Source organism: Novosphingobium sp. ZW T3_23 (assembly GCF_044987305.1).
Taxonomy (GTDB): domain Bacteria; phylum Pseudomonadota; class Alphaproteobacteria; order Sphingomonadales; family Sphingomonadaceae; genus Novosphingobium.
Genome location: NZ_JBJDRF010000040.1, coordinates 1 through 46,351 on the forward strand (window position 1 = coordinate 1; position 46,351 = coordinate 46,351).

Sequence of the window (46,351 nt, forward strand, 5' to 3'; positions counted from 1 at the left end):
GGCCAAGGCCCAGGCGCAAGTGCCCCGGCTGATCGCGCCGGACAACGCGACGCGGCGCTGGAACCTTGGCGTTGCCCCGAAATCCACCAGCCAGCTGGCCACCGTCAACGCCTTGCTGGAAAAGGCGATGGCCGCGAAGGAGCCCAGCGCCGAAGTCTGGCAGACCCGTGCCAACCTCCGGCGTGGCACAGGCGATTTCAAGGGTGCGCGTGCGGATCTCGACCGCGCGATCGCGCTATCGGCCGACGCTTCCTCCTATCTCGACCGGGCACGCCTCAACCGCTCGCTCGGCGATCTGCCGGCCGCTCTGGCAGACGCTCGCAAGGCGCAGGAACTCGACCCGTCGCAAAGCGACTCGGCGATGCTGCTCGCCACGCTCATGGCGCAACAGGGCGATGCCGCCGCCGCCCGCGAACTCCTGGACGAGAAGATCGCCCTCGGCGGGGACGAGCGTCGGGCCTGGGAAATGTCGAAGGTCGAGACGCTGGGGCTCTATGCCGATGCCACCGAGGCCCTGGGCCTGCTCGACGTCATGATGGAAAAGCGCCCGCAGAGCCCCGACCTCCTCAACCTCGCCTGCTGGATCAAAGGCATGCGCGGCATCGATGTCGACGGAGCGCTGCGCCAGTGCTCCAGCGCAATCGAACTGACCGGCGACCCGTCGGGACCGCTGGACAGCCGCGCGGTCGTCTGGCTGCGCCTCGGTCGCTACGACGACGCCCTGCGCGATCTCGACGCCGTGCTGCGCGATGCCCCCACGCAGGCGGAAAGCCGCTACATGCGCGGCGTCGTGCTGGCCCATCTCGGCCGCGCCGGAGAAAGCCGCGCCGAAATCGCGGTTGCCCGCACGCTCGATCCGGGCATCGCCGCGCTCTACGAACGACTGGGCATCAAGCCCTGAGAGACCGTTTGAAAAATGCCCGCAGGGGCATTTTCAAAGCGGCCGGTGCCGTAAAAACGGACTCTGAGGAACGGGCGCGCTCCATGACGATCCGGCGCGGATATGCAGCTTTGGCTTGCGTTCCGCGCCAGATCCGCTAAGGGCGCGCCTTCCGTCTCGTGCGACATGCCGGACGGGAGGGACGAAAGCCGGAGGGGCCCCGCAATCCCGCGGACAAGCCAGCGATCGGTTAGATTAGAGAAAAGGAAGCTGCCGTGGCTCTATATGAGCACGTGTTCCTGGCACGCCAGGACCTCAGCCAGGCGCAAGTCGACGCGCTTGCCGCCGCCGCCACCGAGATCGTCGAGACGAACCAGGGCAAGGTCACCAAGACCGAGACCTGGGGCCTCAAGAATCTCGCCTACAAGATCAAGCGCAACCGCAAGGCGCACTTCGTGATGCTGAACATCGAAGCTTCGGGCGACGTCGTCGCCGAGCTCGAGCGCCAGACGCAGATCAACGAAGACGTCATCCGCTACGTGACCATCCGCGTCGACGAGCACGAAGCCGGTCCGTCGGTCATGATGCGCAAGAGCGACCGCGAGCGTACGCGCCGTCGCGAACGTGAAGGGAACTGATTTCCATGGCACGTGCATTCTTCCGTCGCCGCAAGTCCTGCCCGTTCTCGGGCAAGAACGCTCCGGCCATCGACTACAAGGACGTGCGTCTGCTCCAGGGCTTCATGTCCGAGCGTGGCAAGATCGTTCCCAGCCGCATCACCGCGGTTTCCGCAAAGAAGCAGCGTGAGCTGAGCCAGGCGATCAAGCGCGCCCGGCACATCGGCCTCCTGCCCTTCATCGTCAAGTAAGGGGGGCTAGCCTCATGGACATCATCCTCCTCGAACGCGTCGAAAAGCTCGGCGCCATCGGCGACGTCGTTTCCGTCAAGGACGGTTACGCCCGCAACTACCTTCTTCCCAACAAGAAGGCCCTGCGCGCCAACGAGAAGAACAAGAAGGTCTTCGAAGCCAACCGCGCGAAGATCGAATCCGACAACGCCGAGCGTCGCACGTCGGCCGAATCGCACTCGGGCAACGTCGAAGGCAAGCAGGTCGTCCTGATCCGCGCTTCGTCGAACTCGGGCCAGCTTTACGGTTCGGTTTCGGTGCGTGACATCGTCGACGCTCTCAACGAGCAGGGCGCCGAAGTCAGCAAGCAGATGATCGTGCTCGAACGCCCGATCAAGACCATCGGCGTGTTCGACGTTCGCGTTAACCTGCACCCCGAAGTTTCGGTCAACGTCAAGGTGAACGTCGCCCGTTCGCCCGACGAAGCCGATCTTCAGTCGCAGGGCGTCGACGTGATGGCCGCGATGTTCGAACAGGACGTCTCGGGCTTCACCGAAGCCTACGACCCGAACGCCGAACCCGGTGAAATCGCGGTCGAAGACGACGTTGCCGAGACCGAAGAAGAAGCCTGAGCTTCCTTTTCGCGGTAACGCACGAAGAGATCCAGGGCCCTCGCTCCATACCGGAGCGGGGGCCCTTCTCTTTGGTGCCCTTCTCGTCAGCCAGGCGTGCTGCACCGGCCCGCGCCGACTATTGCACTGCAATACGAATCGCGTAAGTGTGGGAGATGGAAACGATAGAAAACACCCTCGCGGAACTGGTCCGCGTTTACGAAACCGCCGTCACCACCCTGAAGGCCGATATCTCCGCCTTCGTCGAGAGCGGCACGCTTCCCCCCGCCGATCGCCGCGAAACGCTGGCATGGTGCTACCCGGAATTGCGCATCACCTATAGCGGTGTCGAGCGCGGCACGTTCTACGGCCGGTCGTTCGGACGACTGAACGATGTGGGAACTTATCTAACCACCATCACCAAGCCGCGCCTCTTCGCGGATTACCTCGAAGAACAGCTCGCGCTGCTGCACGAGGACTACGAAGTCGAGATCGAAGTCGGCCCTTCGACGCAGGAGATCCCCTTCCCCTACGTCCTCGACGGCGTCGGCATGGGCAGCGTCACGCCGCAGGAACTGGCCGCGCACTTCCCCACCACCGAACTCGCCCTGATCGGCGACGAGATTTCGGACGGCGTGTTCCGGCAGTCGACCGAAGAGCCCTTGCCGCTGGCGCTGTTCGACGGGCTTCGCACCGACTTCAGCCTGGCCCGCCTCCAGCACTATACGGGCACCAGCGTCGAGCACTGCCAGCGCTACATCCTCTTCACCAACTACCACCGCTATGTGGACGAGTTCGTGGACTGGGCCGGCCAACAGATCGGCACGGACGGCTATACCGCGCTGTCCGGTGCCGGCGGCCTCTATCTCGACAGCCCGGTTGAGAACGCGCGCGAGCGCCTTTCCGACACGGCCTGGCGCCGCCACCAGATGCCGGCCTATCACCTGATCCGGCCGGACAAGTCGGGCATCACGCTCGTCAACATCGGCGTCGGCCCCTCCAACGCCAAGACCATCACCGACCACCTCGCGGTCATCCGCCCCGAGGTCTGGCTGATGATCGGCCACTGCGGCGGCCTGCGCGAAGGCCAGCGCATCGGCGACTACGTGCTCGCCCATGCCTATCTGCGCGACGACCATGTGCTCGATCCGGTGCTCCCGCCGGAAATCCCGCTGCCCGCGATCGCCGAAGTGCAGCAGGCCCTTGCCTCTGCGGCCGAGGCCGTCAGCGGCGAAGGCGGCGCCAACCTCAAGAAGCGCATGCGCACCGGCACCGTCGTCACCACCGATGACCGCAACTGGGAACTGCGCTACACCGAATCCGCGCACCGCTTCAGCCTGAGCCGCGCCATCGGCATCGACATGGAAAGCGCCACGATCAGCGCCCAGGGCTATCGCTTCCGCGTGCCCTACGGCACCCTGCTCTGCGTTTCCGACAAGCCGATCCACGGTGAACTCAAGCTGCCGGGCCAGGCCAACCGCTTCTACGAGGAAGCCATCGCCAGCCACCTCAAGATCGGCCTCCATGCCTGCGACCTGCTCCGCGCCGAGGGCGAGAAGCTCCACTCCCGCAAGCTGCGCGCCTTCAACGAGCCGCCGTTCCGCTGATTTCCGCAAGACTGATTTCCGCAAGACTGGCCGAATAAAACGGGCGCCGCTCCAAACCGGAGCGGCGCCCGTTTTGCATCGATTGAAAAAGCCGCAGGCGCGGACTTGCTCGGTGCAACAGCCATGCCACTCTTCCACCAACACGGCATTTTTCGAAATCTTATGGCAAGTAATCAATATATCGGATAATATTATTCCGATTTTGAAGATAAAAAACAGTGATTCCCGTGTTACGCCTTTATTTCACCGCGTAACATCTATTTTACTATTACTTTTCATTCCACGAAATAATAGTTGCACAACTACAACTCGGGCAAGCAACAATAGATTTGAACTGTTATTGCATGATGACAGAGCATTCATCTTGGGAGCACACCCCCTGACCTGGTTCCGGCCTGCGGCAGACCGCGCGCCGGAAACTGCAAAGGGAGTATCGAATGACATCCGAGATGAAGCGCCTGCTGCTGGCATCGACCCTGCTGATGGGCCTGCCCGCCGCGGCGCATGCCCAGGACGGCGCGCCTGCAAGCGAAACCGCAACCGATGCCGCGCCGGAAGGCGGCGCCATCGTCGTGACCGGCTCGCGCCTGTCCAATCCGAACCTCGAATATGCCGCCCCGATCATGGCCGTTTCCTCCAAGGAGATCGCGCTGAGCGGGCAGGTCAACGTCGAGAACATCCTCAAGGACCTGCCGCAGGTGCTGCCGGGCTCGACCGCCGCGTCGAACAATCCGGGCGGCGGCGTCGCCACCGCCGACTTGCGCGGGCTCGGCGCCGAACGCACGCTGGTTCTGGTCAACGGCCACCGCTACGTCTCGTATGACACCAACCAGATCGTCGATCTCAACACGATCCCGACCGCACTGATCGAGCGCGTGGACGTGGTGACCGGCGGCAAGTCCGCCGTCTACGGTTCGGACGCGGTGACCGGCGTGGTGAACTTCATCACCAAGCAGGACTTCGACGGCGTCCAGGCCAATGCGAACTACCGCCTGACCGGCGAAGGCGACGGCGCGCAGTACAACGGCGGCCTTCTGGTCGGCAAGAATTTCGCCGATGGGCGCGGCAACATCACGATCTACGGCGACTATATGCGCCGCAAGTCGATCCTCCAGTCGGGCCGCAGCTACACTTCGGTCGCACAGACCGACGACGGCGAAGGCGGCCTGATGGGCGGCGGTTCCAGCTCGATCCCCGCTGGCCGCATCGCGCTGGGCGGCAACAACTACAAGTTCGGACAGGACGGCAGCACTTCGGCCTACACTTCGGCCGATGCCTATAACTACGCCTCGGAAAACTACCTTCAGGTTCCGCAGAAGCGCCAGTTGCTCTCGGCGCAGGCCCACTTCGACGTCAGCGATCACCTGACCCTCTACGGTGAAGGCCAGTACATCCACAACCGCGTCCGGAACCAGCTGGCGCCGACGCCACTGACCGGCACGTTCTCGCTCGACACCGATTCCTCGTTCCTGTCGGCCGCCACCCAGTCGCTGCTGGGCGGCTACGACACCGACGGCGACGGCTACACCTCGGCATCGGTCTATCGCCGCCTCTCGGAAGTGGGCGACCGTATCTCCAATCTCGACAGCAAGGCCTATCGCGGGCTGATCGGCGCGCGGGGCCAGATCTCCGGCGACTGGAACTACGACGCCTACTTCAGCTATTCGCGCACGAAGCAGGTCGAACGCCAGTACGGCAACGTCTCGGCCAGCCGCGTCCAGCAGGCCCTGCTGACGAGTTACGATTCGAGCGGCAATCTCGTCTGCTCGGACACCAGCAACGGCTGCGTCCCGCTGAACATCTTCGGCGCGGGCAACATCAGTCAGGCTGCGGCGGACTTCATCTCGATCGACACGGTAAACCGCTCGACCATCACCGAGAAAGTCGCCAGCGGCGCGATCACCAACAACAACCTCTTCGATCTTGGCGCCGGTCCGGCGGGCCTCGCCTTCGGCGGCGAGTATCGCAGCGAGCACGGCAGCTTCGACCCGGACGCGGCGCTCGCCTCGGGCGACGTGATCGGCTTCAACGGCTCCGAACCGATATCGGGCGGCTACAACGTCAAGGAACTCTTCGCGGAGTTCAACGTGCCCCTGATCGCGGACAAGCCTTTCGTCGAACGCCTCGAATTCAACGGCGCGGCGCGCTATTCGTACTATTCGACGGCGGCCAAGTCGGTCGGCACTTTCTCGGCGGGCCTCGTCTGGGCGCCGATCAGGGACGTCAGCCTGCGCGGCCAATTCTCACGCGCGGTGCGCGCGCCGACGGTCAACAACCTCTACAGCGGCAACGCCCAGAACTTCGAGCAGGCCTCCGACCCCTGCGCGACCTCGGCAGCGCTTTCCAGCGCCAACTTGAACGCCAGCTGCGCGTCGTCGGGTATTCCGGCGAACCTGATCGGCACCGAATACAACGGCGGCGATTCGCAGATCGACAGCTACAACGGCGGCAACCGGTCCCTGCGTGAGGAAACGGCGAACACCTGGACCTTCGGCACAATGATCCAGCCCCGCTTCATTCCAGGCCTGTCGCTCACGGTCGATTACTACCACATCAAGATCGACAACTACATCACCGCCGCCGGAACTTCGAACATCATCTCGGCCTGCTACGGCACCGCCGCGAACGGCTGGACGCCTTACGACACCAGCTATTGCTCGCTGCTGCCGCGTGACGGCAACAGCTACACGATCACCGGCGCGGTCGATAACCTCTCGAACTCGGGCGGCATGAAGACCGACGGCATCGACTTCGACATGCAGTATGCGATACCGCTGGCCTTCGGGCAGAACGGGTCGAGCAAGCTGACCCTGCGCGTAAGCGGCACCCGGCTGCTGAACTTCACGTTCAAGCCGATCGCCGCGCTTTCCGACCTGACCGTGGACTGCGCAGGCAAGTTCGGCCTGCTCTGCGGCAACGTCTATGCCAAGTGGCGCCTCAACGGCCGCGTGACCTGGTCGACCGAGGGCAAGACGCTCTCGCTCGCCTGGCGCCACCTCTCGCCGGTCAAGGACGACGATGCCTCGACGACCTACAGCGTCGAGAAGATCAAGGCCTACGACTACTTCGATCTCACCGCGCAGATCGACGTGGCCAAACGCTTCACCTGGAACATCGGCATGAACAACATGTTCAACCGCAAGCCGCCGATCCTCGGAGACAACCAGGAACAATCGAACACTTACCCGACGACCTACGACGTCTACGGCCGCACGTTCTTCACCGGCATCACGGTGGACTTCTAAGGCTCATGAAAAAGGGGAGCCGGCGCAAACCGGCTCCCCTCGATCAGCTTCGAAGCGACCTCGTGTCGCTCGGGGCCGTTTTGGTCACCAGCCCTGCTTCTCGCCCTTGTTCTGCTCGTCGAGCCACTTCTTGAGCGGCGCGAAGTAGTCGAGCATCGGCTTGGCGCTCATCTGCGGAGTGCCGGTGAAGGCCTTGAGCGCCTCGGGCCAGGGCTTCGACATGCCCATTTCCAGCATCTTGTTGAGGTTGGCGCCCACCTTCTTGTCGCCGTAGAAGCTGCAACGGTGCAGCGGCCCCTTCCAGCCCGCCTGCTTGCACGCGGCCTGGTAGAACTGGAACTGAAGGATGCGGGCCAGGAAGTAGCGCGTGTAGGGCGTGTTGCCCGGAACGTGGAACTTGGCGCCAGCATCGAAGCCGTCGTCACCGCGCGCGGACGGCGGCGTGATGCCCTGATAGTCGAGACGCATCTTGGTCCAGGCCTTGTTGTAGTCCGCAGGCTGGATCGAACCGTCGAAGATACCCCAGCGATAGCGGTCGATCAGCAGGCCGAAGGGCAGGAACGCCACCTTGTCCATCGCCTGGCGCAGCAGCAGACCGATGTCCTTGTCGGCGCTGGGAACCTTCGCCTTGTCGAGCAGGCCGATCTGCACGAGGTACTGCGGCGTGATCGACAGCGCGATGAAGTCGCCGATCGCCTCATGGAAGCCGTCGTTGGCGCCGTTGAGGTAGAGGAACGGCTGCTTGTTGTAGGCGCGCTGGTAGTAGTTATGGCCCAGTTCGTGGTGGATCGTCACGAAGTCGTTCGAATCCACCTTGGTGCACATCTTGATGCGGATGTCGTCCTTGTTGTCGACGTCCCAAGCCGAAGCGTGGCAGATCACCTCGCGGTCGGCGGGCTTGACGATCATCGAGCGCTTCCAGAACGTTTCCGGCAGCTGCGCGAAGCCGAGCGACGAGTAGAAGCCTTCGCCCGCCTTCACCATGTCGATCGGCGTGCGGCCCTGGGCCTTCAGCAGATCGCCGATGTCATAGCCGAGATCGCCGGCGCCCTTCGGCGCCACCAGCGGATAGATCGTGCCCCATTCCTGCGCCCACATGTTGCCGAGCAGGTCGGCGCGGATCGCGCCGGTCTTGGGTTGCACGGCATCGCCGTACTTTGCGTTCAGCTTGTTGCGAACGTAAGTGTGCAGCGCGAGATAGAGCGGCTTCACTTCTTCCCAGAGACGCTCGGTCTCCGCCGAGAACTGCTCGGGCGTCATGTCGTAGCCCGAGCGCCACATGGCGCCGACGTCGGCATAGCCGAGTTCCTTGGCACCCTGGTTGGCGATACCGACCATCTTCACGTAGTCCGCCTTCATCGGCTTGCCGACATTGTCGTGCCAGGTCGTCCACATCTCGGCGAATTCGGCAGGCGTATGCGTAAGGTTGCCCATCTCCGATTCGATATCCGAACCGTTGATTTCCTTGCCGTCCAGCGTGCCGCGGCCCTTGCCGTACGTGGAGGCAAGGCGCGTGGATATCTCGCTCAGCTGCGCCGCCGCGCCGGGCGTCGTCGGCGCGGGCAGGACGATGCCCTGGCGCAGGATGCCCAGCTTGCGCGAAACATCGACATCCAGACCCGGCAGCTTCGCAAACTTCGCCGCTTCCACCGCATAGGCCACCTGCTTCTCGGTGAGCAGCCCGTTGGACTGCGCCGCCAGCGCGTCGGTGTCGTCGGTGAGGTAGGTATAGTTCACCCAGTTGATGCGGGCATTGTCGACCGAGAAATCGAACAGATCCTTCTCGGCGGCGGCAATGAACTGCGCCGCGCCTTGCGCGGTTTCCGGATAAGAAGGCGCGTCCTCGGCAAAGGCGGGCGCCGCCATGCCGAACGAAAGCCCGGCCGCGAGCGCGGCAAGCGCGGTGGATGCGAATTTCATGGGGTATGCCTCATCTGTCTCTCTGATGGCGGCGAGACTAGTCGCCCGCTGCCTGAGATCAACCGTTGAGGGAGGAAGAGAAGAGTAAAAGCAGGGGAGCAAAGCCCCCCTGCACCCCCAGGACTGTCTAGGTCACACCCTGACTATCCGTCTCGCGCCCATGGCTGAGTCGGAAGACATAAATGGCTGCGCCGCGAGGAGCGCGCTACGGATAGGTCGCGCACAAGGGCGACATTCCGAGGGTCCGGGGGATCATCCCCCGGAATCTTCCCCGCTTCTTCAATCGAGCAGAAACTCCGCCATCGCCCTGCCCATGTCCTTGAACGTCACCGAAGACATATGATTCCCCGGCGTCTCGACGTAGTGCCCCTGCGGCAGCGCCTCGGCCAGTTCCTGCGCGGATCCGTTGTCGTGGTCTTCGCCGCCGCAGACGCAGAGCGTGGGCATGGCGATCCGGGCAATGGCATCGGCGCCGGTATCGTCGACCGAACCCAGCAGCAGCCGCGCGGCGACACGGTCGATCTTCATAGATTTCATGAAAGCCTGCGCGACGAAGGCCTTGTCGCCGCGTTCGATCGTGCCGAAGCGGTCGATCGCATCCACGAAGTGGGCGCTGCGCCGTGCCCAGCCGGAAAGGCCGGTGAGGCCCATCCCGCCCAGGATCAGCTTACGGGGAGCGAGCCCCGCCAGCACGCCGCGCACCGAAGTCCGCGCGCCGAGCGAGAAACCGCCGAGGTCGTAGTCGGCAAGGCCAAGCGCGGCGATCACCAGCTTCAGATCCTCGACCAACACATCGGCGGGATAGGCAGCGGGCTCGTGCGGTGCGCCGCTTTGGCCATGGGCGCGAAGGTCCGGCATGAACACCTCGAAACCGGCGTCGGCCAGGATCTTCGCATTGCCGTACTTGATCCAGTTCACGTCGGCGCTCGAGAACAGGCCGTGGAGCAGCAGCAAGGGCCGCGCGCCGGTGTCTCCCATGACATGCACCGCCAGATCGGTGCCCGCGTAACCTTCGATGACTTCCTTGCGCAGATCGCTCACTTAGGGAACCTCCAGTCCTGCCGCCTTCCAGCGCGAGGCGACGCTTTCGGTCGCCGCGCTGGTGTGCCTGGGCAAGTCCTTGGTATCGAGCCACGCGGGATGCAAGCTTTCGCAGCCCGAATGCGAGGTCGGACGAAAGAAACCCGGCTCGTCGAAGCTGCCCAGCGTGAGGTCCATGTTGCCGCTGCTGTCGAGGAAATCGAACCCGAGCGGGGTGCCGCAATGCGAGCAGAACGGTCGGTGAGCGATGGCGGAGCTTTGGTACCAGTCCGGCTCCTGCGCCCAGACGACCCCGGCTTTCGCAACTTGCACGAAAGCCGCCGCGAAGCCGCCGGTCGCCTTCTGGCAGTAGCGGCAGTGGCAGAGATAGGCCTCGTCGTTCTCGACTTCGGCCTCGTAGCGAATGCGGCCGCACTGGCAGCCGCCGGTCATGGTGCTGGTCATGGCGCGAGCGTACCTCGCCTGCGGCCCGGAGCAAACCGCAGACAGAGTATCGAAGCCGTGATAGGACGCCGAATGGAAACGAACGACCAAGACGTCACCGGCGAAGAAGATAGCGGCGAAATCGCGACGGGCGAAAACCTGCCTTTGAGCAGACCCCAGCGCCGCCTGCTCAAGCGAATCTACAACAGCCGGACGACACCCATCATCGCCGACGACCTGCCATTCCTCACCTACAGGGAAGCCTCCCGTTATCTCCTGTCCCTGCCCGAAGACGCCCGCGAGGCCGCCTATGCGCAAATGAAGGGGTTTGCCGCAGCCGAAGGTCGATAGGCATCTCAGAACGAGAAAAGGGCCCGCGAAGCGAATGCTCCGCAGGCCCTTTTCTCGTTCGGTCAGGCCGAAGCCGCCGCGTCAGCCCTTCTTGAGGTGACGGCGCCCCAGCAGTTCGGCGATCTGCACCGCGTTGAGCGCAGCGCCCTTGCGCAGGTTGTCCGACACGCACCACAGCGCCAGGCCGTTTTCCACGGTCGGATCCTCACGAACGCGGCTGACATAGGTCGCGCTATCGCCCACCGCTTCGATCGGGGTGACGTATCCGCCATCCTCGCGCTTGTCGACGAGCATGATCCCCGGCGATTCGCGCAGGATATCCTGTGCTTCCTCGGCCGAAATCTCTTCCTCGAACTCGATGTTGAGCGATTCCGAATGGCCCACGAAGACCGGCACCCGCACGCAGGTGGCCTGGATCTTGATCTTGGGATCAAGAATCTTCTTCGTCTCCACGATCATCTTCCATTCTTCCTTGGTCGAACCATCGTCCAAGAAAACGTCGATGTGCGGGATCACGTTGAAGGCGATCTGCTTGGTGAACTTGCGCGGTTCAACCTGATCGCCGACGAAGATGGCACGGCTCTGCTCGAACAGTTCGTCCAGGCCCGCCTTACCCGCGCCGGAAACCGACTGGTAGGTCGAGACGACCACGCGCTTGATCTTCGCCTTGTCGTGCAGGGGCTTCAACGCCACCACCATCTGCGCGGTTGAGCAGTTGGGGTTGGCGATGATGTTGCGCGCCTTGTAACCGTCGATCGCTTCCGGGTTCACTTCCGGCACGATCAGCGGAATGTCCGGGTCCATGCGATAGAGCGACGAGTTGTCGATCACCACGCAACCTGCGGCAGCGGCCTTGGGCGCGTAAATCTTGGTCGGCTCGGAGCCCGCAGCAAACAGCGCGATGTCCCAGCCGGTGAAATCGAAATGCTCGATGTTCTTTACTTTGAGCATTTTGCCGGTTTCGCCGAATTCAATCTCGGTCCCGGTCGAACGCGACGAAGCCACCGCTGCGATCTCGTCGCAGGGGAATTCGCGCTCGGCGAGGATGTTGAGCATTTCGCGGCCGACATTTCCGGTCGCGCCGACGACGGCAACCCGGTAACCCATTTCAAGATCCTTCTAGCAAAATCCTGCCGCAAGGCGCGTGGCAGGAAGGGGGGCCGTTACAGGGTGCGCGCGCCGGTGACAAGCGCTCTACGCAAAAGACTTTCTTTTAAGGCACCCAGCTCGACCGAAAATTGCCGCCAAGACACCCTCTCCGGAAATGGAAAGAGCGTCCGGCGACAGATTCAATGCGCGGTAGCGGAAGACGTCGGCGTCTGTGAAGGCGCCGCGGCCAGTTCGTCCGCCTCGGTCCACTCGATGGCTTCGAGCGGTTCCGTCAGCGCCTTGGCCAGCACTTCGTCGACATGCGAAACCGGGATGATGTCGAGCCCCTGTTTCACGTTATCGGGAATCTCGGCGAGATCCTTGCGGTTCTCTTCCGGGATCAGAACGGTGGTGATCCCGCCGCGCAGGGCCGCCAGCAGTTTCTCCTTCAGGCCACCGATCGGCAGCACCCGGCCGCGCAGCGTGACTTCGCCGGTCATCGCCACATCCTTGCGCACCGGCACGCCGGTCAGGGTCGAGACGATCGACGTGACCATGCCGATGCCCGCCGAAGGACCATCCTTCGGCACCGCGCCTTCGGGCAGGTGGATGTGGATGTCCTTCTTCTGGATCGTCGAGGGCTTGATGCCATAGGCCGGCGAACGGGCCTTCACGAAGCTGAAGGCCGCCTGGATCGACTCGCTCATGACGTCGCCCAGCTTGCCGGTGGCCTTGATCTGGCCCTTGCCGGGCACGGTCACGCTTTCGATGGTCAGCAGTTCACCGCCCACTTCGGTCCAGGCGAGGCCGGTGACGGCGCCAACCTGGTGCTCTTCCTCGCCCACGCCGTGGCGGAACTTGCGCACGCCCGCGAATTCGGAAAGGTTTTCCGGCGTGATCGTGACCTCGGTGGCCTTGCCTTCCAGGATCTGGCGCAGCGATTTGCGCGCCAGCTTGGCGATCTCGCGTTCCAGCGTACGCACGCCCGCCTCACGGGTGTAATAGCGGATCAGGTCGCGCAGACCGTCCTGGGTCAGCGTGAACTCGCCCTTCTTCAGGCCGTGCGCCTCCACCTGCTTGCGCACGAGGTGGCGCTCGGCGATCTCGACCTTCTCGTCCTCGGTATAACCTTCGAGGCGGATGATCTCCATGCGATCGAGCAGCGGCTGCGGCAGGTTCAGACTGTTCGCAGTGCAGACGAACATCACGTCCGACAGGTCGATGTCGAGTTCGAGGTAATGGTCCTGGAACTTCGAATTCTGCTCCGGATCGAGCACTTCGAGCAGCGCCGATGCCGGATCGCCGCGGAAGTCCTGGCCCAGCTTGTCGATCTCGTCGAGCAGGAACAGCGGGTTCGACTTGCCGGCCTTCTTGAGGTTGGTGACGATCTTGCCCGGCAGCGAGCCGATATAGGTGCGGCGGTGGCCACGAATCTCGGCCTCGTCGCGCACGCCGCCCAGCGACTGGCGAATGAATTCGCGGCCGGTCGCCTTGGCGATCGACTTGCCCAGCGAGGTCTTGCCCACGCCCGGCGGGCCGACGAGGCAAAGGATCGGCCCCTTCAGCTTGTTGGTGCGCGCCTGCACGGCCAGGTACTCGACAATGCGGTCCTTCACCTTGTCGAGCGCGTAGTGATCGGCGTCGAGCACGGTCTGCGCTTCGGAAATGTCGCGCTTCAGCTTGCTCTTCTTGCCCCAGGGCAGGCCCAGCAGCACGTCGAGATAGTTGCGGATGACGGTCGCCTCGGCGCTCATCGGCTGCATCGACTTGAGCTTCTTCAGCTCTGCCGTGGCCTTTTCGCGCGCTTCCTTCGAGAGACGCGTCGCTTCGATGCGCTCCTGAAGCTCCTGAAGCTCGTTCGCCTCGTCGCCGTCTCCGCCGCCGAGTTCCGACTGGATCGCCTTCAGCTGCTCGTTGAGGTAATATTCGCGCTGGGTCTTTTCCATCTGCCGCTTCACGCGGCCACGGATCTTGCGCTCCACCTGAAGCACGCCGAGTTCGCCTTCCATGAAGGAGAACACCATCTCCAGGCGCTTGAGCGGGTCCGGCTCGGAGAGCACGGCCTGCTTGTCGCCAACCTTGGCGGAAAGCTGCGCAGCGATCGTGTCGGCCAGCTTGGCCGGATCCTCGATCTCGCCCAGCTGGTCGCCCGCGTCCTGCGAGAGCTTCTTGTTCAGCTTGGCATATTCGCCGAACTGGTCGACGACGGAGCGCATCATCGCTTCGGTCTCGGTGCCGTCGGCCTCGACAGGTTCAAGGCGTTCGACTTGCGCGACCAGCATCTCGCCCTCGGCGGACTGTTCCGTGCGCAGGGCATCGAGCTTGGCGCGTTCCTGACCTTCGACCAGCACGCGCACGGTGCCGTCCGGCAGCTTCAGGAGCTGCAAGACGCTGGCGATCACGCCGGTATCGTAGAGATCGTCACGGTCCGGATCGTCACAGCCCGGATCGAGCTGGGCGAGGAGGAAGATGTCCTTTTCACCCGCCATCGCCGCTTCCAGCGCGGCTACCGATTTCTCGCGCCCGACGAAAAGCGGCACGACCATGCCGGGAAACACGACGATGTCGCGCAAGGGAAGCAGCGGAAGCAGGTTCAAGGTCATTTCCATTTCAACACACACGCGGGGCAGCTGAGAGCCCCCCGGCCTTCCCGAGATAACATGGGGCGCGGGACGATATGGGGTCTCTCGCGCAGCACGCAATGGTAATGCCGTCGAAAGACTGTGGAAGCGATAGCCGCACCACTTTCCCCTTCTCCCTAGATCGCAACTCCGGAAAATACCGGATGTTTGATCCAATATAGCGCAATTTCCCGGAACATCCGTCAGAACCGACGGAAAACGCCTGGCGGAAGTCAGGCGCTCTCCGACGATGCAACCCGCAAATCAGAACGGCATCTTGAAGCCCGGCGGCAGGCCCATGCCCTGCTGGGCCTTGGCCAGTTCCTCGCCCGCCACCGAATCGGCCTTGACGCGCGCGTCGTTGTAAGCAGCGGCGATCAGGTCTTCGAGGATCTGCTTTTCGCCCGGCTGCATCAGGCTGTCGTCGATGGAAACGCCGATCACGCGACCCTTGGCCGAACAACGGATCTTCACCAGGCCGCCGCCGGAAAGTCCTTCGACTTCCATGGCATCCAGCTTGTTCTGCGCCTCGTTCATCTGCTTCTGGATGGTCTCGGCCGCCTGCTGCGCTGCCTGGAGCATCTCTTCCATGGACTTCATCTCAACGTCTCCAATTGCGTCCGCCACCGCCGACGGCGAGCGGACGATCGTCTTCAATAATTTCGGCCTGCGGGAAGGCAGCCTTGGTCGCCACCACTAGGGGGTGCTGGCTGACAGCATCGCTTTCGGCATTCTTCTTCGCTTCGGCCTGTTCGACGAGCGTGGGCATGGCGATGACGCCCTCCTGCTCGCCGAGCTTGTAGACTTCCCAGCGCTCGCCGGTCGCCTTGGCAAGTGACCCTCGCAGCAGGCCCGCGATGTCTTCGCTGAAACCCGGTGGCTGCGAATAGCGCAGGAGCCCGGAGCCAAGCTCGACGACGCGAACCTGCATGCGCATGGTGTTCGCGATCGAAAGCTCACCCATGTGCTCTACATCTTCGACCAGTTCTTCCCAGCGTCGAACCTCGACTGCAGCTGTCGGCGCGGGAGCCGCGGAAGCGCCTTCAGCCCCGCCGCCATCCGGGGCGCGGGAAGTCTCAGGCGCAGCGACTGGAGCACGGGCAGCCAGTTCTTCCAGCTTCTTCACCAGCGAACCCGGATCCGGCATGTCGGACGCGTGCAGGATCCGCAGCAGCGCCATCTGCGCAGCCACCAGCGGATCGGGCGCCGATTTCACTTCCTCATGCCCCTTGAGCAGGAGCTGCCAGATGCGATGGACCTGCCCGGCCTTGAGCGCCTTGGCCCAGCCCTCGATCGCCTCGCGCTCTTCCGCAGAATGCGCATCGTGCGCCCCGCCCGCGACTTGCGCCACCGCGATGCGGTGAACCAGCGTCATCAGCCCGCGCATGATCGCGATCGGCTCGACACCCAGGGAGAACTGGCGCTCCACCAGTTCGAGCAGCTCGCCGCCCTTTCCGTCCAGGATCGCGGTGATGAGATGCCGCTGCACGCTCTTGTCGGAAAGGCCCAGCATGTCACGGACCTTGTCGGCGCGGACCTGTCCCTCTCCGTCGAGATCGGCATGAGCGATCGCCTGGTCGAGAATCGACAGGCCGTCACGCACCGAACCCTCGGCGGCGGCGGCGACCATGGCGAGCGCCTCTTCCTCGGCCTCGACGCCTTCCAGCCCGCAGACCTTGGCGAAGTGCCCGGCCAGCATCGGCGCGGGGATGCGCCGCAAGTCGAAGCGCTGGCAGCGGGACAGCACCGTGACCGGCAGCTTGTCCACTTCGGTGGTCGCGAAAAGGAACTTCACATGGGCCGGCGGCTCTTCAAGTGTCTTCAGCAAGGCATTGAAAGCATTGCGAGACAGCATGTGAACTTCGTCGATGATGTAGATCTTGTAGCGCGCCGAGACGGCGGCATAGCGCACCGCCTCGATGATCTCGCGCACGTCGTCGACGCCGGTGTGGGAAGCGGCGTCCATTTCGATCACGTCGATATGGCGCCCTTCGGCGATCGCTTGGCACGGCTCGCACTGACCGCAAGGATCGATGGTGGGGCCGCCCTGTCCGTCGGGTCCGATGCAGTTGAGCGCCTTGGCGATCAGGCGCGCGGTGGAAGTCTTGCCCACCCCGCGCACGCCGGTCATCAGGAAGGCATGGGCCAGCCGGTCGCGCTTGATGGCGTTGGCGAGGGTCTGAACCATCGCTTCCTGCCCGATCAGTTCCGCGAAAGTCTGCGGACGATACTTACGCGCGAGCACGCGATAGGGCTGCGCTGACGCCTCCGGTGCGTTTGGCTTCGGAGCGGCCGGTTTCGGAGCAGCCGGTTTTGCCACCGGCTCTTCGGGTTCGTTCGCAGCCGATTCGATCGGCGCGGGTTCCGGCGCCGCTGCGGGCTCAGGCGCTGGCTCAGGTGCAGGTTGGGGATCGCCGAACATCGACGCCTGTCCGGCCTCTTCCAGCTCGGCCGGGGTCGGAGCGGCATCTTCCTCCTTGTCGTCCCAGGGAGGTGTATCGCCGAACATGTCGCGTGAATCGTTCATCGCCTGCCAAACTAGGGGCGTGGCGCCGGAATGTCAGGGGAAAAGCAATTTGCTCCACAGCCCAGAACCGAAACCGCGCCGAAAAGCCTGCGCTTCGGCGGGTACGCTATCTTGTCACGATGTGGGCTGAAGGAGCCGGGCGACCCGCCGCTATCCGTTGTGGCTGCTTCCTTCCGGACCTGACCAGGTTGGCGAACGCAAACGTCCACCCGACTCCCGGGCGGCCATATGGCGGGCCGCGGAAGGTTTGTCCAGCCCGGACATCCAGACTTTTCTCCAAGACCCTTACCTTGCTCCACGAAGAGGCCCGGAACGGCATCGGCCCGCGCTTTCTCCTGGAAAACGCGGGCCGATCATGCCTGAAAAAGCGCGCGAGCGCGTGAATGTCAGCGGAAGTTGTCGGCGTAGGCCTGGATCTTGAGGCGGCGCGGCGGCGTGGCATGAACTTCGGCCTCGATGCCGTAGCGTTCGGCGTAGGCCTTGGCCTCCTCCACGGTCGGGAACTTCAGCGTGACCTGCTGCTGCATGTCGCCGGAGCCGGCCCAACCCATCAGGGGATCTGGCTTCTTCGCTTCCGAGGGAGCGAATTCGAGGACCCACTGGTCAAGCAGTGCCTTGCCGGACTGCATGGCGTTCTTCGGGCGCTGATAGATGCGTGCACTCATAGTCGAGCGCTTTGCCTCCGAATCAGGGAGAGAATCAAGCGCAAATCACGTATTCCTGCTTCTCTCGAACGCATTGCGCGTCTTCAGGCTGGGATCCTCGGTCCAGGGCTGGTCCGGCCAGCGGTGTCGGGGGTAGCGGCCCTTCATGTCGCGCTGCACGTCGCGCCACGATCCGCGCCAGAATCCGGGCAGGTCACGCGTGGTCTGGATCGGCCGCCCCGCAGGAGAGGTCAGCTTGAGCAGGAGCGGTTGCGCGGGCTGCCCGAAGGTCGGATGGCGATCCAGCCCGAACAGCGCCTGCACGCGCACTTCCACGCTGGGGCCGCCCTCGTCCTCGTAGTCGATCGCATGGGTGCTGCCGGCCGGGCTGCGGAATTCCGGCGGTGCAAGCCTTTCAAGGGTTTGCTGATCGTCCCAGGTAAGGCGATTGCGCAAGGCTTCGGCGAGCGCTCCCTTGTCGATCGCATCGAGCCGCCGCCCCAGCAGCGGGCCCAGCCAATCGTCCAGATCCCTGGCCAGCGCCTTCTCTGACAGCGCCTCGATTCCCGCATAGCGAGCCCGCCGCAGCAGCGACAGGCTGCCTTTGCCGAAAGGAACGAGATCGAGGCCCTTTTCCCGCACGCGTTCCAGCAGGAAAGCCGAGATCGCGGCGGGATCCGGCGCGGGATCGGGTCCGCTTGCCAGGGTGATGGCCCCCAGACGCCGCTCCAGCCGCGCTTCGACGCGCCCCTCCGCCTCGTTCCAGCGCATGACCGACCGCCGCTCGATGCGATCGGCCAGGCCTTGCTCGACGTCGGAGGTCTCCAGCGAAGCGCCGGACAGGATGCGCGCACCCTTGGCCTGTCCCTGCGCATCGCCGATCACCAGCCATTCGCGCGTGGCCAGCGGCGAGACCGGATCGAGCACATAGCCCCTGCCCCCGGCCGAGAGCCAGTTCTCGCCCGTCGCATCGCGGCGGCGTGCCACCATGTCCGGACGTCCGAGCGCCAGCAGGACTCCGGCGGGAATGTCGTGCGCATCGTCAGCGCCGGAGGTCAGCGCCCGCGCGCGCCGCGCCCAGCCTCCCGCCAGCTTGCGCGAGGCTTCCGCACGAGGGGAACGATCGCCGTTCCAGCGGGAGAGACGCTGCGCCAGATCCTCGCTGCGACCGCCCAGCCCGCGCTCCTGGAGCAGCAGGGCGAGCTTTGCCGCGTCCGCTGCCGCGCCTCGCTCGGTGGCATGGAGGATCATGGCGCCCTGCGCCGGATCCATCGGCAGGGAAGCGACCTTGCCGCCGAAAGACGTGATTCGCGCGTCTCCGTCCAAGGCGCCAAGCGCCTGGAGCTGGCGTCTGGCGGCCTCCAGTGCTGGGGCCGGCGGCGGATCGAGCCAGGCCATGGCCGCCGGATCGCCGGTCCCCCACTGCGCGAGGGAGAGCGTGAGCGGAGCGAGATCGCTCGTGAGCATTTCCGGCGGATCGAATTCGGGTCGTCCCGCGTGTGCCGCCTCTTCCCAAAGGCGATAGGCCGTTCCGGGCCCCTGACGGGCGGCGCGTCCGGCGCGTTGCGCTGCCGAGGCACGGCTGGCGCGGTTCGTCACCAGTCTGGTTACGCCCGCCGCCTTGTCAAATTCAGCACGGCGCGACAGGCCGCTGTCGACCACGACCGATACGCCTTCCAACGTCAGCGAGGTTTCGGCGATCGCGGTGGACAGTACAACGCGGCGGCGGCCCTGCGGATCGCGGCGGATCGCCGCGCGTTGGGCTGCGGGTTCACATTGCCCATGCAACGGCAAGACCAGCGCCTGCGACAGTTTTTCCGCCAGACGTTCCGCGACGCGATCGATTTCGCGCACGCCGGGAAGAAAGGCGAGGATATCGCCGTCCTGCTCGCGCCAAGCGGTCAGCACGGCGGAAGTCATGGCATCCTCGATTCGCTGATCAGGCGATCCTCCGAGCCAGCGAATCGACAGCGGCCAGGCCTTGCCTGCGCTCTCGATCACCGGAACCTTACCGCCCAGCAGCCGCGAGAAACGCGTCCCGTCGATGGTGGCGGACATCACGACGATGCGCAGGTCTTCGCGTAGGACCTGAGCCGATTCGATGGCGAGAGCGAGGCCGAGATCGCTGTCGAGATGCCGCTCGTGCGCTTCGTCGAACAGTACGGCGGAGACGCCCGAAAGCTCCGGATCGGAGACGATAGTCGCCACGAAAATCGCCTCGGTCATCACCAGCACCCGGGTTCGCGCCGAGCGTTTCACGTCGAGGCGGGTGACATAGCCGATCGTCTCGCCGGCCTTCTCGCCCAGCTGTTCCGCCATGCGCTCGGCGGCGGCCCGCGCGGCGACGCGGCGCGGCGACAGCAGGATGACGGTGCCGGTACACCACGGTTCGTCCAGCAGCGCCGGGGCCAGCGCGGTGGTCTTGCCGGCACCCGGCGGTGCTATCAGCACGGCGTGAGGACCGTCACGCAATGCGGACAGGACTTCGGGCAATACGGATAGGATGGGAAGCTCGCTCACGCATGCTCCTTATGAAGCGGGAAAGGCTACGTCCATCTCATTGCCGGGTCCGAAACGGATGAGACTGTTCGAGACGTCCACGCTTCATCAAGGAATTATACCTAAGCAAAACTCTCAGGAGTTCTCGTGTTGTCCGACGTCAATTCGATCCAGAGCAAGATGCACCGCGCCGGGCACTATCCATTGCCCGTGGCGCAGTTCTTGCGTCTGCGCGAGCGGGTTCCACCTCTCTACGGTCTGTTGTCGGTCAACGCGGCGATTCTGGCCTATACCCACCGGGCGCTGGCGCCGGGCTACCTGACCCTGACGATCCCGGCGATCCTTATCGCCGGGTGTCTGATCCGTATGCTGGTGTGGCTGCGCCCCATCGGCCAGCACGATCTGGAGGCTGACCGCGCCCGAAAGCGCATGCGCAAGGCGATCTGGCTTTCGCTGGTCTTCGCGATCGCCTTCACGATCTGGGCACTGTGCCTCGATCGCTATGGCGGGCCTTACGAGCATGGCCATGTCGCGGTCTTCGTCTCGGTGACGGTGCTGGGCTGCGTGTTCTGTCTTACATTCCTGCCCACGGCGGCATTGCTGATCTGCCTGACCGCCCTGGGGATGTTCCTGGCCTATTGCGTTGCCACGGGTTCCGCCACGCTCACGGCGATCGCCATCAACATCGCCCTCGTGGCCGCCGTGATCCTCAAGATCCTGCGCGATACCTACGATTCCTTCGTCGAACTGGAAGGGGCCCAGCGCGAACTGCGGGTGGAGCGCAGGCAGGCACAGGCCCTGGGCGACGAGAACGCGCGGCTTGCGCAGACAGACGCGCTCACCGGCCTGCCGAATCGCCGCTACTTCTTCGCCGCTCTGGAAACCCTGCTCGAAAGCGCCGAGGATCAGGTCTTCTGCGTGGGACTGATCGATCTCGACCGCTTCAAGCCGGTCAACGACACGTATGGCCATGCGCAGGGCGACCGCCTGCTCCAGGTCATCGGCTCACGCCTGGTCGCGCAATGCGACCCCTCCGTGACGATCGCCCGTCTGGGCGGCGACGAGTTCGGATTCATCGTGCCCGGCGGGCCGGACGAGGCGGAAGCCATCGCGCAGAAGTTCTGCTCCGCGATCCGGATGCCGGCGCGCATCGGCGAAGTGACAGTGGCGGTCGGTGGCTCCGCCGGAATCGCGATCCATCCCGACAGTGCCCGCAATGCCCATTCGCTCTACGATCGCGCCGACTTCGCGCTCTACCACGCCAAGAACCACCGCCGCGGACAATGCGTCCGCTTTTCCGACCAGCTGGAAACGCTGATCCGGTCCGAGCAGGCCCTCGATGCGGCAATGCAGCGCGCAGAGCTGTCGCGCGAACTTTCCGTCGCCTACCAGCCGATCGTCGCGACCGAAAGCAACCAGCCCGTCAGCTTCGAATGCCTGGCTCGATGGACTTCGCCCGTCCTCGGAGAAGTCGCGCCCGAGATGATGATCGCATCGGCAGAGCGAGTGGGCCGGGCCCGCGAGGTGACGGCAACGCTGTTCGACCGCGCTCTGGATACGCTGGCCCTCTTGCCGCACCCGCTCTCGATCTCGTTCAATCTTTCCGGCCATGACATCTCGGATGCGGAAACGGTCGCCACTCTGCTGGAGAGCATTTCGCGCAGCGGTTGCGATGCCCGCCGCCTGATGTTCGAGATTACCGAGACCACCCTGATCGCCGAGGTCGACAAGGCGCGCGACGTGCTGGATCGCTTGCGGGCGACCGGCGCGCGCATCGCGCTGGACGATTTCGGAACCGGCTATTCCAGCCTTTCGTCGCTGCACCAGTTGCCGCTGGACATGGTCAAGATCGATCGCAGTTTTGCGCCCCGCCTTGACGAAGCCGTGGGCCGCCGCCTGATCTCCGCGATCCGCAACCTGGCCCGCGCGCTGTCGCTGGAATGCGTGATCGAGGGAATCGAAACGGAGGATCAACTTCTCAGCGCCCGTATCGCCGGCTTCTCGCTGGCTCAGGGCTTCCACTTTGCGCGGCCCATGACGCTCGAAGAGATGCTGATCCGGGTGGAAGCCTCATCGAAAGCCTGGCACCTGGCCTGATGATCAGCTTGCGCGCCGGGTTCCGTAATCGATGCGGATGCGCACCCAGGTGCCAAGCTGCGGCTTGCCGTTGATGCGCGGCGGCAGCACTTCGAACTGCCAGGCCGCGTTGAGCACCGCCCGGCCGAACCCGGACCCACGCGGCGATTCGCCTAGGATCTGGCAATTTTCAACCTTGTAGTTGTCGATGGTCTGGCAGGCGATCATGCCCCAGCCGGTATCGGGCCGCTTCGCCGGAAGATAGCCGCCCAATTGCGCATCGGTCGGTCGGCGGAACCAGTCGGCATTGTAGAGCGTGGCGCCGCCCGGCCCTTCACCCGGCCCGTAAGTCCCACCGGAACCGGCAGGTGCGGGCGAGGACTGCGCAAGGCCCTGCCCCTTCATCTTGCCGATATCGGCCGCGGCGAATTCCTGGCTCGACAGCTTCAGGAAGGTGAAGGCCGGCTTCTTCTCGACCGGCTTCTCGACGGGCGGGGTCGGCACCTTTTCCTGGACGACGGCTGCCTTCTGCTCCTGCTTCTTCTCGACCTTCTTCTCTTCGCGCTGCTTGGGCACGGCGGGCTTTTCGCCGCCCTTGTCGCGATCGTGATCCACCACATCGAAAGTCGTCAGGGACGTGGTTTCCTTGGTCAGTTCGGGAACGAGCCCGGTCTGATAGATCGCCGCCAGCAGCGCGAGCAGGATCAGTCCCCCGGAGAGGAAAGAAGATACGAGGCGTTGGCGCGGTGACCCAGGCTGATAGCCCGTTGACACCAGCTCGGATTCGGCGGGCATGGCGGGGGTTGATAGGGTGCTTCCCATGCCACGGCAATTGCAGGCTTGTTGCACCCTCATTGCATTGCGACGTGTTGCCCGAAAAACCCACCCGAGCGGTAGGACGGACGAGTCAGCCGCTTAAACCGAGGAAGCGAAACGGCGCATGGTCCACGAAATCGCCGTTCGCCTGTCCGGAAAACGTGTGATCCTGGTTGGGGCCGAGATCGAGCAGCTTCACTTTCCCCCTCTCCTTCGAGAAATCGATCTTCTTGAGATCGACCCAGAAGGTATTCGGCGTCAGCGCCGATTCGAAGAAATAGAGCTGCCGCTTGTGATCAAACACCGTGCGCCAGCGCGTCGAAGATATGTTCGGCTCCAGCGGGGTATTGATGCCATAGGGCGTGGAAGCGTTGCGGATGACGCTGAAAACAGCCGCCAGCGCCTTGTTGGGGTTTTCCTCTTTCGGAATCGCGTTGATGTAGAAGGAAGCGCGCGCGAAGCGGTCGGACGCGCGATTGGTGCCCGGCAGCATGGTGGTGCCGCCGATCGCCTTCCAATAGGCATTGAGCGCCTGTTGCTCGTCGAAAGTCGGCGAATTGGTCATGACCTGGTACTGGCGCCCGTGGTGGATCACCAGCTTGCCCTTGATATATTCGAAGATGGCGCTGTCGCCGGTGTTGTCCGACAGGGAGAGATGCACCGTTGTCAGCCGGTTCTCTCCCGGCACGTTGTCGGTGACGACCGTGAACGGCTCCTTTTCCAGCGCGGCGACCGCTTCGGCCACGGTCGCGAAGTTGTCGAGCGCATATTGCGCCCAGGCCGCGATCGTCAGCCCCGGCTTGCCCTTGCCGTCGAAGGCCGGATACTCCGATTCCACGAGCCAGAGCATATTGGCGTTAAGGCCCTTCTCGTTCACGCCGTCGGTCGTCGAGACATCGTAGCCGCTGACGACGACGCTGCCGTACTTCGCTGTCCATTTGATCGAGTTCGGCCCCGCCTCCCCGCTGCGAGACATGCCGCGCGGCAGGATCCACAAGTTGGAAACGATGTCGCTCTTCCAGTCCATCGAGCGTGCGGTGATGATGTTGTCGTTCGGGCCCAGGTAGACGGCTCGGGTGCAGGCATCGGCCACGGTGGCGGCCGTCAACAATGCGGGAGCAGCGAGCAGGCAGAGCGTCCGAACGGGTCTGGTCGTCTTGCGCATCGGCGTTTTCTCCGGGAAAGCGGGTTTAGAAAAGCATCGACAGTCCCAGCAGCGGGCCGCGCTGTTGCATGTCCCACACGAATCTGCCGCGCCCGGTGAAGTCGGGCTGGTCGTAATCCTCGTAGATGAAGCGATAGCCGGCGCGCAGGATCGTGCGCTGGCCGAAGACGCGGGTGCGATAGCCGAGCATGGCAACCGCGTTCACGCTGATATCCGATCCGGCCCCGAAACCGCCCGCATCGGCCTGCGCGAAGAGGTTCCAGTGACGCGACAGATCCGCGTTCATCCGCAGCCCCACGAAGGGATCCACCCAGTTCGCGCCCTTCGATATCTCCTGCCCCAGCGGCGCCACGGCCGCACTGGCCTTGAGGTCCGTCCAGCGAAGTCCAGCGGTGGGTTCGAAAGAGATACTGCGCTGAACGCCGAACGCCGTTTCTCCGGAAAGCGGCACGATCCAGGCCTTGTAGTAGAACCCACCCGCGACGCGCGTGGTCCTTATCCGCAAGTCCACCGGCAAGGAGAGCACCTGTTCGCTCTGCGACGTCTTGACGTGCTGGGCATCGAGATAGCCGCCCCACCTGCCGTTGACGACTTCCAGATTGCCCATCGCGGCAAGATCGAGATGCTTGAAGATATCGCCGAAAGGCAGGCGGGCTTCCGACTGCAAGCCCGCAAGGCCAATATCGCCGCCCAGCGACGCGCCCCATACGTAAGGACTGACGATCAGGGTCCAGCCCGTCCCCCCGCGCCCCGCAGGTCGGAAGGACGAAGCGGGGGGAGGCGTTTCATCCGCTGCTGGTTTGGCGGCTTCCTGAGTCTCTGGGCCCTGGGTCGCGGCATCTTGCGCATTCGCCGGAGGAATTCCGCCGAGCGCGAGGAACAAGCCGCCCGCCGAAAAGAAACCTACTGCGGAACGACCAAGGCGAGACATAGACGATCTCCTGTAAAAGGAACTCGTAATCACGTGAGCGTATAGACAATATCTAGACGTATCAACTCAATAGATTGCCGGCCTAATCAAATTCATCGTCAGCTTCGTCGTAGTGACATATATCTGTTCAAAGTTACCATGGCGGAAACCTTGCTGTTGCGCAGATACGAAAACGCCGGGCACGATGGCCCGGCGTCGGTATTCATTTCTGGAACGATTTGTCAGTAGCGGCGTGCCACCGCAAACTCCACGGCCTCGCACATCGCTTCGCGCGCGGCACCGACCGGGAAGATCGACAGCGAATCGATTGCACGCTGGGCATAGAGGCGCGCGCGCTCACGCGTAGCCTCCACGCAGCCGTGACGGTTGATCAGTTCCACCGCATGGGCCAGATCTTCGTCCTCGGTGCGGAAGCCGGCAATGGCGTCTTCCCAGAACTTGCGTTCCTCGGCACTGCCGCGCGCATAGGCCAGGATCACCGGCAGGGTCATCTTGCCCTCGCGGAAGTCGTCGCCCTTGTCCTTGCCCGATTCGGAAGCCTCGGAATCGTAGTCGATCGCATCGTCCACCAACTGGAAGGCGATCCCCAGGTTGCGGCCGTAGGAATCGAGCGCCTGTTCTTCCGCCTCGCTCTTCTCGGCGACGATCGCCGGGATGCGGGTGGCGGCGGCGAACAGAGCGGCCGTCTTCGAACCGATGATCTGGAGGTAGTGTTCCTCGCTCGTCTCGATCCGGCGCTGGGCGGTAAGCTGGTCTACCTCGCCCTCGGCGATGATCGAGCTGGCCTTGGAGAAAATCTTGAGAACCTTGAGGCTGCCGTCTTCCACCATCAGCTCGAAAGCGCGGGTGAACAGGAAATCGCCCACCAGCACCGTGGCAGGATTGCCGAAGACGATATTGGCGGCGGCCTTGCCGCGCCGCATGTCGGAACCGTCTACCACGTCGTCATGCAGCAGCGTGGCGGTGTGGAGGAACTCCACGGCAGCGGCCAGCTTGTGATGGCGCGTGCCTTGGTAGCCGCAGACTTCCGCCGCGGCGACCATCAGCATCGGGCGCATGCGCTTGCCGCCGCCAGAGATCAGATGCCCGGCAAGCGCCGGGATGAGCGGGATCTCGCTCTGCATCCGGTCAAGAATGACGGCATTGACGCTGTTCATGCCGGGAGCGGTGAGCGCCAGCATGGGAGCGAGGGTAGGCTGCGACCCGCGTGCGCGCAGGGGGAGAACGTCGGCACTCATCGCACCGCGCATTGCGCGTTCGGCGACCGTAACGCAAGAGCGAATGCCACCGACCGGGCAAACGCCCCGACTGGAAGAGCCGGCGAAGCCGTGCTAGCGGACCTCGCGATGACCCAGGACACTCCCGCAGCCGACCCCGTTCTCGCCGGTTTCCGAGCGAGCATCGACAATATCGACGCCGCCCTGATCCATATGTTGGCGGAACGCTTCCGGATCACCCAGGCCGTCGGCGCCTACAAGGCCCGCAACGACCTCCCCGCCTCGGACACCGGCCGCGAGGAGCGGCAGATCGTACGCCTGCGCAAGCTTGCGGAAGAGGCTAATCTGGATCCGGATTTCGGTGAAAAGTTCATCCGCTTCATCATCGACGAAGTGATCCGCCACCACGAGCGGGCGAAGAACGAAACCTGACATCTGAATCCAACGTCGTCCCGGACTTGATCCGGGACCGCTGGCAAATCTTCAGGCGATAGCTTGCGTTGAAGCGCCCTGCCGAGAGTTGGGCTGGCCCCGGCCAGCGGTCCCGGATCAAGTCCGGGACGACGCCTGTCTCAAACCTTATTCCTCGACCAGATCCTGCAACTTCGACATCAGCGTCTGGATGCGAGTGGCAGCCTCGGTGAAGGTGGTCACGTCTTCGCGGTTGTTGTTGCCGCGGGCTTCCTTGGCAGCTTCGACATAGCCTTCGAGGTCGGCCTCCAGGGCATCGACGATCATTTCGATCTCGTCCGACGACAGCGAAAGTTTGATGGAATCGGTCATGAGCATATCCTTGATCTGATAGACCGCGCCAATGGGGACGAATGGCCGAGGCCGCAACCGCCTGCGCGTCCCTTCCCCCGAAAAACCCGCCCGGACAACATTCAGAAATCCACGCGCGGCAGCTTGAGCTTGACCAGAAGGCCGCCCAGATCCTCGCTTTCGTCAAGCTCCACGGTGCCCCCGTAAATCTCCACGACATCGCGCACGATGGCAAGGCCCAGCCCGGTGCCGGGCTTGCCGGTATCGAGGCGCGCGCCGCGATCGAAGATGCGGATGCGCTCGGCTTCCGGGATGCCCATGCCGTCATCCTCGATCCAGATTTCGCAGAACCGCGAGGTGCGGTCGGTATCCACGGTGACGAAAACGCTGCCCCCGCCGTACTTGGCGGCATTCTCGATCAGGTTGCCGAGAATCTCTTCGAGATCCTGCTTTTCCAACGCGACCGCGACATCATGATTGCCGTCGAGATCGAGACGCGCCTGATCGTAAAGGCGCTCGACGGCGCGCAGGACCGCCTCCACGCTGGGCCAGACTTCCGCGCGCGATTGCCCCACCGCACGGCGGCCCACCGCCCTTGCCCGCGCAAGATGATGGTCGACCTGCCGACGCATGACCGCTGCCTCGCGAATCACGGTATCCGAAAGGTCGGGCGCCTTGGCGGTGGCGGCGTTCATCACGACGGTCAGCGGCGTCTTCAAAGCATGGGCAAGATTGCCGGCATGGGTGCGCGCTTCCTCGGCCTGGCGCTCGGTATGGGCGAGCAGGGCGTTGAGTTCGTTCACCAGCGGCTCCACTTCCTGCGGCAGCGGCTGGGTGACCCGGCTGGCGCCGGTCGTACGCAGCTTCTGGATCGCCCGGCGTACATGGCGCAGCGGAAACAGGCCGTACCAGGTCTGCATGCCCGCCATGAGCAGCAGGCCGAAACCCAGCGCCACGAAGCTGTAGACGAGGATCCCGCGCACCATCTTGATCTGGTCGTTCAGATCGGCGCGGCTGGCGGCGACGGTGAACATCCACTGGGCGTCGCTGCCGGGAAGAATGACGGCACGCTCCATCACGCGCAAAGGCTCGCCGGGGAACTGGTCGCTGTCGTAGACGTGCTGCCGGGCGTCGAAATGCTCGGGCGGAACGTGGATCGTGCGATCCCAGAGCGATCGGGAAGGGAAGTCCTCGTGCCCCTTGGCGCGAATCTGCCAGTAGAGGCCCGAATTCGGCTCTAGAAACCGCTGATCGCCGAGCGGGCGGATGAAGAACACCTCTCCATCCGGCCCGATTTCCACCGAGCCGATCATGCCGGTCAGCATGTAGCCCAGGCCTTCGTCGAAATTGCGGGTGATGAGGCCGGTCAGGGTCCGGTCGAGCCCAAGCCCGCCGACCAGCAGCAGGATGAAGATCCATCCTGCCGCGATCAGCATCATGCGACGGGCCAGCGAACCGGTGTTCGCGGACCTTACGTGAGCGCCGCCGACGCTGCCGGCATCGACTTCGTCCACCGTCACAGAGCCCTGGCCCGGTTCCGGGGCCGGCACGTCAGCCGCGGCCGGGTTCTGCGGGATCGTCGAGGCTGTAGCCAAGGCCACGGATCGTCGTGATGACATCGGCACCCAGCTTCTTGCGGATGCGGGTGACGAAAACCTCGATCGTATTCGAATCGCGGTCGAAATCCTGATCGTAGATATGCTCGATCAGTTCGGTGCGGCTGACCACCTTGCCCTTGTGGTGCATGAGGTAGGACAACAGTTTGTATTCCTGCGCGGTGAGCTTCACCGGCTCACCGGCCAGCGTGACGCGACCGGAGCGGGTGTCGAGCCGCACGTCCCCGGCGGTCAGTTCGCTGGAGGTATTGCCCGAAGCACGGCGGATCAGCGCGCGCAGGCGGGCGATCAGTTCCTCGGTCTGGAATGGCTTGGCCAGGTAATCGTCGGCGCCGGCATCGAGCCCGGCCACCTTGTCGGACCAGGAATCGCGCGCGGTCAGCACCAGCACGGGGAAATTGCGCCCTTCCCTGCGCCACATGCCCAGCACGGTCAGCCCGTCGATCTCGGGCAGGCCGAGGTCGAGGATCACGGCGTCGTATTCTTCGGTGGAGCCCAGGAAATGGCCATCCTCGCCATCGACGGACAAGTCTACGGCATATCCGGTCTGTTCCAGCGTGGTCTTGAGCTGGTTGCCGAGCGTGGGTTCATCCTCGACGATCAGGATGCGCAATTCGATGTCTCCCTTGGTGAGGACGGAGCCGCGAAAACGGCCCGCCGGGCGGAGTTCAAATGGGGCGAAAGCCCGGCACCGTCAAGCGACGGCCCCTCGGTTGGTTCCCGCGCTCCGACAGGAAGATCAGCGGGGCGCGCAGCGAGCGCTCAACGAGACTGGCCGATCACCCGTCCGGTGCGGGCATCCACGTCCACGAAATAGACCCGGCCATTCTGGATGAACTTCAGGCGATAGGCCATGGCCGCCGAATCGTAGTCCGGCCCCAGATACTGCTTGCCGGACATCCGGGGCAGCACGATCTGTTCGATCTCGCGGATCGAGAGGATGTTGCCGGCACGCCGCTCCCGGCGCACTTCGCCCTGCTCGCCGCCAGGGTCGGCATGGGCGGTCAAGGTGGGCGCGACCAGTCCGAAGGCCACCAGGGCCAGGGCGGCAGGAGCCGTCAGGAAAGAAAGAGCCTGTTTCATATCGACTTGCTGCCTAACCCTGCCGCCTTGAACAAGTCCTGAATGTGGCAGGAAGGCGGCACCGCGAAACGGGTGTGGCCGAAATCACACGCGCATCCTTAGGGTGTGTGGGCGGCGATCTTCTCTCCGGGCAACTTGCCAGCCCCCCGTCGCTGCCTGTAGGGCGCGCGCCATGGCAATTGCACCGATCCTCAGCTGGGAAGGCCTCGGCCTTATCCAGGGCTCCGGCTGGCTCTTTCAGGACCTCGACATCAACATCGGTCCGCGTGACCGGCTGGCCCTGATCGGCCGCAACGGCGCAGGCAAGACGACGCTGCTGAAACTGATCGCCGGAACCGTCGATGCGGACAAGGGCACGCGGTCCGTGCAGCCCGGCACGCGCGTCGTGACCCTGGAGCAGGACCCATTCTTCACCGGGTTCGACACCCTTCTGGATTTCGCCATCCATGGCGACGACGCGCCCCAGCAGCATGAAGTGGAGGCCATCGCCGACCAGCTGGGCATCGACCTTTCGCGCGAGGCCAAGAGCGCGAGCGGCGGCGAGCGGCGGCGAGCGGCGCTCTGCCGCGCCCTCGCCTCCGAGCCCGACCTGCTGCTGCTGGACGAGCCGACCAACCACCTCGACCTTGCCGCCATCGACTGGCTGGAATCCTGGCTCCAGCGCTATAACGGCGCCTTCGTGGTGATCAGCCACGACCGTACCTTCCTGACCCGCCTGACCAATGCGACGCTCTGGCTCGACCGGGGCGGCCTGCGCCGCCGCGACATCGGCTTCGGCGGCTACGAAGCCTGGGAAGAGGAAGTCTACGCCGAGGAAGCCCGCGCCGCGGCCAAGCTCGACGCCAAGCTGAAGATCGAGGCGCACTGGCTGGAGCGCGGCGTCACCGCGCGCCGCAAGCGCAACCAGGGCCGCCTTGCCAAGCTGTGGGAAATGCGTGCCCAGCGCGCTTCGATGATGGGGCCGCAGGGCGCCGCCAAGCTCGCCGTGGTGGCAGATGATAGCAAGACGAAGTCGGTCATCGTCGCCGAACACGTCACCAAGCGCTTCGGAGACCGCACGGTCATCAAGGACTTCAACTTGCGCATCCAGCGCGGCGACCGCATCGGCGTGGTCGGCGCCAACGGCTCGGGCAAGACGACGCTGCTCAAAATCCTGATGGGCGAGCTTCAGCCCGATGAAGGCAAGGTGACGCGCGCGGCGACGCTGGACGCCACCGTGATCGACCAGCAGCGCAGCCGGATGAGCCCGGAAATGCGCATTCGCGATGTCCTGGCCGAGGGGGGGGACTGGATCGACGTGGTCGGCGTGCGCAAGCATATCCAGGGCTATCTCAAGGACTTCCTGTTCGACCCCGGCCTGGTCGAGGCGAAAGTCGGCACTCTCTCGGGCGGCGAGCGCTCCCGCCTGCTGTTCGCGCGCGAATTCGCCCGCACCTCGAACCTGCTGGTGCTCGACGAGCCGACCAACGACCTCGACCTCGAAACGCTGGACCTGCTCCAGGAAGTGATCGCGGACTACGACGGCACCGTGCTGATCGTCAGCCACGACCGCGACTTCCTCGACCGCACCGTCAACGTGACGCTTGGCCTCGACGGCACCGGCCATGTCGACGTCATCGCGGGCGGCTATGCCGATTGGGAAGCCAAGCGTCGCGAACGCACGAGCGCCGGCAAGGTCAAGGCCAAGGGCGAAACCGCCCCGCCTCCGCCGATGCCGCAGAAGAAGGGCAAGCTCTCCTACAAGGACCAGCGCGATTACGAACTGCTGCCCAAGCGGATCGAGGAACTGGAAGCCGCCATCGCTCGTGACGAGGCTGCCATGGCAGACCCGGCGCTCTACACGCGCGATCCGGGGAAATTCGCCACCCTGACCGCCGCCATCGAAAAGTCGCGAGGCGAAAAGGACGCGGCCGAGGAACGCTGGCTGGAACTGGCGGAGCAAGTCGAAGGGTAGCGCCAGCAAGGCTCACACAAAATCCCCGTCGGCTTGCCAAAACCGATCAGAGGCGCGATGAGCGGGAACCATATCGGTTAACCAGCGAGTCTCGATGATAAACCGCATCCGCGACATCCGCCTGCAGAAGGGCCTCACTCTCGCGGACGTGGCGGCGGCCTGCCAGCCCCCCACCACCGCGCAGACCATCGGCCGGCTGGAAACGGGGATGCGCAACCTCTCGCTCGCCTGGATGAACCGCATCGCCGCGGCTCTGGGCGTGGAACCCGAGAGCCTTTTGCGCAGCGAGGGCAGCGCCGTCCCGGTAGTGGTCGCCGTGCTCTCCGAAAACGGCGTCGAAAGTCCACGAACACGCCGGGAAGCCCTGCTGCCGAGCGATCTCGCAACCGATGCACCGTGGATGGTCTTGGAAGTGGGAGCGTCCTGCGGCGAGTATCGCGCCGGAGATCAGGTCTGGCTGCGACAGCATGACTGGCACGATGCCGCCCGGCTGATGAACCGCGATGTCCTGGCGCCCTGCCCCGCGGGCCGTTTCGCCTTCGGCCGCCTACTTGATCGCACCGAGGCAGGCCTGATCCTTCTGCCGCCCGCCAGCGGCCAGAAACCGATCGCGACGGAACCGCCGCCATGGCTGGCGGTTGCGGAGATGCTTGTCAGAAAGCTCTAGGTTTTTGGCTTTCCGCGTTTTCCGAGTCATCAGGTGATTCCACCTGATTAGAAAACGCTCTAACTTTCGCCCGGTAAAAGGCAGCCCATGCGCATCCTGTCCCTCGCCACCCTGTTTCCCAATCCGGTCAAGCCCAGCTTCGGCGTCTTCGTCGGCAACCAGATGCGGGCGATCGTCGCGGGCGGCGAAGTGGACCTCGTCATGGTCAGCCCCATAGGCATTCCCCCCTGGCCGCTGTCCGGACGCCACCCTTACGACAAGCTGAGGCACATTCCCGAGATCGACGATTCCGCGGGCCTGACGGTCCATTATCCCAAGTTCACCCTGATCCCGAAGATCGGCGGGAACGGCAATCCGGCGCGAATCGCCCGTGCAGTGCTGCCGCTGGTTCGCCGCCTCCACGCCGAAAAGCCGTTCGATCTCGTTGATGCGCAGTTCTTCTTCCCCGATGGCCCCGCCGCCGCGCTGCTGGCGCGCGAGCTGGGGATTCCGCTTACGGTGAAGGCGCGCGGGGCCGACATCCATTACTGGAGCCAACGCCCCGCCGCCCTGGATCAGATGCGACAGGCCGCGCGGCAGGCTGTCGGCATCCTGGCGGTCAGCAAGGCCCTGCGCGAGGACATGGTCGCTCTGGGGATGCCGCGCGAGCGGATCGGCGTCCATTATACCGGGCTGGATCACGAGCGCTTTCATCCCATCGAACGCGGCGCCGCGCGCGCGCTGGTCTCGGCCATGCCCAACCTCGGCATCTGGTCGGAAGGACCGCTGATCGTCACCCCCGGCTCCCTGATTCCGCGCAAGGGCCAGGCGCTGGTGATCGAGGCGCTAGCCCGCCTTCCCGGCGCCCGCCTGGCCCTTGCCGGTGTGGGCGAGGACGAAAAGCCGCTGCGCGCGCTGGCCGATCGGCTCGGCGTCGGGGATCGCGTCCAGTTCCTCGGCCTCGTCGGTCATGACCTGTTGCCCCATGTGCTCTGCGCGGCAGATGTGCTGGTGCTTCCTTCCGCCAGCGAAGGTCTGGCCAACGTCTGGATAGAAGGCCTCGCCTGCGGCACCCCGATCGTCGTTCCCGACATCGGCGGCGCGCGCGAAGTAGTTCAGGATCCCAGCGCGGGCCGCATTGCCGAGCGCACGCCCGAAGCGATCGCCGATGCCGTCAGCGACATTCTTGCCGACCCGCCCAGCCAATCGGACGTGTCCGCCCATGTCAGCCGGTTCTCATGGGGCGTGAATGCCCAGAACCTGGTTCGTTTCTGGCGTGATGTCCTGTCCGGCGAGCCGGTGGACGCCGCCGCCTGATACGAAAAGGGCCGCTCCTTGCGGGAGCGGCCCTCTCGATTGCGATCTCGCCAGGTTCAGGCCGGAAGGCTTATGGACGGGCCCCACCTTCGCGGGCGAGCCGGTCCTGACGATCGATCTCGCTTTCCTGCTTCACGAAAGTATCGGACTTCACGCCCAGCCAGATCAGGATCGGCGCCGACATGAAGATCGAGCTGTAGGTACCGATGAAGATGCCCAGGGTGATGGCGGCGGTGAAGCCGAAGATCACGTCGGGGCCCAGCAACAGCAACGACACGAGCATGATCAGCACCGAAAGCGAGGTGGCGATCGTGCGCGACAGCGTCTCGTTCACCGAGAGGTCGAGCAGCTCGTTCATCGGCATGCGGCGATGCTTCTTCATGTTCTCGCGTATGCGGTCGTAGACCACGATCTTGTCGTTCAACGAGTAACCGAGCAAGGTCAGCAAGGCGGCGACGATGTTGAGGTCGAACTCCATCTGCGTCAGCGAGAACATGCCCACGGTCAGCAGGATATCCTGCACCAGCGCGAAGAGCGCGCCCACCGCGAACTGCCACTCGAAGCGGATCCAGATGTAGATCGAGATGAACACCATCGCCAGGCCGAGCGCGAGCATGCCCGTATGGAACAGCTCGCCCGAGACTTTGCCCGAGACCGAATCGACGCCGTCGACGCGGGCGTCCGCGAAGTCCTGGCGGACCTTTGCGGTGATCTTGCGGGCCATGCCGTCAGCCAGCTTGGGATTGTCTTCCGCGCCTTCCGGCAGCTTCATGCGCACCGAAACTTCGTTCGGCTTGCCGAAGGTCTGGATCACCGGCTCGCCGAAGCCGAGCGAATCGACGCTTTCGCGCAGCTTGGCGACCGGGGCGGTGGCGCTCTGTTCGAAGGTCACGCGGATCATCTGGCCGCCGACGAAGTCGACGCCCAGGTTGAGGCCGAACGTGAACAACAGCACGATCGAGGCCGCCATGGCCAGCAGGTTGCTGATGAAGAACGGCCACTGCCAGCGCAGGAAGTGGATGTTCGTGTGATCGGGAATGAGCTTGAGGAGCTTCATGCGCCAGTACCTTTATACGTTCAGGTCGCTGGGACGGGCGCGACGCAGCCAGCCCGCAACCCACATGCGGCTCATCGTGACGGCGGTGAACACCGAAGTGACGATGCCGATCATGAGCACCACCGCGAAGCCGCGAACCGGGCCAGAGCCGAAGGCGAACATCAGCACTGCGGCGATCGAGTTGGTGATGTTGGCGTCGAAGATGGCGCGGCTCGCCTCCTTGTAGCCCAGCTCCACCGCCTGCACGACGCGGCGCCCGCGATGGCGTTCCTCGCGGATACGCTCGTTGATGAGCACGTTCGCGTCGACCGCGGCACCGATGGTGAGAACGAAGCCGGCGATACCCGGAAGCGTCAGCGTTGTGCCCAGCACCGCCATGATGCCCAGGATCATCAGCACGTTGATGAACAGCGCCAGGTTCGCATAGACGCCGAAGCGGCCATAAGTGAGGAAGATGAACAGCATCAGCAGCACGGTGCCGACGCCCATGGCGACGACGCCCTTCTGTATCGAATCGGCGCCGAGGTCAGGACCGACGGTGCGTTCCTCGACGACGGTGAGGTCCACCGGAAGCGCGCCCGAGCGCAGCGCGATGGCGAGCTGCGTGGCCGACTGAACGTTGAAGCTGCCCGAAATCTGCGCGCTGCCGCCCAGGATCGGTTCGTTGATGCTCGGCGCGGAAAGAGCCTTGCCGTCGAGGATGATGGCGAAGCGCTTGCCGACGTTTGCCGTCGTCAGCTTCGCGAACTTCTCGCCGCCCTGCTGGTTGAAGGTGATCGAGACGACGGCCGCGTTGGTCTGCGGTTCGAAGGCCTGCTTCGCGTCCGTCAGTTCGTCGCCCTTGATGCCGCCCAGGCGCTTCACCGCAAGGTAAGGCACGCCGTCGGCCGCGGGAGAGGTGGGATCGGCGTAGGGCACGATCTCCGATCCCGGCGGGACGATGCCCTTGGCCAGGTCGCTCGGCACGGCGGTCTCGTCGACCATCTTGAATTCGAGCTTGGCGGTCTGGCCGAGCAGGTTCTTCAGTGCCGACGGATCCTGGAGGCCGGGAACCTGCACGTCGATTCGCGTGCCGCCAAGACGGCGGATGTCCGGCTCCTTGGTGCCAAGCGCGTCGATGCGCTTGCGCACGACTTCGACGGCGGTTTCCATCGCGCTGCTGATCGCAAGGTCGATGCCGGCCTGCGTGGGCACGAGGATGAAGCGCGTGCCGTCCTGCACCGTGATGTCCCAGTCGCGCTGGCCGGTAAGGCCCGCGCCCGAGGTCAGCGGCAGGATCGCTTCGCGCGCCGCGTCGACCTGCGAGGGGTCGCGGACGGTGAAGGCAAGCTGGCCGCCGGTGCTGGAAAAGTCGCCGATGGCGATGGTCGGGCTGGCCTGGCGCAGGCGCGTGCGCACGGATTCTTCCATGCCTTCGAGGCGCTGCTGCACCACCTGCTGGCGGTTCGCCTCAAGCAGGAGGCGGCTGCCGCCGGCCAGGTCGAGGCCGAGATTGATCTTGGGCTCGGGCAGGAACGCCGGCCAGCGCGCATTGGTCAGTGAGACCAGCGACGGCACGGCGCAAAGGGCGATGACGATCGTCAGCCCCCAGTACCAGAGCTTCTTCCAGGTAGGAAATTCGAGCATAGCCTGTGGCTTCTCTCCGAAAGAGCAGCCGCTTTGGGCCGCTCCATGACATCGGACATCGCCGGGAACAGCCCGGCGATGCCGGAAACTCAGTCGTTCGCGGGCTTGGAGCCGGCCGGCGGGATCACGTCGACGATGGTCGACTTGACGGCCTTCACGACGACGCCCTGGGCCAGCTGAACATCGGCGTAGTTGTCGTCGATCTTCACGATCTTGCCGACAAGACCGCCGCCGGTCAGCACTTCGTCACCCTTCTTGAGCGCGGAGAGCTTGTTCTTGTGCTCCTTCTGCTGCTTCATCTGCGGGCGCAGGATGAGGAACCAGAAGATCGCCGCCATCGCCACGAACGGCAGGTACTGGATCCATGCCGGCGGAGAGCCGGCAGGAGCGGCGGCAGCGAGCTGGTTGAGAATCGAGCTTTGCATTGAACTGAAGGGCCTTCTCGTCGTTTCGTCCCGGCGCGAACGGCGCGGCATCCGATCTGCCGCACGCCTTGCCGGAAAAATCCATTCCTGGACTTAGCCGGATGGGCGCGGTTAGCAACAAAGCGGAGCACTGGCAACGCGCGGCCTTCTGCCGAAAGCCGCCCATCCCCCGGGAGCTGCCCGCAAATAGGTATCCACAGGCGCGCTTCAACCGCCGCGAAGAAAGTCTTCATCAGACGCTTGCGCTCTCGAAAAGAGCCTCCTATAGGCCGCGCTCCGGTCGGGACGTAGCGCAGCCTGGTAGCGCATCACACTGGGGGTGTGGGGGTCGGAGGTTCGAATCCTCTCGTCCCGACCAATTAAAAACGCCGGCTCCTGCTTCACGCGGGAGCCGGCGTTTTTGCTTTCGGCCATGGCATGCCGTTGACGTGCAGCCCCGCCATTGATGTCGTTCTTGACTGCGAAATAATTCCGGGTTCATCTGGACCGAAGTTAATTCAAGCACTTCGAGGGAACGATGAAGCTCGCAATTGCAAATCCAGTTCTTCTCGCGCCAGTTCTTCTCACGGCTTCCCTGCCCGCTGCTTCGCCCGCCTCGGCGCAGACTTCGACCTGCTATCGTCTGGGCAATATCGCGAGTTGCAGCGTTCAGCCCGGCAATGGCGACAATCCGGCCCAGCAGCGGTACTCTGGTTTCCAGGAGGTCGAGCGTCTTCGCAAGCAGAACGAGGAGCAGGAGGATATGCGCCGGGAACAGGGCCTTCGCGAAGAAGTGGGCGCATTGGTGGCCGATGGAAACTGCGCCGAAGCGCGGAAGGCAGCGCTGCGAGCGGGCGACTTCGCGCTGGCCGATCGGGCGGGCGCCATGTGCAGGCCGGCACAGCGCTAACGGCGAAATCGCGCCGGGCGTCCGCTTCGGCATTTTCCTACATCTGTAAGTTCATTTATCTGGTTGCGGGCCACCATCCAGGGGAGTGCCCGCAATGGCCCTGTTCGATTCGATCCTGTCGCCCGTCTCGAAGATCATCGACAAAGTGATTCCCGATCCCGATGCACGCGATCGCGCCAAGCTGGAATTGCTGAAGCTGGAAAATTCCACGGAATTGCAGATGCTTCAGGCGAGTCTTTCACCCATCGTCGCCGAAGCTGCATCTGCCGATCCCTGGACCAGCCGCGCGCGGCCAAGCTTTCTCTATGTCATCTACGCGATGATTCTCTGGGCCTTGCCCATGGGACTCATCGGTGCCTTCAGTCCCGCGACGGCCCGCGCTATAGGACAGGCCATGACGGCCTATCTGAACGGCATCCCCGAACCGCTCTACGCCCTCTTCGGCACCGGCTATCTCGGCTATTCGGCCATGCGCCAATGGGGCAAGACCAAGGGGAGCGACCGCTGAGTTCCCGCCGTTAAGACAAACCCAAACCTTCGGCGCTACACCTCGCAAGAGCGGCATTGCCCGCCTTGCGAGGAGTTTCAAGTGGTCGGGAATGTAGCGCGCATGGCACTGGCCACGATCCCGGCCGCGTTGCTGACACTGGCGGGTTGCGGACCGAGCCGCGAGGATGAACTCGAAAGGCAACTGGCCGAAGCGAAGGCCGAGGCCCAGAAAGAGGCTTCTGCACGCGCGCAGGCCCAGCAAGAAAGCGCCGCCGCGCGGCGACAGGCTCGCGATGCCGAACTCGCCAAGTTCTACCAGGGCGGCGACGACACGCAGCAGGCGGACGAGCCGCAGGCTTCTTCCGCTTTGGCTGCCGATGTCGATGCTCCCCCGCCGCCCGCTGGCATGCAGGCCGATGGGCGCCCTATCGGCGACGAGATGCCCGCCCCTCGCTGAGAAATCTCCGCGGGTATTCCCAGCGAGCGCGGAAATGCTCTAGAGCCCCGACCGGAAAGCAACCGCATCGGGAATCCGCGCAATGGCCAGCAAGCTCGTCTATGTCCTCAACGGACCGAACCTCAATCGTCTCGGCAAGCGCGAACCGGGCATCTATGGCTCGCAGACGCTCGACGATATCGGGGCCATGCTGACGGAACGCGGCGAAGCGTTGGGCTGCACGATCGACATGCGGCAGTCGAATCACGAAGGCCACCTGATCGACTGGCTGCACGAAGCGGAAGATCAGGGCGCCCATGCTGTGCTGATCAATCCGGGCGCCTATACCCACACCTCCATCGCGCTGCACGACGCGATCCGCTCCATCAAGGTGCCGGTGATCGAGGTGCACCTCTCCAACCCGCACGCGCGCGAGGAATTCCGCCATACCTCATGGGTGGGTATGGCCGCTAAAGCCACCGTCGCCGGTTTCGGTGCGGGTAGCTACCTGCTGGCGCTGGAAGGTGCGGCGGCTCTCTGAGCGGGAGCGCACTTCAGGACGGCGCCCTTTCCGTCGCGGACGGAGACGATGTGCTGGATCATGACATCGATCTCGCCGCGCGGAGCTGGTGTCGTGCCGTCCGGAACCACCGCGACATCGCAGACTCCCGCTCGAACCAGGTCCACAAAGATTGGATAAAGCTGGTCCGGGCCGGCGGTCGTCTCGACGCCGATAGCTAGGTAGGACGTCGGAACCCATGGGCCCAGAACATCGGAACCGCGATAAGGACGGATTCGATCGCTTATCGCGTTTATCGGATGTCCCTTTTCGACCCAGCTTCCCTTGATGGCATCGTAGCGCGGCAGAGCAGGCGAATCCTCCGCCGGAATACTGGCATATTGATAGGTAGTGCCCAGCACGAAGTCGGGTTCAGGCTGCGTGCTTCGCTGCGTGAACCACCAGACATTGCCTGCCGCCAACAGCAACGCCGCGCCCCCCAGCAGGACGCGGCGCGTTTTTCTTGTCATTGCCACGAAGTGATTCGCTCAGGCTTCCAGCGGAACGCCGGGCACGCTCTTCGCAGTGCGGATAGTCAGCGAGGTCTTGACGCTGTCCACGTTCGGGGCGGGCGTCAGCTTGCTGGTCAGGAATTCCTGGAAGCTCTGGAGGTCGCGGCTGACGATCTTCAGGATGAAGTCGATCTCGCCGTTGAGCATGTGGCACTCGCGAACTTCGGGCAGACCCTTCATGTGGTCCTCGAAGGCGCGCAGCGACTCTTCGGCCTGGCTCTTCAGGCTGACGAGCGCGAAAACGGTGATCGTGAAGCCCAGCTTCGAGGCATCGAGGTCGGCGTGATAGCCCTGGATGATGCCCGATTCCTCAAGGCTGCGCACACGGCGCAGGCAAGGCGGCGCGGTGAGACCGACACGCTGGGCGAGTTCGACATTGGTGATGCGCCCTTCGTCCTGCAACTCCGCGAGCAGGCGGCGATCGATGTCATCGAGATTAATCATGCGAAACTTTCCTTGCGGGGCGCGCAGCGTGATCCGGCATGCAATATCCACTCGAAAACGCCGACACCCCTGTAATAATATTATCCCATAGCGTAATCGTCCCGCATTGCAACGCCTACAATCTACCCAGTTCCACCATCTGCACAGTTTGATAGAGTGAAGGTGATCCCATTTTAACCCTAAGGGCCTATCCCTTGGGAAATGATGGATGTGGCAGCTTCGCACCGGCCGACGGAGCGCCTATGGAGCCGGAATGCACTTCGACGATCGCCTTGCTACGGTTCTGCATCTGCCGTCCTCCGGGGACGCGCTGGCGCGTATCCAGTATCGCCAGCTGATAGACATCCTGGGCAGCCTCGCGGAGGATGCGCGCTCTGCGGCCATCGAAGCAGGGTTCGCTCGCGTAGTGGACTTGTCCTCGCGGATACCCGCCACGGATCGCGCGCGCCTGGTGCGCCAGCCGCTTCAACCTCTGACGAACCCCCGCCTTCTCGCTCTCTTCGCGGAAGCGGAGCCCGAAGTGGCGATGGCCGCCATCGGCACCGCCCAGCTCGACGAGGACGCCTGGCTGGCGCTGGTGCCCGCCCTCCCCGTGCGTGCGCGCGGCATCCTGCGCCATCGCCGCGACCTCGGCGCAAAAGTGGAAGCCTTGCTGGAACGGCTCGGCATCCGCGATCGCGGGCTTCCGCCCGTCGAGGAACCGGCCGCTAACGAACCCGCCGATAGCGAGGATAAGGAGCAGCCGCTCGACCTGGTGGATGCGGTGGAATATATCGAACCGGAACCTCCGGCAGCCCCTTGTGTCGAACCCGCGACTTTCGCCGGACTGGAACAGATTGCCGCCGCCGGCCGCGCCGCCGCTACGCCAGCGGACGCGCGCGGACAGCGGGTTGCAAAGGCCGAAGGGGATGCGGGCGGCGAGGCAGGCGCCGGAATCGGCGCGATCGTCCGGCGCATCGAGGAATTCCGCAAGGCGCGCGAAAGCCATGGCTCCACCAGTGGCGTCTCCAAACCGGGAGGCAATACCCCGCACCTGCCGCTCGGCGATTCTTCGAAACAGGCCACGGCAGCGATCGACTTCGCGACGGATGCCGAAGGACGCATCAACTGGGCGGACGGCTCTCTGGCCAGTGCGCTGGTCGGCCTGAATCTCGCGGGCCTCGATCCCTCGGCGGTCGAGCCTTCGCAGTATGCCCAGACGGCCTATACGCCAAGGCCCGGCCTTGCCCTGTCCATGCGCCACCGCCAGCCGCTCCGAGCGATCGCGGTCGACATCGCGGGCGCTCCGGCGGTGAGCGGATCCTGGCAAGTCGATGCCGTGCCGCATTTCGATCCCGCCAGCGGGCGCTTTATCGGCTATGCGGGAAGATTGCGCCGACCGGGAAAGATCGCCGCCATCGATGCCCCGCCTGCCGCCGAGCCGAGCGAGGCCGACCGGATGCGTCAGGTCCTGCACGAATTGCGGACCCCCGCCAATGCCATCCAGGTGGCCGCCGAGATCATCCAGCAGCAACTCTACGGCCCCGCCCCGCACGAATATCGCGCGCTCGCCGCCGCCATCGCCGGAGACTGCGCGCATATCCTCGCCGGGTTCGAGGAGCTGGACCGCCTGGTTAAGCTGGAATCGGGCGCGCTCGGCATCGAATCGGGAGAAAGCGACCTCGCTTCCGTTCTGGCCGAAACGGTGTCTCGCCTGAAAGCCTGGACCGAGCCGCGCGGTAGCGGCTTCGTGCTTCCGGAACTGGGATATGCGCCTTCGCCGGTCGCTATCGAAAGGGCGGAAATCGAACGCCTGGTGTGGCGCATCTTCGCCGTCCTCGCCGGCATGACCGCTCCGCAGGAGATGCTGCCGGTCCGCCTGTCGATGGAGAGCGGGCGCGTGGCCATGCGCGTCGCCCTGCCCTCGCTGCTGCTGACCCGCGATGCCCAGAGCCTGTTCGACACGCCCGTCAGCGAGCGTGGACAGTCGCTGTCCACGGGCATGTTCGGCATCGGCTTCACCCTGCGCCTGGCCGCGGCGGAGGCCGCAGCGGCCGGCGGCGGCCTGCAACGCGAGGAGGACGACCTTTATCTCTCACTTCCCGCCGCCCCCGCAGCCGAACAGGCGGGCAGCCGAGCGATCTGACGATATGACTGGGCAAACTCCCCGCGCCCTTTACCGAAGCGGAACGATTTGCCGTTAAGCCCGACCAACCACACCATGGGATTCGCGATGCCTCGCGCCTGACCGAATCCGCGAACACAACGTCGCCCTGTCGGACGTGCCGCGATCGAGGGCCCGATCAAGGGAATGCCCAGTTTGCCGGGGACCAATCTTCTCCAGCCTCCCAGCACCGACGCTCTCGCGCGTTTTGACGAGGGATTCGGCCAGAGGTTCATCGTCACCGTCGATACCGAAGAGGAATTCGACTGGAACGCGCCGCTGGATCGCCATCGCCACGGCACCCTCTCGGTCCCCGCGCTCCAGACGTTCCAGCAGTTCTGCGAGGAATTCGGCGTCGTACCGATCTACCTCATAGACTATCCGGTGGCCAATTCGCCGCTCGCACCGCAGGCGATCGGTGATGCCGTTTCCGCCGGGCGCGCGGAAGTCGGCGTGCAGCTTCATCCCTGGGTAAGCCCCCCGTTCGACGAGGTAGTCAGCGAATTCAACTCCTACGCCGGCAACTTGCCCTACGAACTGGAGCGCGAGAAGTTCGCCCGGTTGCACGCACGCATCGTCGAAGCCTTCGGCACCGCGCCGCGCATATATCGTGCGGGGCGCTATGGGCTTGGACCGCAGACCGCCGGCATTCTCCACGAATTCGGCATCGCCATCGACACCTCGGTGCGCGCGCGCTTCGACTACAGTTCATCCGGCGGCCCGAACTATCGCCAGCACCCGCTGCATCCCTATTGGACGGACGCGGGGCGGCAATTGCTCGAACTGCCGTTGACGACGGTCTACTGGGGGCCGCTGAGGCAGTTCGGCAACAGCATCTATCCCGCGCTCTGGCGCCTGCCGCAACTTCGGGGCGCTCTGGCACGGTCGGGATTGCTGGAGCGGATTCCGCTGACGCCCGAAGGCGTCACCGTGGAAGAGGCCTTGCGCGGAGTCGATGTGGCGATCGACATGGGCTTGCCGGTGCTGGTCTTCTCGTTCCACAGCCCTTCGCTCGCTCCCGGTCACACGCCCTATGTGCGTAACCCACGCGATCTCGACGCACTTTACGACTGGTGGCGCACGCTTTTCGGCCATCTCGCACGCCGCGGTGTAAAACCCGGCAATGTTGCCAACATCCTATCCAGCGTAACGCTTGCACAGAACGAATTGCCAAGCTAACGGGCTTCTCGTCCGGCCTTCGTCGATGGAGCCGGACGCAGCGGTTGGGGCCTGTAGCTCAGCGGTTAGAGCTGGCCGCTCATAACGGCTAGGTCGCGGGTTCGAATCCTGCCGGGCCCACCAACGGCAGCAGGACCTTCGGGTCCCGCAAGACATCATCGACACCCGAAGGGTCGGGGAGTGGCGCAGTCCGGTAGCGCGCCTGCTTTGGGAGCAGGATGTCGCAGGTTCGAATCCTGTCTCCCCGACCAACTTCGTTATTTCATGTCAGATCAGGCATATGCCCGGGCCCTGAGGCTTCATGGCCGCAGGCAGTCGCTCCTTGCGTGACGCCGGGGTGAATAGAATCATTCCTCCTGCTGCGTAATTTCCCCGATCACATTTCCCGCGACGACAGGCGATCTTCCCCGCTCCAAATGTATCAGCGAGGCCGGGCCATGGAGATCATCAAGCATCTGATTCCCCTGCTACTGACGATAAGCCTGGCGCTATTGGTGGTCGCCGCCGGGCTGGCCTCCTCGCGCGGGAACTTCGTCTACGTGCTCAGTCGGCCGAAACTGCTGTTGCAGGCATTCGGCGCGATCGTGGCCATCCCGGTGATCGCCGCCATGGTCATCGTTGCGATTTTTCCGATCTCACCGGCGGCAAAGGCAGGGATCCTGCTCATGGCCCTGTCGCCCGTGCCGCCGCTGATGCCGGGAAAGGCGCTGAAGGCGGGCGGACACGCCGCCTACGTCTACGGCCTGATGGCCACCGGCGCGGTCTTTGCCGTGATCTTCGTGCCGATCCTGGGCGCGCTCGCTGCCCGGTTCTACGATGTCCACGCGCAGTTCCCCGTTGGCGTAGTGGCGCGCAATATCTTCGTGGGCGTTACCGTGCCGCTGATCGTCGGCCTCTTGCTGGGACGGCTTCTGTTCAAGGGCCCCTCGCCGAAGCTGACCAGGGCCGTGACGATCGCCGCTTATGTCCTGCTGGTCCTGGCTGCGGTGCCCATCATCATCAAGGTCTGGCCGCAGATGATGGCGCTGGTCGGCAACGGCACGGTGCTGGCGATGGCCCTGGTGGCGCTTGCCGCCTTGCTGGGCGGACACTTCCTGGGAGGGGACAACATGGCTGATCGCAGCTCGCTGGCGATCGCCGCCTCGATGCGTCACCCCGGCATAGCCCTGGCGCTGGCGGGGGCGAACCACGCGAACAAAGCTGTATCCGCCGCCGTGCTGCTGTTCCTGATCGTCGGGTTCTTGTTGCTGATCCCTTATCAGATGATCGTGCGCCGACACGAAAAGCCCGAGGGTCAGGAATGACCCTCGGGACATGATGGATGGGCTGCGATGTCAGGGTCTGAGGATCGCGCGGAACCCGACATGTGAGGTTGAGGTATCGACCGGATGGGCATGGCGCGCCGCCGGTCGATAGCGGCGGCAATAGTTGGGCGCGCAAAGGTGCGATCCGCCCTTGAGCACCCGCCGTGGAATGCGCGCGGGATCGCGCGGGTCCATGCTGTCCTGAAGCGCCTTGGCGCGCGCGGTGGAGCAGCAGCTTTTCGCGGGAGCCGCATTCGGCGAATCCGTCCACCAGTCCGCCGTCCACTCCCAGACGTTGCCGATCATGTCGTGAAGGCCATAGGCACTGGCCGGATAGGCCCCCACCGGCGAGGTCCGCTCCCAGCCATCCTCGCGCAAGTTCGAGTAGGGAAAGGCGCCCTGCCAGGTATTCGCCTGGTGGACGCCGTCCGGCACCAGTTCGCTGCCCCAGGCATATTCCACTTGTTCCAGGCCTGCGCGCGCGGCGAACTCCCACTCCGCCTCGCGGGGGAGCGAGAGGCCGGCCCAGTCGAGGTAGGCCTCGACGTCGACCAGCGCGACATGGACCACGGGATGGTCGGCGATATCCGCGATGCCGCTTGCCGGTCCGGTGGGATGGCGCCAGTCCGCCCCGGCGGTAAAGGACCACCACTGGGTTACCGGTCCGCGCGGATCGACCGGTTTAGCGGGCGACTGGAATACCAGCGAGGACGCCACCAGCATCTCCGGCAGCGCACCGGGATAGGCCGCCGGATCGGGCGCCTGCTCCGCCAGGGTGCGATAGCCGGTCTCATCCACGAAGCGGGCGAACTCCCGGTTCGTCACCGGCGTGCGGTCCATCCAGAAGCCGTTTACGGCGGCGGGCCGTTCGGGGCGTTCCTCGGGATAGTGATGGTTCGAGCCCATCGTGAATTGCCCGCCCTCGATCCAGACCATGTCCCGGTCCGGGCGGAGAGCGGGCGTTTCCGCGTGCGTTGCCATAACTCAGTTCATTCCCGAAATGTTGAAGACGATGCCCGCGACGGCGGCCACGCCGAGCATGGCCAGCAGCACGGCCACCACCAGCGTCAGCGATACCGGGAAGACGGTTTCGCCGTGGATCAGGCCGTCCTCGGTCATGGCCTTGCGGTTGGCGCGAAGCTCCAGTGCGAACTGGCCGTGGCGGGCGATGCCGCCGACCAGCAGCAATATGCCGAGCACGATCAGCGCCACGCCGAAGTTGCGCGGCGTCTGGCTCTGGCCGATCACGCCCGCTTCGTGCAGCTTGGCGAAGGCCTGGTAGATCGTGAAGCCGAAGCCGATCAGCGACAGGGCCGTGCGGATTTCCGACATCAGCGTGCGATCGGCGCTCATCCGCGTCCGGTGGAACGACATGCCGGTGCGCCGCATCGACATCTCGG

At 64.4% G+C, this 46,351-nt stretch carries 43 protein-coding genes, 3 tRNA genes and 1 other RNA gene; 22 read left to right on the forward strand and 25 right to left on the reverse strand.

The genetic code is table 11. From position 1 onward, the window contains the following. From ACI3K3_RS18085 to ACI3K3_RS18110, 6 genes are all read left to right on the forward strand, one after another. Nucleotides 1-901 (forward strand): tetratricopeptide repeat protein (locus ACI3K3_RS18085; protein WP_404916161.1); only part of this gene is annotated, 901 nt, incomplete at its 5' end. Nucleotides 902-1,155: 254 nt separating this feature from the next. Then, nucleotides 1,156-1,518: a 30S ribosomal protein S6 gene (rpsF, locus tag ACI3K3_RS18090; protein WP_313440832.1), complete on the forward strand. Its 363-nt coding sequence runs from the start codon at nt 1,156-1,158 to the stop codon at nt 1,516-1,518. A gap of 5 nt (nt 1,519-1,523) precedes the next feature. Continuing rightward, nucleotides 1,524-1,748: a 30S ribosomal protein S18 gene (rpsR, locus tag ACI3K3_RS18095; RefSeq protein WP_086490477.1), complete on the forward strand. Its 225-nt coding sequence runs from the start codon at nt 1,524-1,526 to the stop codon at nt 1,746-1,748. A 14-nt stretch (nt 1,749-1,762) separates the two neighbouring features. Beyond that, complete coding sequence (gene rplI, locus ACI3K3_RS18100; RefSeq protein ID WP_404916164.1) at nt 1,763-2,359, forward strand: 50S ribosomal protein L9; 597 nt, start codon at nt 1,763-1,765, stop codon at nt 2,357-2,359. Between the two features lie 155 nt (nt 2,360-2,514). After that, nucleotides 2,515-3,945: an AMP nucleosidase gene (locus ACI3K3_RS18105; protein ID WP_404916166.1), complete on the forward strand. Its 1,431-nt coding sequence runs from the start codon at nt 2,515-2,517 to the stop codon at nt 3,943-3,945. 437 nt (nt 3,946-4,382) lie between these two features. Next, nucleotides 4,383-7,190, forward strand: a complete 2,808-nt coding sequence (locus ACI3K3_RS18110) for a TonB-dependent receptor (RefSeq protein ID WP_404916168.1) — start codon at nt 4,383-4,385, stop codon at nt 7,188-7,190. Nucleotides 7,191-7,274: 84 nt separating this feature from the next. Here the strand turns inward: ACI3K3_RS18110 and ACI3K3_RS18115 are convergent, their stop codons facing one another. The 3 genes from ACI3K3_RS18115 to ACI3K3_RS18125 all read right to left on the reverse strand — a co-directional run bounded on the left by ACI3K3_RS18115 (nt 7,275) and on the right by ACI3K3_RS18125 (nt 10,595). Then, nucleotides 7,275-9,110 (reverse strand): M2 family metallopeptidase, encoded by a 1,836-nt coding sequence (locus ACI3K3_RS18115; protein WP_404916170.1) that lies wholly within the window; start codon nt 9,108-9,110, stop codon nt 7,275-7,277. 279 nt (nt 9,111-9,389) lie between these two features. Then, nucleotides 9,390-10,151, reverse strand: coding sequence for an alpha/beta fold hydrolase (locus tag ACI3K3_RS18120; RefSeq protein ID WP_404916172.1), 762 nt, complete (start codon nt 10,149-10,151; stop codon nt 9,390-9,392). Continuing rightward, a complete protein-coding gene (locus tag ACI3K3_RS18125) occupies nt 10,152-10,595 on the reverse strand; it encodes a GFA family protein (RefSeq protein WP_404916174.1) in 444 nt (147 codons plus the stop codon). A gap of 72 nt (nt 10,596-10,667) precedes the next feature. Between ACI3K3_RS18125 and ACI3K3_RS18130 the strand changes: the two genes are divergently transcribed. After that, a complete protein-coding gene (locus tag ACI3K3_RS18130) occupies nt 10,668-10,925 on the forward strand; it encodes a hypothetical protein (protein ID WP_404916176.1) in 258 nt (85 codons plus the stop codon). An 81-nt stretch (nt 10,926-11,006) separates the two neighbouring features. On the opposite strand, the gene ACI3K3_RS18135 is transcribed toward ACI3K3_RS18130, so the two are convergent. From ACI3K3_RS18135 to hrpB, 7 genes are all read right to left on the reverse strand, one after another. Further along, entirely contained in the window at nt 11,007-12,032 is a 1,026-nt protein-coding gene (locus ACI3K3_RS18135) for an aspartate-semialdehyde dehydrogenase (protein ID WP_404916178.1), read from the reverse strand. A gap of 182 nt (nt 12,033-12,214) precedes the next feature. Then, nucleotides 12,215-14,617, reverse strand: coding sequence for an endopeptidase La (gene lon, locus ACI3K3_RS18140; RefSeq protein WP_404916180.1), 2,403 nt, complete (start codon nt 14,615-14,617; stop codon nt 12,215-12,217). Between the two features lie 282 nt (nt 14,618-14,899). After that, on the reverse strand, nt 14,900-15,235 hold the full coding sequence (locus ACI3K3_RS18145; protein ID WP_313441279.1) for a YbaB/EbfC family nucleoid-associated protein: 336 nt from the start codon (nt 15,233-15,235) through the stop codon (nt 14,900-14,902). A gap of 1 nt (nt 15,236) precedes the next feature. Continuing rightward, nucleotides 15,237-17,162: a DNA polymerase III subunit gamma/tau gene (locus ACI3K3_RS18150; RefSeq protein WP_404916183.1), complete on the reverse strand. Its 1,926-nt coding sequence runs from the start codon at nt 17,160-17,162 to the stop codon at nt 15,237-15,239. 125 nt (nt 17,163-17,287) lie between these two features. After that, nucleotides 17,288-17,382, reverse strand: an RNA gene (gene ffs, locus ACI3K3_RS18155) — signal recognition particle sRNA small type. A 166-nt stretch (nt 17,383-17,548) separates the two neighbouring features. After that, nucleotides 17,549-17,827: an ETC complex I subunit gene (locus tag ACI3K3_RS18160; RefSeq protein WP_313441283.1), complete on the reverse strand. Its 279-nt coding sequence runs from the start codon at nt 17,825-17,827 to the stop codon at nt 17,549-17,551. Nucleotides 17,828-17,872: 45 nt separating this feature from the next. After that, nucleotides 17,873-20,326, reverse strand: a complete 2,454-nt coding sequence (hrpB, locus tag ACI3K3_RS18165) for an ATP-dependent helicase HrpB (RefSeq protein WP_404916185.1) — start codon at nt 20,324-20,326, stop codon at nt 17,873-17,875. Nucleotides 20,327-20,455: 129 nt separating this feature from the next. Here hrpB and ACI3K3_RS18170 point away from each other — a divergent pair, with 129 nt between their 5' ends. Continuing rightward, complete coding sequence (locus ACI3K3_RS18170; RefSeq protein WP_404916187.1) at nt 20,456-22,402, forward strand: putative bifunctional diguanylate cyclase/phosphodiesterase; 1,947 nt, start codon at nt 20,456-20,458, stop codon at nt 22,400-22,402. 3 nt (nt 22,403-22,405) lie between these two features. Here the strand turns inward: ACI3K3_RS18170 and ACI3K3_RS18175 are convergent, their stop codons facing one another. The 4 genes from ACI3K3_RS18175 to ACI3K3_RS18190 all read right to left on the reverse strand — a co-directional run bounded on the left by ACI3K3_RS18175 (nt 22,406) and on the right by ACI3K3_RS18190 (nt 26,531). Next, nucleotides 22,406-23,176, reverse strand: a complete 771-nt coding sequence (locus tag ACI3K3_RS18175) for a hypothetical protein (protein ID WP_404916189.1) — start codon at nt 23,174-23,176, stop codon at nt 22,406-22,408. Nucleotides 23,177-23,288: 112 nt separating this feature from the next. Further along, nucleotides 23,289-24,362 (reverse strand): linear amide C-N hydrolase, encoded by a 1,074-nt coding sequence (locus ACI3K3_RS18180; RefSeq protein WP_404916191.1) that lies wholly within the window; start codon nt 24,360-24,362, stop codon nt 23,289-23,291. Nucleotides 24,363-24,387: 25 nt separating this feature from the next. Further along, nucleotides 24,388-25,293 (reverse strand): hypothetical protein, encoded by a 906-nt coding sequence (locus ACI3K3_RS18185; RefSeq protein WP_404916193.1) that lies wholly within the window; start codon nt 25,291-25,293, stop codon nt 24,388-24,390. A 221-nt stretch (nt 25,294-25,514) separates the two neighbouring features. Then, entirely contained in the window at nt 25,515-26,531 is a 1,017-nt protein-coding gene (locus ACI3K3_RS18190; protein WP_404916195.1) for a polyprenyl synthetase family protein, read from the reverse strand. Between the two features lie 108 nt (nt 26,532-26,639). Here ACI3K3_RS18190 and ACI3K3_RS18195 point away from each other — a divergent pair, with 108 nt between their 5' ends. Next, nucleotides 26,640-26,942 (forward strand): chorismate mutase, encoded by a 303-nt coding sequence (locus ACI3K3_RS18195; protein WP_313441293.1) that lies wholly within the window; start codon nt 26,640-26,642, stop codon nt 26,940-26,942. Nucleotides 26,943-27,089: 147 nt separating this feature from the next. Here ACI3K3_RS18195 and ACI3K3_RS18200 read toward each other — a convergent pair whose 3' ends face one another. The 4 genes from ACI3K3_RS18200 to ACI3K3_RS18215 all read right to left on the reverse strand — a co-directional run bounded on the left by ACI3K3_RS18200 (nt 27,090) and on the right by ACI3K3_RS18215 (nt 29,971). Then, nucleotides 27,090-27,293 carry a hypothetical protein gene (locus ACI3K3_RS18200; protein WP_313441295.1) on the reverse strand — a complete coding sequence of 68 codons (204 nt, stop codon included), beginning with the start codon at nt 27,291-27,293 and terminating at the stop codon, nt 27,090-27,092. Between the two features lie 101 nt (nt 27,294-27,394). After that, on the reverse strand, nt 27,395-28,711 hold the full coding sequence (locus tag ACI3K3_RS18205; RefSeq protein WP_404916230.1) for a sensor histidine kinase: 1,317 nt from the start codon (nt 28,709-28,711) through the stop codon (nt 27,395-27,397). 112 nt (nt 28,712-28,823) lie between these two features. Further along, nucleotides 28,824-29,501 carry a response regulator transcription factor gene (locus ACI3K3_RS18210; RefSeq protein WP_021232972.1) on the reverse strand — a complete coding sequence of 226 codons (678 nt, stop codon included), beginning with the start codon at nt 29,499-29,501 and terminating at the stop codon, nt 28,824-28,826. Between the two features lie 149 nt (nt 29,502-29,650). Further along, nucleotides 29,651-29,971, reverse strand: coding sequence for a PepSY domain-containing protein (locus ACI3K3_RS18215; protein ID WP_404916198.1), 321 nt, complete (start codon nt 29,969-29,971; stop codon nt 29,651-29,653). 172 nt (nt 29,972-30,143) lie between these two features. Between ACI3K3_RS18215 and ACI3K3_RS18220 the strand changes: the two genes are divergently transcribed. The 3 genes from ACI3K3_RS18220 to ACI3K3_RS18230 all read left to right on the forward strand — a co-directional run bounded on the left by ACI3K3_RS18220 (nt 30,144) and on the right by ACI3K3_RS18230 (nt 33,888). Then, the gene (locus ACI3K3_RS18220) at nt 30,144-31,925 is read left to right on the forward strand and encodes an ABC-F family ATP-binding cassette domain-containing protein (RefSeq protein WP_404916200.1); all 1,782 of its coding nucleotides are present in this window, start codon (nt 30,144-30,146) and stop codon (nt 31,923-31,925) included. 94 nt (nt 31,926-32,019) lie between these two features. Beyond that, nucleotides 32,020-32,592: a helix-turn-helix domain-containing protein gene (locus tag ACI3K3_RS18225; RefSeq protein ID WP_404916202.1), complete on the forward strand. Its 573-nt coding sequence runs from the start codon at nt 32,020-32,022 to the stop codon at nt 32,590-32,592. Nucleotides 32,593-32,679: 87 nt separating this feature from the next. Then, nucleotides 32,680-33,888 (forward strand): glycosyltransferase, encoded by a 1,209-nt coding sequence (locus ACI3K3_RS18230; protein WP_404916204.1) that lies wholly within the window; start codon nt 32,680-32,682, stop codon nt 33,886-33,888. Nucleotides 33,889-33,958: 70 nt separating this feature from the next. Here ACI3K3_RS18230 and secF read toward each other — a convergent pair whose 3' ends face one another. From secF to yajC, 3 genes are all read right to left on the reverse strand, one after another. Continuing rightward, nucleotides 33,959-34,945 carry a protein translocase subunit SecF gene (secF, locus tag ACI3K3_RS18235; RefSeq protein ID WP_404916206.1) on the reverse strand — a complete coding sequence of 329 codons (987 nt, stop codon included), beginning with the start codon at nt 34,943-34,945 and terminating at the stop codon, nt 33,959-33,961. A 12-nt stretch (nt 34,946-34,957) separates the two neighbouring features. Continuing rightward, nucleotides 34,958-36,571 carry a protein translocase subunit SecD gene (gene secD / locus ACI3K3_RS18240; protein WP_404916208.1) on the reverse strand — a complete coding sequence of 538 codons (1,614 nt, stop codon included), beginning with the start codon at nt 36,569-36,571 and terminating at the stop codon, nt 34,958-34,960. 89 nt (nt 36,572-36,660) lie between these two features. After that, the gene (yajC, locus tag ACI3K3_RS18245) at nt 36,661-36,996 is read right to left on the reverse strand and encodes a preprotein translocase subunit YajC (RefSeq protein ID WP_404916210.1); all 336 of its coding nucleotides are present in this window, start codon (nt 36,994-36,996) and stop codon (nt 36,661-36,663) included. 281 nt (nt 36,997-37,277) lie between these two features. Here yajC and ACI3K3_RS18250 point away from each other — a divergent pair. The 5 genes from ACI3K3_RS18250 (at nt 37,278) to aroQ (ending at nt 39,351) form a co-directional block, all read left to right on the forward strand. Next, nucleotides 37,278-37,354: transfer RNA gene (locus ACI3K3_RS18250), tRNA-Pro, on the forward strand. A 159-nt stretch (nt 37,355-37,513) separates the two neighbouring features. Beyond that, on the forward strand, nt 37,514-37,885 hold the full coding sequence (locus tag ACI3K3_RS18255) for a hypothetical protein (protein WP_404916212.1): 372 nt from the start codon (nt 37,514-37,516) through the stop codon (nt 37,883-37,885). A 94-nt stretch (nt 37,886-37,979) separates the two neighbouring features. Then, nucleotides 37,980-38,393, forward strand: coding sequence for a holin family protein (locus ACI3K3_RS18260; protein ID WP_404916214.1), 414 nt, complete (start codon nt 37,980-37,982; stop codon nt 38,391-38,393). Between the two features lie 81 nt (nt 38,394-38,474). Then, entirely contained in the window at nt 38,475-38,831 is a 357-nt protein-coding gene (locus ACI3K3_RS18265) for a hypothetical protein (RefSeq protein ID WP_404916216.1), read from the forward strand. An 82-nt stretch (nt 38,832-38,913) separates the two neighbouring features. Further along, the gene (aroQ, locus tag ACI3K3_RS18270; RefSeq protein ID WP_404916218.1) at nt 38,914-39,351 is read left to right on the forward strand and encodes a type II 3-dehydroquinate dehydratase; all 438 of its coding nucleotides are present in this window, start codon (nt 38,914-38,916) and stop codon (nt 39,349-39,351) included. On the opposite strand, the gene ACI3K3_RS18275 is transcribed toward aroQ, so the two are convergent. Together ACI3K3_RS18275 and ACI3K3_RS18280 are read right to left on the reverse strand one after the other, a co-directional pair. Further along, on the reverse strand, nt 39,315-39,839 hold the full coding sequence (locus tag ACI3K3_RS18275; protein WP_404916220.1) for a hypothetical protein: 525 nt from the start codon (nt 39,837-39,839) through the stop codon (nt 39,315-39,317). The two genes, aroQ and ACI3K3_RS18275, sit on opposite strands and share 37 nt — an antisense overlap. Nucleotides 39,840-39,857: 18 nt before the next feature. Then, the gene (locus ACI3K3_RS18280) at nt 39,858-40,325 is read right to left on the reverse strand and encodes an Lrp/AsnC family transcriptional regulator (protein WP_031342574.1); all 468 of its coding nucleotides are present in this window, start codon (nt 40,323-40,325) and stop codon (nt 39,858-39,860) included. A 253-nt stretch (nt 40,326-40,578) separates the two neighbouring features. On the opposite strand from ACI3K3_RS18280, the gene ACI3K3_RS18285 reads away from it, so the two are divergent. From ACI3K3_RS18285 to ACI3K3_RS18305, 5 genes are all read left to right on the forward strand, one after another. Beyond that, nucleotides 40,579-42,450, forward strand: a complete 1,872-nt coding sequence (locus ACI3K3_RS18285) for a sensor histidine kinase (RefSeq protein WP_404916222.1) — start codon at nt 40,579-40,581, stop codon at nt 42,448-42,450. Between the two features lie 174 nt (nt 42,451-42,624). Then, nucleotides 42,625-43,647 carry a polysaccharide deacetylase family protein gene (locus tag ACI3K3_RS18290; RefSeq protein ID WP_404916232.1) on the forward strand — a complete coding sequence of 341 codons (1,023 nt, stop codon included), beginning with the start codon at nt 42,625-42,627 and terminating at the stop codon, nt 43,645-43,647. Between the two features lie 47 nt (nt 43,648-43,694). After that, a tRNA-Ile gene (locus ACI3K3_RS18295) sits at nt 43,695-43,770 on the forward strand. 51 nt (nt 43,771-43,821) lie between these two features. Next, a tRNA-Pro gene (locus ACI3K3_RS18300) sits at nt 43,822-43,898 on the forward strand. A gap of 165 nt (nt 43,899-44,063) precedes the next feature. Continuing rightward, nucleotides 44,064-44,951, forward strand: a complete 888-nt coding sequence (locus ACI3K3_RS18305) for a Na+-dependent transporter (RefSeq protein WP_404916224.1) — start codon at nt 44,064-44,066, stop codon at nt 44,949-44,951. A 30-nt stretch (nt 44,952-44,981) separates the two neighbouring features. On the opposite strand, the gene ACI3K3_RS18310 is transcribed toward ACI3K3_RS18305, so the two are convergent. Beyond that, nucleotides 44,982-45,932 (reverse strand): formylglycine-generating enzyme family protein, encoded by a 951-nt coding sequence (locus ACI3K3_RS18310; protein WP_404916226.1) that lies wholly within the window; start codon nt 45,930-45,932, stop codon nt 44,982-44,984. Between the two features lie 3 nt (nt 45,933-45,935). After that, nucleotides 45,936-46,351: YidH family protein (locus tag ACI3K3_RS18315; protein ID WP_404916228.1), on the reverse strand; the 416-nt coding region annotated here is incomplete at its 5' end.

Excerpts from the sequence above, each read along its gene's own strand:
- ACI3K3_RS18115 (WP_404916170.1), bottom strand. The coding sequence starts at position 9,110 with ATGAAATTCGCATCCACCGCGCTTGCCGCGCTCGCGGCCGGGCTTTCG.
- ACI3K3_RS18105 (WP_404916166.1), top strand. The coding sequence starts at position 2,515 with ATGGAAACGATAGAAAACACCCTCGCGGAACTGGTCCGCGTTTACGAA.
- ACI3K3_RS18255 (WP_404916212.1), top strand. The coding sequence starts at position 37,514 with ATGAAGCTCGCAATTGCAAATCCAGTTCTTCTCGCGCCAGTTCTTCTC.
- ACI3K3_RS18145 (WP_313441279.1), bottom strand. The coding sequence starts at position 15,235 with ATGAAGTCCATGGAAGAGATGCTCCAGGCAGCGCAGCAGGCGGCCGAG.
- ACI3K3_RS18305 (WP_404916224.1), top strand. The coding sequence starts at position 44,064 with ATGTATCAGCGAGGCCGGGCCATGGAGATCATCAAGCATCTGATTCCC.
- ACI3K3_RS18230 (WP_404916204.1), top strand. The coding sequence starts at position 32,680 with ATGCGCATCCTGTCCCTCGCCACCCTGTTTCCCAATCCGGTCAAGCCC.
- ACI3K3_RS18150 (WP_404916183.1), bottom strand. The coding sequence starts at position 17,162 with ATGAACGATTCACGCGACATGTTCGGCGATACACCTCCCTGGGACGAC.
- ACI3K3_RS18195 (WP_313441293.1), top strand. The coding sequence starts at position 26,640 with ATGACCCAGGACACTCCCGCAGCCGACCCCGTTCTCGCCGGTTTCCGA.
- ACI3K3_RS18275 (WP_404916220.1), bottom strand. The coding sequence starts at position 39,839 with ATGACAAGAAAAACGCGCCGCGTCCTGCTGGGGGGCGCGGCGTTGCTG.
- rpsR (WP_086490477.1), top strand. The coding sequence starts at position 1,524 with ATGGCACGTGCATTCTTCCGTCGCCGCAAGTCCTGCCCGTTCTCGGGC.
- ACI3K3_RS18285 (WP_404916222.1), top strand. The coding sequence starts at position 40,579 with ATGCACTTCGACGATCGCCTTGCTACGGTTCTGCATCTGCCGTCCTCC.
- ACI3K3_RS18135 (WP_404916178.1), bottom strand. The coding sequence starts at position 12,032 with ATGGGTTACCGGGTTGCCGTCGTCGGCGCGACCGGAAATGTCGGCCGC.
- ACI3K3_RS18220 (WP_404916200.1), top strand. The coding sequence starts at position 30,144 with ATGGCAATTGCACCGATCCTCAGCTGGGAAGGCCTCGGCCTTATCCAG.
- ACI3K3_RS18160 (WP_313441283.1), bottom strand. The coding sequence starts at position 17,827 with ATGAGTGCACGCATCTATCAGCGCCCGAAGAACGCCATGCAGTCCGGC.
- ACI3K3_RS18130 (WP_404916176.1), top strand. The coding sequence starts at position 10,668 with ATGGAAACGAACGACCAAGACGTCACCGGCGAAGAAGATAGCGGCGAA.
- secF (WP_404916206.1), bottom strand. The coding sequence starts at position 34,945 with ATGAAGCTCCTCAAGCTCATTCCCGATCACACGAACATCCACTTCCTG.
- ACI3K3_RS18180 (WP_404916191.1), bottom strand. The coding sequence starts at position 24,362 with ATGCGCAAGACGACCAGACCCGTTCGGACGCTCTGCCTGCTCGCTGCT.
- ACI3K3_RS18190 (WP_404916195.1), bottom strand. The coding sequence starts at position 26,531 with ATGAGTGCCGACGTTCTCCCCCTGCGCGCACGCGGGTCGCAGCCTACC.
- ACI3K3_RS18260 (WP_404916214.1), top strand. The coding sequence starts at position 37,980 with ATGGCCCTGTTCGATTCGATCCTGTCGCCCGTCTCGAAGATCATCGAC.
- ACI3K3_RS18225 (WP_404916202.1), top strand. The coding sequence starts at position 32,020 with ATGATAAACCGCATCCGCGACATCCGCCTGCAGAAGGGCCTCACTCTC.
- ACI3K3_RS18110 (WP_404916168.1), top strand. The coding sequence starts at position 4,383 with ATGACATCCGAGATGAAGCGCCTGCTGCTGGCATCGACCCTGCTGATG.
- rplI (WP_404916164.1), top strand. The coding sequence starts at position 1,763 with ATGGACATCATCCTCCTCGAACGCGTCGAAAAGCTCGGCGCCATCGGC.
- secD (WP_404916208.1), bottom strand. The coding sequence starts at position 36,571 with ATGCTCGAATTTCCTACCTGGAAGAAGCTCTGGTACTGGGGGCTGACG.
- ACI3K3_RS18125 (WP_404916174.1), bottom strand. The coding sequence starts at position 10,595 with ATGACCAGCACCATGACCGGCGGCTGCCAGTGCGGCCGCATTCGCTAC.
- ACI3K3_RS18280 (WP_031342574.1), bottom strand. The coding sequence starts at position 40,325 with ATGATTAATCTCGATGACATCGATCGCCGCCTGCTCGCGGAGTTGCAG.
- yajC (WP_404916210.1), bottom strand. The coding sequence starts at position 36,996 with ATGCAAAGCTCGATTCTCAACCAGCTCGCTGCCGCCGCTCCTGCCGGC.
- ACI3K3_RS18215 (WP_404916198.1), bottom strand. The coding sequence starts at position 29,971 with ATGAAACAGGCTCTTTCTTTCCTGACGGCTCCTGCCGCCCTGGCCCTG.
- ACI3K3_RS18175 (WP_404916189.1), bottom strand. The coding sequence starts at position 23,176 with ATGCCCGCCGAATCCGAGCTGGTGTCAACGGGCTATCAGCCTGGGTCA.
- aroQ (WP_404916218.1), top strand. The coding sequence starts at position 38,914 with ATGGCCAGCAAGCTCGTCTATGTCCTCAACGGACCGAACCTCAATCGT.
- ACI3K3_RS18200 (WP_313441295.1), bottom strand. The coding sequence starts at position 27,293 with ATGACCGATTCCATCAAACTTTCGCTGTCGTCGGACGAGATCGAAATG.
- ACI3K3_RS18205 (WP_404916230.1), bottom strand. The coding sequence starts at position 28,711 with ATGATGCTGATCGCGGCAGGATGGATCTTCATCCTGCTGCTGGTCGGC.
- lon (WP_404916180.1), bottom strand. The coding sequence starts at position 14,617 with ATGACCTTGAACCTGCTTCCGCTGCTTCCCTTGCGCGACATCGTCGTG.
- ACI3K3_RS18185 (WP_404916193.1), bottom strand. The coding sequence starts at position 25,293 with ATGTCTCGCCTTGGTCGTTCCGCAGTAGGTTTCTTTTCGGCGGGCGGC.
- ACI3K3_RS18310 (WP_404916226.1), bottom strand. The coding sequence starts at position 45,932 with ATGGCAACGCACGCGGAAACGCCCGCTCTCCGCCCGGACCGGGACATG.